Source organism: Desulfovibrio biadhensis, assembly GCF_055388615.1.
This window is the reverse complement of sequence record NZ_AP042477.1, coordinates 286,370-343,334: the sequence shown is the minus strand read 5'-3', so window position 1 is coordinate 343,334 and position 56,965 is coordinate 286,370. Positions and strand designations below refer to the sequence as shown.

Annotated in this window: 51 protein-coding genes and 1 pseudogene (2 of these 52 cut by a window edge); 33 read left to right on the top strand and 19 right to left on the bottom strand. The window is 55.8% G+C overall.

The window, feature by feature from the left end; translation table 11 throughout:
• The 3 genes from ACZ5EH_RS01460 to ACZ5EH_RS01450 all read right to left on the bottom strand — a co-directional run.
• Window positions 1-454, bottom strand: the 5' portion of a protein-coding gene (locus tag ACZ5EH_RS01460; RefSeq protein ID WP_464276369.1) for a SiaB family protein kinase. It extends 86 nt beyond the left edge of the window; 454 of the gene's 540 nt are visible here — the first part of the coding sequence; it begins with the start codon at window positions 452-454; the stop codon falls past the left edge of the window.
• 346 nt (window positions 455-800) lie between these two features.
• Entirely contained in the window at window positions 801-1,967 is a 1,167-nt protein-coding gene (locus ACZ5EH_RS01455) for an acyltransferase (RefSeq protein WP_464276368.1), read from the bottom strand.
• Window positions 1,968-2,125: 158 nt separating this feature from the next.
• Window positions 2,126-4,546 (bottom strand): ATP-binding protein, encoded by a 2,421-nt coding sequence (locus ACZ5EH_RS01450; protein ID WP_464276367.1) that lies wholly within the window; start codon window positions 4,544-4,546, stop codon window positions 2,126-2,128.
• A 469-nt stretch (window positions 4,547-5,015) separates the two neighbouring features.
• Between ACZ5EH_RS01450 and ACZ5EH_RS01445 the strand changes: the two genes are divergently transcribed.
• Together ACZ5EH_RS01445 and sfsA are read left to right on the top strand one after the other, a co-directional pair.
• Entirely contained in the window at window positions 5,016-5,252 is a 237-nt protein-coding gene (locus ACZ5EH_RS01445) for a GNAT family N-acetyltransferase (protein WP_464276366.1), read from the top strand.
• A gap of 75 nt (window positions 5,253-5,327) precedes the next feature.
• Complete coding sequence (gene sfsA, locus ACZ5EH_RS01440) at window positions 5,328-6,062, top strand: DNA/RNA nuclease SfsA (RefSeq protein WP_464278246.1); 735 nt, start codon at window positions 5,328-5,330, stop codon at window positions 6,060-6,062.
• Between the two features lie 18 nt (window positions 6,063-6,080).
• Here the strand turns inward: sfsA and ACZ5EH_RS01435 are convergent, their stop codons facing one another.
• Complete coding sequence (locus ACZ5EH_RS01435; RefSeq protein ID WP_464276365.1) at window positions 6,081-6,899, bottom strand: 1,4-dihydroxy-6-naphthoate synthase; 819 nt, start codon at window positions 6,897-6,899, stop codon at window positions 6,081-6,083.
• Between the two features lie 127 nt (window positions 6,900-7,026).
• Between ACZ5EH_RS01435 and ACZ5EH_RS01430 the strand changes: the two genes are divergently transcribed.
• From ACZ5EH_RS01430 to ACZ5EH_RS01395, 8 genes and pseudogenes are all read left to right on the top strand, one after another.
• On the top strand, window positions 7,027-7,698 hold the full coding sequence (locus ACZ5EH_RS01430; RefSeq protein WP_464276364.1) for a TetR/AcrR family transcriptional regulator: 672 nt from the start codon (window positions 7,027-7,029) through the stop codon (window positions 7,696-7,698).
• Window positions 7,656-8,768, top strand: a pseudogene (gene mqnE, locus ACZ5EH_RS01425) (aminofutalosine synthase MqnE); the annotation flags it as partial. The gene ACZ5EH_RS01430 and the pseudogene mqnE, both read left to right, overlap by 43 nt.
• 111 nt (window positions 8,769-8,879) lie before the next feature.
• A complete protein-coding gene (gene mqnC / locus ACZ5EH_RS01420) occupies window positions 8,880-9,902 on the top strand; it encodes a cyclic dehypoxanthinyl futalosine synthase (RefSeq protein ID WP_464278245.1) in 1,023 nt (340 codons plus the stop codon).
• Window positions 9,895-10,797, top strand: a complete 903-nt coding sequence (locus ACZ5EH_RS01415) for a menaquinone biosynthetic enzyme MqnA/MqnD family protein (RefSeq protein ID WP_464276363.1) — start codon at window positions 9,895-9,897, stop codon at window positions 10,795-10,797. The genes mqnC and ACZ5EH_RS01415 overlap by 8 nt, the downstream gene beginning before the upstream one ends.
• Window positions 10,790-11,974: an amidohydrolase family protein gene (locus ACZ5EH_RS01410; RefSeq protein WP_464276362.1), complete on the top strand. Its 1,185-nt coding sequence runs from the start codon at window positions 10,790-10,792 to the stop codon at window positions 11,972-11,974. The genes ACZ5EH_RS01415 and ACZ5EH_RS01410 overlap by 8 nt, the downstream gene beginning before the upstream one ends.
• A 57-nt stretch (window positions 11,975-12,031) precedes the next feature.
• Window positions 12,032-12,790 carry a futalosine hydrolase gene (mqnB, locus tag ACZ5EH_RS01405; RefSeq protein WP_464276361.1) on the top strand — a complete coding sequence of 253 codons (759 nt, stop codon included), beginning with the start codon at window positions 12,032-12,034 and terminating at the stop codon, window positions 12,788-12,790.
• 94 nt (window positions 12,791-12,884) lie between these two features.
• Window positions 12,885-15,146, top strand: a complete 2,262-nt coding sequence (locus ACZ5EH_RS01400; protein ID WP_464276360.1) for a M1 family metallopeptidase — start codon at window positions 12,885-12,887, stop codon at window positions 15,144-15,146.
• A 1-nt stretch (window position 15,147) separates the two neighbouring features.
• A complete protein-coding gene (locus tag ACZ5EH_RS01395; protein WP_464276359.1) occupies window positions 15,148-16,068 on the top strand; it encodes a ChaN family lipoprotein in 921 nt (306 codons plus the stop codon).
• A gap of 114 nt (window positions 16,069-16,182) precedes the next feature.
• Here the strand turns inward: ACZ5EH_RS01395 and ACZ5EH_RS01390 are convergent, their stop codons facing one another.
• The 4 genes from ACZ5EH_RS01390 to ACZ5EH_RS01375 form a co-directional block, all read right to left on the bottom strand.
• Window positions 16,183-17,256: an SPOR domain-containing protein gene (locus tag ACZ5EH_RS01390; protein WP_464276358.1), complete on the bottom strand. Its 1,074-nt coding sequence runs from the start codon at window positions 17,254-17,256 to the stop codon at window positions 16,183-16,185.
• A gap of 212 nt (window positions 17,257-17,468) precedes the next feature.
• Window positions 17,469-18,494, bottom strand: coding sequence for a cytochrome d ubiquinol oxidase subunit II (gene cydB / locus ACZ5EH_RS01385; RefSeq protein WP_464276357.1), 1,026 nt, complete (start codon window positions 18,492-18,494; stop codon window positions 17,469-17,471).
• Between the two features lie 54 nt (window positions 18,495-18,548).
• Window positions 18,549-19,850 (bottom strand): cytochrome ubiquinol oxidase subunit I, encoded by a 1,302-nt coding sequence (locus ACZ5EH_RS01380; protein ID WP_464276356.1) that lies wholly within the window; start codon window positions 19,848-19,850, stop codon window positions 18,549-18,551.
• Window positions 19,851-20,290: 440 nt separating this feature from the next.
• Entirely contained in the window at window positions 20,291-21,658 is a 1,368-nt protein-coding gene (locus tag ACZ5EH_RS01375; protein ID WP_464278244.1) for a phenylacetate--CoA ligase family protein, read from the bottom strand.
• Between the two features lie 127 nt (window positions 21,659-21,785).
• Here ACZ5EH_RS01375 and purD point away from each other — a divergent pair, with 127 nt between their 5' ends.
• Together purD and purE are read left to right on the top strand one after the other, a co-directional pair.
• Complete coding sequence (gene purD / locus ACZ5EH_RS01370) at window positions 21,786-23,060, top strand: phosphoribosylamine--glycine ligase (RefSeq protein ID WP_464276355.1); 1,275 nt, start codon at window positions 21,786-21,788, stop codon at window positions 23,058-23,060.
• Window positions 23,061-23,078: 18 nt separating this feature from the next.
• Window positions 23,079-23,573 (top strand): 5-(carboxyamino)imidazole ribonucleotide mutase, encoded by a 495-nt coding sequence (gene purE / locus ACZ5EH_RS01365; RefSeq protein WP_464276354.1) that lies wholly within the window; start codon window positions 23,079-23,081, stop codon window positions 23,571-23,573.
• Between the two features lie 981 nt (window positions 23,574-24,554).
• Here purE and ACZ5EH_RS01360 read toward each other — a convergent pair.
• The 4 genes from ACZ5EH_RS01360 to ACZ5EH_RS01345 are packed head-to-tail and all read right to left on the bottom strand — an operon-like array spanning window position 24,555 to window position 26,860.
• Window positions 24,555-24,992 (bottom strand): hypothetical protein, encoded by a 438-nt coding sequence (locus ACZ5EH_RS01360; RefSeq protein WP_464276353.1) that lies wholly within the window; start codon window positions 24,990-24,992, stop codon window positions 24,555-24,557.
• Between the two features lie 30 nt (window positions 24,993-25,022).
• Window positions 25,023-25,355, bottom strand: coding sequence for a hypothetical protein (locus ACZ5EH_RS01355; protein WP_464276352.1), 333 nt, complete (start codon window positions 25,353-25,355; stop codon window positions 25,023-25,025).
• Between the two features lie 21 nt (window positions 25,356-25,376).
• Window positions 25,377-26,180, bottom strand: coding sequence for an ABC transporter permease (locus tag ACZ5EH_RS01350; protein WP_464276351.1), 804 nt, complete (start codon window positions 26,178-26,180; stop codon window positions 25,377-25,379).
• Entirely contained in the window at window positions 26,177-26,860 is a 684-nt protein-coding gene (locus tag ACZ5EH_RS01345) for an ABC transporter ATP-binding protein (RefSeq protein ID WP_464276350.1), read from the bottom strand. Before ACZ5EH_RS01345 ends, ACZ5EH_RS01350 begins: the two co-directional genes overlap by 4 nt.
• Window positions 26,861-26,918: 58 nt before the next feature.
• On the opposite strand from ACZ5EH_RS01345, the gene mutL reads away from it, so the two are divergent.
• The 3 genes from mutL to ACZ5EH_RS01330 all read left to right on the top strand — a co-directional run bounded on the left by mutL (window position 26,919) and on the right by ACZ5EH_RS01330 (window position 31,143).
• A complete protein-coding gene (gene mutL, locus ACZ5EH_RS01340; protein WP_464276349.1) occupies window positions 26,919-28,949 on the top strand; it encodes a DNA mismatch repair endonuclease MutL in 2,031 nt (676 codons plus the stop codon).
• Between the two features lie 644 nt (window positions 28,950-29,593).
• Window positions 29,594-30,916, top strand: a complete 1,323-nt coding sequence (locus tag ACZ5EH_RS01335) for a methyl-accepting chemotaxis protein (RefSeq protein ID WP_464276348.1) — start codon at window positions 29,594-29,596, stop codon at window positions 30,914-30,916.
• Window positions 30,913-31,143, top strand: coding sequence for a hypothetical protein (locus ACZ5EH_RS01330; RefSeq protein WP_464276347.1), 231 nt, complete (start codon window positions 30,913-30,915; stop codon window positions 31,141-31,143). Before ACZ5EH_RS01335 ends, ACZ5EH_RS01330 begins: the two co-directional genes overlap by 4 nt.
• A gap of 109 nt (window positions 31,144-31,252) precedes the next feature.
• Here the strand turns inward: ACZ5EH_RS01330 and rfaD are convergent, their stop codons facing one another.
• The 4 genes from rfaD to ACZ5EH_RS01310 all read right to left on the bottom strand — a co-directional run bounded on the left by rfaD (window position 31,253) and on the right by ACZ5EH_RS01310 (window position 35,228).
• Window positions 31,253-32,221, bottom strand: a complete 969-nt coding sequence (gene rfaD / locus ACZ5EH_RS01325) for an ADP-glyceromanno-heptose 6-epimerase (protein WP_464276346.1) — start codon at window positions 32,219-32,221, stop codon at window positions 31,253-31,255.
• Window positions 32,222-32,334: 113 nt separating this feature from the next.
• Window positions 32,335-33,039 carry a YkgJ family cysteine cluster protein gene (locus tag ACZ5EH_RS01320; RefSeq protein WP_464276345.1) on the bottom strand — a complete coding sequence of 235 codons (705 nt, stop codon included), beginning with the start codon at window positions 33,037-33,039 and terminating at the stop codon, window positions 32,335-32,337.
• A gap of 2 nt (window positions 33,040-33,041) precedes the next feature.
• Entirely contained in the window at window positions 33,042-34,436 is a 1,395-nt protein-coding gene (locus ACZ5EH_RS01315) for a protein kinase domain-containing protein (protein WP_464276344.1), read from the bottom strand.
• A 36-nt stretch (window positions 34,437-34,472) separates the two neighbouring features.
• Window positions 34,473-35,228: a metallophosphoesterase family protein gene (locus ACZ5EH_RS01310; RefSeq protein WP_464276343.1), complete on the bottom strand. Its 756-nt coding sequence runs from the start codon at window positions 35,226-35,228 to the stop codon at window positions 34,473-34,475.
• Window positions 35,229-35,330: 102 nt separating this feature from the next.
• On the opposite strand from ACZ5EH_RS01310, the gene ACZ5EH_RS01305 reads away from it, so the two are divergent.
• The 16 genes from ACZ5EH_RS01305 to ACZ5EH_RS01230 all read left to right on the top strand — a co-directional run bounded on the left by ACZ5EH_RS01305 (window position 35,331) and on the right by ACZ5EH_RS01230 (window position 52,933).
• Window positions 35,331-36,080 (top strand): response regulator transcription factor, encoded by a 750-nt coding sequence (locus tag ACZ5EH_RS01305; protein WP_464276342.1) that lies wholly within the window; start codon window positions 35,331-35,333, stop codon window positions 36,078-36,080.
• Window positions 36,081-38,381, top strand: a complete 2,301-nt coding sequence (locus ACZ5EH_RS01300; RefSeq protein ID WP_464276341.1) for a sensor histidine kinase — start codon at window positions 36,081-36,083, stop codon at window positions 38,379-38,381. It abuts the gene before it with no gap.
• 173 nt (window positions 38,382-38,554) lie between these two features.
• On the top strand, window positions 38,555-40,321 hold the full coding sequence (locus tag ACZ5EH_RS01295) for a two-component system response regulator (RefSeq protein WP_464276340.1): 1,767 nt from the start codon (window positions 38,555-38,557) through the stop codon (window positions 40,319-40,321).
• A 104-nt stretch (window positions 40,322-40,425) separates the two neighbouring features.
• Window positions 40,426-41,205: a flagellar biosynthetic protein FliR gene (gene fliR / locus ACZ5EH_RS01290; protein ID WP_464276339.1), complete on the top strand. Its 780-nt coding sequence runs from the start codon at window positions 40,426-40,428 to the stop codon at window positions 41,203-41,205.
• 19 nt (window positions 41,206-41,224) lie between these two features.
• Window positions 41,225-42,295 (top strand): flagellar biosynthesis protein FlhB, encoded by a 1,071-nt coding sequence (flhB, locus tag ACZ5EH_RS01285; RefSeq protein ID WP_464276338.1) that lies wholly within the window; start codon window positions 41,225-41,227, stop codon window positions 42,293-42,295.
• Window positions 42,296-42,342: 47 nt separating this feature from the next.
• Window positions 42,343-44,448, top strand: a complete 2,106-nt coding sequence (gene flhA / locus ACZ5EH_RS01280; protein ID WP_464276337.1) for a flagellar biosynthesis protein FlhA — start codon at window positions 42,343-42,345, stop codon at window positions 44,446-44,448.
• The gene (locus ACZ5EH_RS01275) at window positions 44,438-45,553 is read left to right on the top strand and encodes a flagellar biosynthesis protein FlhF (protein WP_464276336.1); all 1,116 of its coding nucleotides are present in this window, start codon (window positions 44,438-44,440) and stop codon (window positions 45,551-45,553) included. Before flhA ends, ACZ5EH_RS01275 begins: the two co-directional genes overlap by 11 nt.
• Window positions 45,554-45,620: 67 nt before the next feature.
• Window positions 45,621-46,448, top strand: coding sequence for a MinD/ParA family protein (locus ACZ5EH_RS01270; RefSeq protein ID WP_464276335.1), 828 nt, complete (start codon window positions 45,621-45,623; stop codon window positions 46,446-46,448).
• Window positions 46,390-47,187 (top strand): FliA/WhiG family RNA polymerase sigma factor, encoded by a 798-nt coding sequence (locus ACZ5EH_RS01265; RefSeq protein ID WP_464276334.1) that lies wholly within the window; start codon window positions 46,390-46,392, stop codon window positions 47,185-47,187. The genes ACZ5EH_RS01270 and ACZ5EH_RS01265 overlap by 59 nt, the downstream gene beginning before the upstream one ends.
• Before the next feature lie 183 nt (window positions 47,188-47,370).
• Window positions 47,371-48,081, top strand: coding sequence for a flagellar basal body-associated FliL family protein (locus ACZ5EH_RS01260; protein ID WP_464276333.1), 711 nt, complete (start codon window positions 47,371-47,373; stop codon window positions 48,079-48,081).
• A gap of 1 nt (window position 48,082) precedes the next feature.
• Entirely contained in the window at window positions 48,083-48,403 is a 321-nt protein-coding gene (locus ACZ5EH_RS01255) for a hypothetical protein (RefSeq protein ID WP_464276332.1), read from the top strand.
• A 20-nt stretch (window positions 48,404-48,423) separates the two neighbouring features.
• Window positions 48,424-48,954, top strand: a complete 531-nt coding sequence (locus tag ACZ5EH_RS01250) for a hypothetical protein (RefSeq protein WP_464276331.1) — start codon at window positions 48,424-48,426, stop codon at window positions 48,952-48,954.
• A 58-nt stretch (window positions 48,955-49,012) separates the two neighbouring features.
• Window positions 49,013-49,888 (top strand): hypothetical protein, encoded by an 876-nt coding sequence (locus tag ACZ5EH_RS01245; protein WP_464276330.1) that lies wholly within the window; start codon window positions 49,013-49,015, stop codon window positions 49,886-49,888.
• Window positions 49,889-49,921: 33 nt separating this feature from the next.
• Window positions 49,922-50,944 (top strand): tRNA dihydrouridine synthase, encoded by a 1,023-nt coding sequence (locus ACZ5EH_RS01240; RefSeq protein WP_464276329.1) that lies wholly within the window; start codon window positions 49,922-49,924, stop codon window positions 50,942-50,944.
• Window positions 50,945-50,999: 55 nt separating this feature from the next.
• Window positions 51,000-51,854: a 4-hydroxy-3-methylbut-2-enyl diphosphate reductase gene (gene ispH, locus ACZ5EH_RS01235; RefSeq protein ID WP_464276328.1), complete on the top strand. Its 855-nt coding sequence runs from the start codon at window positions 51,000-51,002 to the stop codon at window positions 51,852-51,854.
• 101 nt (window positions 51,855-51,955) lie between these two features.
• Entirely contained in the window at window positions 51,956-52,933 is a 978-nt protein-coding gene (locus tag ACZ5EH_RS01230; RefSeq protein ID WP_464276327.1) for a chemotaxis protein, read from the top strand.
• A gap of 3 nt (window positions 52,934-52,936) precedes the next feature.
• Here the strand turns inward: ACZ5EH_RS01230 and ACZ5EH_RS01225 are convergent, their stop codons facing one another.
• Window positions 52,937-53,773 carry an SPOR domain-containing protein gene (locus ACZ5EH_RS01225; RefSeq protein WP_464276326.1) on the bottom strand — a complete coding sequence of 279 codons (837 nt, stop codon included), beginning with the start codon at window positions 53,771-53,773 and terminating at the stop codon, window positions 52,937-52,939.
• 104 nt (window positions 53,774-53,877) lie between these two features.
• Between ACZ5EH_RS01225 and ACZ5EH_RS01220 the strand changes: the two genes are divergently transcribed.
• A complete protein-coding gene (locus tag ACZ5EH_RS01220; RefSeq protein ID WP_464276325.1) occupies window positions 53,878-54,849 on the top strand; it encodes a D-alanyl-D-alanine carboxypeptidase family protein in 972 nt (323 codons plus the stop codon).
• On the top strand, window positions 54,846-55,253 hold the full coding sequence (locus tag ACZ5EH_RS01215) for a bacteriohemerythrin (RefSeq protein WP_464276324.1): 408 nt from the start codon (window positions 54,846-54,848) through the stop codon (window positions 55,251-55,253). The genes ACZ5EH_RS01220 and ACZ5EH_RS01215 overlap by 4 nt, the downstream gene beginning before the upstream one ends.
• Window positions 55,254-55,405: 152 nt before the next feature.
• On the opposite strand, the gene ACZ5EH_RS01210 is transcribed toward ACZ5EH_RS01215, so the two are convergent.
• Window positions 55,406-56,257, bottom strand: coding sequence for a hypothetical protein (locus tag ACZ5EH_RS01210; RefSeq protein ID WP_464276323.1), 852 nt, complete (start codon window positions 56,255-56,257; stop codon window positions 55,406-55,408).
• Window positions 56,258-56,315: 58 nt separating this feature from the next.
• Window positions 56,316-56,965 carry the 3' portion of an MFS transporter gene (locus ACZ5EH_RS01205; protein WP_464276322.1) on the bottom strand. The gene runs 571 nt beyond the window's last position, so only the last 650 of its 1,221 coding nucleotides appear in the window; the start codon falls outside the window, past its right edge; the stop codon is at window positions 56,316-56,318.

The window sequence follows — 56,965 nt, the reverse complement described above, 5'->3', positions numbered from 1 at the left end:
GTTCGATAAAGCCAAGTCCCGCGCCGCTACTTGTTTCAGGGGTGTCCTTGCGCCTTTGTTCCTTGAAAAGCGCCTTGAGTTCTGCTGCGTTCATGCCGGCGAGGCGGGTCAGCAGTGTATCCAACTCGGCCTGGCGGGATTGTGCAATGCAGTTGCCGCAATGGATGTAGTAGTCGTTGTCCTTGTAACCGATGACCACGATTCCATAGCTTACGGACATGTCCGGAGGCACGTCGCGCTTGTCCAGGGAATAGCGGTCGATATTCTGCAACAGCTCTACAAAAGCGGAGAATACGCGCATGTTTGTAGAGATTGACTCGCTCTTCAACTCCACCTGTTTCTTAAGGGCTTCACCAAGACTGATGATGACATCCTGAGTGATGGCGCCGCGAAAACTCAGGATAATGCCTTCATCGTCCATTTCCTGCTGTAAATGGAAGAGGTCTTTGTGCATGGGGCCGGCTCCTTTTTATCCGGTATGGCGCCCCTGGGAGAATGGCGAATGGTTTGGGGAAAACATGACCACGCAAAAAATACTACAGGGAGTCAATTGCAGCAATAGCGCTGACCCTATTACCGGTGGCGGGAAATGCTCGCCTCTGTAATTATGAAAACAGCATAACCAGATGGATTTCAGAGGTAAACCTTTTTGCCAGAGTGCTTTGTCCTTATTCGCAACAAGACGTTAGCAATCTCTTTTGAATATGAAGTTACTATTCTAGGACGTTTAAAAGCAGTTGGGAAATTTCAGGAACATGGAGGACCGTATTTGTAAAAAATGGGAACTGCTGGTTCCGTAATCAGACCAGGCGGCGTAAAACAGGCGTGTTGGCCAGTGCGTAAGCGCATAATAAGGAAAGGGCAAACAGAGCCAATGGCAATAAAATCTGCCCCGGCAACGTCTCCAGGGGCAAGTCCGGGAGTTGTTCGAATACAGAAAGTAAGTAGGTGTGGGTGACGTAAATGCCTGGTGTCAACACCCCTATTTGGGGAAGGATGCCCATGCCGAAAAGTGTGGGGTTGGCCAGGGCGATTCGGAACAGTCCCAGCCCTGTCAGGGCGCTCCCCACATAATAATGCGCCAGGTATCTATCAGAGAGGGCGGAAAGGGCCACCCCTTCTGCAAATAATATCCCCAATGCAATAAGAGCAAGAAGTAGGGACTGTCTTGACTTTGGAGGCAGCTGTCTGGATTGCCAGATGCCAAGCGTGAAAAGAGGAAACCCGAAAAAAGGGCCCAACCTGGTATTAACGTTCCATTGGGCCAAAAGGTCTATGCCGAAAAGTTGGCCATACCCTTGCCCCAGCAGACCGCAGACAAACATCGCCACCGCTGTGGGGTAGAGCCATTTTGGCCGCCAGCGCAAGATTACAAAGGCCATGGTCGCTGCCAGGCAAAGGGATGCCAGGAACCAGAGCTGCAACCCGGTGCCATTGAAGAGCAGGTGCCAGGGGTGATTAACCGCATCACCCAAGAGATCATGAAGATTTTTGTGTATGGCGCCCCACCACCCTAATTGATGCCATGCACGCGGGCGCGGCATAAGGGCGTAGAACAGGCACCATCCGAGATACATGGGTAGAATACGCCGTATTATCTTGGACAGGGCGCTGGTTTTGAAGCTCCCGTCTGGGGCAAGAAGACGTTGTCCAAAAAAGTACCCTGAAACAATGAAAAAATAGGGAACCGCAAAAAGGGCCAAAAGGTTGATGCACCAGGCAAGGGGGGCGGTCCACGTCGTGGGGTCTTCCAGTCTTTCAGCGTAAAAAGGGTCAGTATGCAGGCATATGACGGCAAAAGCCGCGAACACGCGCATTCCGTCAACCGCAGGACAACCGCGCACTGCGTGGCTCTCCACCATTGCCTGTGGTTTTTGCTGTAATGGCGGATGCATCACGGCCCCGGGTTTGGCAGCCGTGGGGCACATATAGAGACTGTGCTCCGAATCTCCGGGGGACGCTGGCATCACCTGGCTCCTGAAAAGCGATTACGCGGCATGAAAAGGGAAAGAAAAGCAAGGGCTGCGCCGTGCAGCCAAAATATGTATATATTCGTGGATCTGTGTAAGGAAAGTAAAAAAAAGTGTGGCTGGTTATCGGAAGTCGTCGTTCGCGTTTTTCGGGGTCAAAGCGCCAGGTTGCGCAAAATGGCTTCTAGGATGGGGAGCTCTATGGGTTTGGGAAGAAAGCCGTCCATACCCGCAGCAAGGAAAGCGTCTTGATCTCCTTTCATGGAGTGGGCGGTCATCGCGATGATGGGAATATTGGCGGGTAATGCGCCAGAGGTATCCTTGCGAATGTGTTTTGTGGCGTCCAGACCACTCATTCTGGGCATTTGAATGTCCATGAGCACCACATCGAATGATTCGCGCTTCAAAGCCTCCAGAACCTGCTGCCCGTTTTCAACGGCTACGTATTCGTGCCCCAGTTTGGAGAGCATGTGAACTGCAACACTCTGATTAAGCATGTTATCCTCGGCAAGCAGAACCTTTAGATGGCGTTTGCCGCTTGCCCCGGTGTCCTCGCAGGCGTCAACCAACTGTTTGATCGAAGTCTGTTTCATCTCCACAGTAAAATGTACGGTTGTGCCAACACCTTCCTCACTTTCCATAAAAACTTCGCCGTGCATCAACTCCACCAGTTTGCGTACGATGGCCAGCCCGAGGCCTGTGCCCTGAAATCGGCGGGAGTAGGAGGCGTCGCGCTGGGTGAAGGGTTCGAAAAGGCGCTCTATGTCTTCCTTTGGGATGCCGATACCTGTATCACGGACAGCGCAGGAAAGAATCAGTCGCGAATTTGTGGCAGCATGTGGAGCGTACAAGACGTCTGCTTCCATCTGTACGCGGCCTGCATCTGTGAATTTAACGGCATTGCCTACCAGATTGAAAAATACCTGCCGCAGTCGTCTCTGGTCCCCCAGTACCAGTTCAGGGACGTTGGGAGAGACATTGACCGTTATGTCAATTCCCTTTTCCCTGGCCTGAAAAATGAAAGTCTCCCTGAGGTGATTCAGTGTTGTTTGCAGAGAAAACGGCCACTCTTCAAGCTCCAGCTTGCCGGCTTCAATCTTGGATATATCCAGAATGTCATTAATGACTTCAAGAAGGGTTCTGCTGGACGTGAGCGCAGTTTGGACAAAATCCATCTGCTGTTCGTCGAGTTCGCTTTCCTCAAGCAACTGCAACATCCCGAGAACACCATTGAGCGGTGTTCTCACTTCATGGCTCATGTTGGCCAGGAATTCGCTTTTGGCAAGGCTGGCTTTTTCTGCAGCATCTCTTGCGGTGATGAGTTCCTGTTCCAGCGATCGTAAATCAGAAATGTCAGCGACGAATTCCATGCCGCCGATAATCGCCCCATCTTCATCCTTGATGGGCGCGCAATAAATCTTAAGGGACTTGCCCGTCAGTATCTCTTCTTCTGGCGTGGAGTAGCGGACCACTGTCGTGTTCTGTTCCAGCGCTTGGGGCAGGGAGCAATGGGAGCAGACATCCGGTTGTCCTTGCAATACTTTGTAACACTTTTTTCCTATTATGCCCCCGCTGTCCTTGAAGCCAAAGTTGTCCAGCAGACCTCGGCTGACGCCAATGATGTTGTATTCCCTGTCCACAACATTGATATGTCCTGGAATGTTCTCGAAAAAGGCATGGAGCTGACGGTTTGCTTGCAGCAGTGCCTCTTCGGCGCGTTTGCGTGCGGTTATCTCGGAAGCAAGGGTTGCAACACCCAAGCACGTGCCATCCGTAGAAAAAACAGGAAATTTTTTGGTCAGAAAGGTGCGCAGGCTTCCGTCTTCGCCCTGCGTTGTTTCCTCCACGGTCAGGTTTTCACCAGGGGCAAGACGAAATGCTCTGCGGTCGTTCTCCATGTATTTAAGGATTTCTTCCGGGGTGGACATGCTGGAAAAAAGCTCGACATCTGTTTTGCCAATAACCTGGGTTCGAGAAGTAAATCCGGTTAGGTGGAGATACGCTTTGTTTACAGTGACGTAGCGAAGATCGGCATCCTTGAACACTGCCACGTGCTCGGCATTTTCTATGAGCTCAGCCAGCAGCATTTTTTCATGCTCCACCCGCTCTTGTGCAGAGATGTCCTCGATGATTTGCATCATGCCCGCGCCGTGAGTCTCAGGCACAGGGATGATGCGAATCTGGACGGTTGTGGTTTGATTCCCAGAGAGCAAGTGCGCCGTACAGACTGAAGAAGCGGAAGAGTTGTCGGCATTTATTGGGGCGTGGCAATTCTTGCAGAGGCCTTCGTTGCTCTTGAACAAGTCGTGGCATTTGCGGCCGACGATTTGCTCCAAGGGCAGATCCAAAAGCCGACAAATGGCCTGGTTTGCCACCTGCACGGTATGGTCAGGGGCAATGCAGGTTATGCCAACGGGAATGCTGTCCAGAACGTGGCGCAAGAGTTGATTTTCGTCGTGCAGCGATGTTGCTTCAGGAAAATCATTTTCCGCTTCCAAACGTGCACGTAATGCGCTGTTTTCTTTTTCAAGAAACTCTATGCGTTTGAGCAGGTGCGACTGATTTATGGGGTCCATCGCTTGTGTCCCGTTACCAAGTCAGGAGTGTATCTATAAGTAGTAATATACGAAATTTCTCTTGTAAGCTTACTCATGAATACTATCCGTAGCAAGTAATATTAGTAATATATGTATGTTGCATTTTTGCAGTTCCTGCCCTGTAGTAGAAAAACTGTAAACAGCACCCGCGTAGGAAGAGAACGTTGAATAAGGATTAATATATACTTGAATTATGGAATATTCAAAACCGTGTCTGGCGGTTGCAAAGAACAAGTATTGTGGGAACAAAAATTTTTGAATAATTTTAGATAATTAGAAAAATTGCGGAGCATCAGTTGGGAAAGTATAGGTAATAGAATCAAAATAATAATTTTTTAAAATTTTGAGTGAACATGCGGGTGTGGTAACTCTGTAGGAAAGGAGATTTGTTTATGGAAAGTATAGAATTCTCAGGTTTGGATGGATATTTTGCGTAGAAAAGTAAGAAATGGGTGGAAGGATGGTATACTGTCCACGATTTGGCAAGATAATTATGAATGATATTATGAAGCACGCCAGAGATGCAGGAAAGAAAAAAGTATCTTTGCACGTAAGAGAATCGAATGATCAGGCTATACAATTTTATAAGGCAATTGGATTTACGGATGTACAAGTTATTGGCGGATATTATGCAAAGACTACTAAAGAAAGTGCTTTCGAAATGGAGTATGATATCGAAGAATAGCTGTCCATAGGGCTATCCGTTGGGCAGATGTTACACGTGCTCGACAAGCCCCATGACCTTTGGCACAAATCCTTGATGCCGACACCTATCCTCTTGCACTTGCCTTCTGATTGTCTGTGCGCCCGATTCCTGCGCCGGGAAAAGCGATTCACAGTATATGCCACAACTCTTGATGGTAAGCAGAGCTTGTTGGCGCATACCAACAATACCGGCTCCATGCTCGGGCTCTTGCGGCCAGGCAGTGAAGTGTTGCTTTCGCCCGCTGCGAACCCTGCACGTAAGTTGCCATTCACCCTTGAACTGGCCTGGCAGAACATTTTTTTGGAGCGTGGTTTCTGGGCGGGCGTCAACACCAGCACGCCTAACCGTATGCTGCAGGCAGCCTGGAAAGCAGGCGCTTTACCCGAGCTGGCGGATTGCACAACATTCAAACGTGAGGCTGTCTATGGCGCCAGTCGCCTGGATGCGCTTCTTACCGGTCCTGCCGGTGACGTGTGGGTAGAGTGCAAGAACGTGACTCTGGTGGAAGACGATGTGGCTCTGTTCCCGGACGCTGCCACAGAAAGGGGGCGCAAGCATCTGGTGGAACTCGCCGGCCTTGCGCGTCAGGGTGTGCGGACAGCGCTTTTCTTCCTGGTGCAGCGATCCGACGCGAAATGTTTTGCCCCTGCATCCTTGATAGACCCGGAGTACGCACGGTTGTTTTACGACGCCCTTGATGCCGGGGTGGAGGCCTGGCCTTGGATGACGCACATCTCGCCGGCCGGCATTGGCCTGGAGCGCAGATTGCCCGTCTTGCCGCGTGGATAAAAGGCCGGCTTTGGGGGGTTAGGATTGTTCCAGTATTTTCAAGGCTTTTCGTCCCTCTTCGCCCATGTCCAGCGACCATTTGGTCACAAAGGTCTCAATGTGCTGACGTATGGCCTCTTCACTCAGTTCCTTCGCATTTTCACGAATGTAGGGCATTGCTTGTTCCGGATTCGCCCAGGCCGTTTGCAGGCTTTCTCGAATGGCGGCTTCTATCCGTGCAATGCGCTCCTCACCCAGGGAGCGCCTGGCGACAATGCACCCCAGAGGCAGGGGCAAAGAAAAATAATTTTCCCACCATTGACCAAGGTCTTGTAGCAGTACCAGCCCCAGTGATGCATAGGTGAAACGTCCTTCGTGGATGAGCACGCCGGCATCCACTTCATCCCGCATCAAAGCGGGGACAATGCGGTCAAATCGCATGTCAGGGCGCTGTCCATCAGGCGCCAGCAAGGTTTGCTCGCTTTCCGTAAAAAGGCGGAGCAGCCTGGCCGCGGTGGTGTGCACCCCTGGTATGGCAATATTTCGCAGCCCTGTTGCCGGTGTGCCCTCTTTGGCGACAAGGACCGGCCCCACACCGTGCCCCATGGCGCCCCCGCATGAAAGCAAGGCGTAATGCTCCTGAACCTCTGGCCAGACCGCAGCGGATATCTTGCAAATGTCCAGCGCCTTGTCCAAGGCGAGGCTGTTCAACTCTTCCACATCAGCCAGCACCACGCAGGGACCATCTTCACCAAAAGCCCCCGCGCCTGCAAGATTATGCGTTGCCGCATGGAAGATGAACGTATCATTGGGGCAGGTCGAGTACCCCAAAGACAACGATTTTATGTGCGTTTCCATGTCGTATCCTTATGCAGAACTTGTCGTTGACAGCATGTCTTGTGCGGGCTAAGCGGTGACCAGGTGGTCATTATTTAAGTGAATGACCACCTGGTCACCATCGCGCACAAGATATGGGAGAGAGGCCATGACTGCAAGCACTACATTCAAGAATTTGCCGGAAGACAAGCGGCAACGGGTGCTGGAAGAAGCCGGTGAGGAATTTGCCGCGTCCGGCTACCAAGGCGCGAGCATGAACCGGCTGACATCGCGTCTCGGCATCGCCAAAGGCTCCTTGTTCAAGTATTTTGGCAGTAAGGAAGGGTGCTTCCGCGCTGTTTTTGACTTTGCAGTGGAGCGATTCGCTTCCAGAATGCGGGAAACACGCAACACCTCCAGTGGGGATTTTTTCCAGACACTGGACAGTCTGCTGGCCGCGGCAACATATTTTGCCAGCAAGCACCCTTCAATCTATCGCATCTACCTGAAGATGCTCTTCAACGAAGATTTCCCCATGCGCACCACCGTTCTGGCTGAAGTGCGCGCAAACGTCAGGAAATTGCTCATGCCGCTGCTGGAAAAGGCTAGGGATCGTGAAGAAATTCGCCCTGATATTGATTTGGACGTTGCCGTATTCTGTATCGACGCCGTTCTCGACCGTTATCTCCAGGCCAGTGTGGCAAACCTGCCCGGCATAGAGGTGAAAGGCATCGATTTTCCGCAAGCGGAAGAAACAGGCGCAATATCCAGAAAGCACATCGTTCATTTTTTGCGTCAATGCCTGGCGCAGCAGGAGGAAGCATGCTCGAAGCCCGCATGAACGCACTGAATTGTGGGGCGGTGTACGAAAAAGTATGTACAGGAAAACGCCTTACTTTAGATGAGGGGCAACGCCTGTATTCCCTCGAAGCCCCTGATGGTCTCCACGTGCTTTTGGCCCTGGCGGATCTGGCCAGACGGTTGCGCCATGGCGCGGATACACACTGGGTGTTCAATCGCCACATCAATTATACAAATGTCTGTGTACAGCGTTGTTCCTTCTGCGCTTATCGGCGGCAGGAAGGAGAAGAGGGCGCCTTCACCCTGAGCAAAGAGGACGTTTTCGCGCGGCTGGAACAGGCAGGGCGCGTTGACGAGGCGCATATCGTCGGCGGGTGCCACCCCTCTTTGCCCCTTGCTTTTTATGAGGATCTGTTGCGCTCCTTGCAGGAGCGTTTTCCCGATTTGGTGCTCAAAGGGTTCACCATGGTGGAGATAGCCCACTTCGCCGCGCTTGAAGGCATCTCCACACAAGAAGTGCTCAAAAGGTTGCAGGCGGCAGGGCTGGTGATGATGCCAGGCGGAGGGGCGGAGATTTTCGCCCCAATAATACGCCAGCAAATCTGCCCCACAAAAATAAGCGGGGAGCGCTGGCTGCAGATTGCCGGGGAGGCGCACTCCCTTGGGCTCAAGAGCAACGCTTCCATGCTTTTTGGCCATATGGAAACCACGCGCCACCGGTTGGAACACCTGGATGCCATTCGCAGACAGCAGGATGCGAGCGGCGGTTTTGTATGTTTTATTCCACTGCCTTTTCTGCAGCAGAACAATCCCTTGGCGGAAGGGCTCGGTGGCGCGCCCATGGCGGCGCGTGGTCTGGATATCCTGCGCACCGTGGCGATCGCCCGTCTGATGTTGGACAACATACCCCACGTAAAGGCCTACTGGGCCATGTTTGGCCTGAAAACGGCCCTTGCCGCCCTGCATTGTGGCGCAGATGACATCGATGGCACCATCCATGAAGAACATATAGGGCACATGGCCGGTGCAGATAGCGAGCAGGCCCTGACAGCATGTGAATTGGAGAAGGCCATCCGAGGTTCAGGTTTGCGCCCGGTCCGGCGTGACGGCTTGTTCCGGCATCTGCCGTCCGAGGATACAGTCGCACGCGAGTCCTACACCGTGTTTTCACCGCCGTTGCGCTCCTTGTTGCAGGGGGCGGCAGAAGGGCGCAGACTGGATATGGAAGAGGCCCTGGCCTTGTACCAGCACGCTCCGTTGCATGAATTGGGGGCAGCTGCCCATACAAGGCGCCTAGCTATGCGCCCCCCGGATGTGGTGACCTATGTGGTGGATCGCAACATCAATTACACCAACGTTTGCGTTTGCGGATGCCGTTTCTGCGCTTTTTACAAGACTGCCGGAGAAAAAGGCGGGTATGTCATGGAGCCTGACGTTCTGGGGCAGAAAATTCAGGAAACCCTGGACTTGGGCGGGCGGCAGATTCTTTTACAAGGGGGGTGTCACCCTGAGCTTGGCCTGGCATTTTATGAAGACATGCTGCGCAGCATCAGGGAGCGTTTCCCCGAAGTGCATGTGCACGCATTCTCCCCCCCGGAAATCCACCACATTGCGCACCTGGAAGGGCTGAGCGTTGCCGCCGTGATTGCCAGGCTGCGTGAAGCAGGACTGCACTCCATTCCAGGGGGCGGAGCCGAGATTCTTTGCGACGCAGTGCGCTCCAAGGTGTCCCCCGGCAAATGCACTGCTGGTGAATGGCTGGAGGTTATGCGCCAGGCGCATATGCAAGGCATGCGCACCACGGCGACCATGATGTTTGGTCATGAGGAAACGCCGCGGCAACGATTCGAGCACTTGTTTGCCCTCCGTGAGTTGCAGGAGGAAACAGGCGGCTTTACTGCATTCATTCCCTGGGCTTTTCAGCCTGGCAATACCGCCATAGATGCGCCCCCTGCACCACCTTCGGAATATCTGCGCATGTTGGCTCTTTCCCGTTTGGTACTGGATAATTTAGACAATATTCAGGCGTCCTGGGTCACCATGGGCGCGCATATAGCGCAGGCGGCGCTCCATTTCGGGGCCAATGATTTCGGTTCCACCATGATTGAAGAAAATGTGGTGGCCGCGGCAGGGGTGCGTTTCAGAATGGATGAAGCCGAACTGCGTGCAATTGTGCAGGAATCGGGTTTTACGCCCTGCCGCCGGAAAATGGATTACACTTTGTTGGAGGCATGCCATGCCTGATGCTCTTGAACACGGCGTCATGCGGGTAGGGCGCATTGCCTACCGCAATGTGCTGCCCATTTACCACCCCTTGGAGCAGGGGCTCTTGCCGCACAACATGCGCTTTGTCTATGGCCCACCTGCTGCACTGAACAAACGCATGCAGGCTGGCGAGCTCGATCTGGCCTCGGTTTCTTCCATCGAATACGCCCGCCGCAGCGACAGATACCTGTTGCTGCCGGACCTGGCCATAGGCAGCAACGGCCCTGTACAGAGTGTCTTGCTGCTTTCCAGCCTGCCTGTGGAGCAGCTGGGCGGTAAGGAAATTCTGGTCAGCGCGGAAACACATACTTCCGCCATGCTGCTCAAGCTGTTGCTGGAAAAATACTGGCAGGTGCCTGCAAGACTGGTGGCGGGAAGCGGGTCTGCCATGGCCGCGCTTGCCAAAAGCGGTGAACGCCCCGTTGCGGTGCTCGCCATCGGTGATGAGGCCCTTGCACTGCGGCAGAGCTCGGATTACGAACACCTGATCGATTTAGGCGAAGTCTGGAGAGAATGGACCGGATTGCCTTTCGTTTTCGGGGTTTGGGTCATGCGCCGTGAGCTTGGAGAAACATCCGCCCCGGCGGCGGCCGCCGCCTGCCGTCTGCTGTTGCAGGGCAAGGCCTGGGGGCAGCAGCATATCGAATCACTGCTGCCATTGACCGGCAGAGGTATAGGGCTGGATACCGATGCGCTGCGGCGTTATTTTCAGGGGCTTTCCTATGACCTGGGCCCCGCGGAACAGCAAGGGCTGCGCACTTTTTTTGCCTTCCTTGCCGGCGCCGGACTGTTGCAGGAGGAACCAGAGTTGCGATTTTTTCACTTGGAAAACTGCCCGGGAGCGCATGCTCCCACTGAGAACAGCCATGCCTGATGTTTTGCGCGCAGGGCGTATTGCCCTTTCTCCGGACCGCATCATCCACGATGGCGTGCTCATACATGAACAGGGGCGCGTCACCGCTGTGGGGCCTGCTGCAGAATTGTTGTCCGAGTTGGACCCTGCCTCTTTGGAGCAGATGGTCGATTATGGCGACCGCACCGTGGCGCCTGCGCCCATAAATGCCCATGCCCATCTGGAGCTCAGCCACATGAAAGGGGTTACCCAGTTGGGGCAGGGGTTCACAGCCTGGGTCATCAGCTTGCTTGGCGCCGGGATCGAAGCCATGAACGGCTGCAGTGAGGCGGCTGTGGACGTCGCCGTGGAGCAGCTTGCCGCATGTGGGGTGGCCCATATAGCAGATGTCAGTTCGAGAAATCCGGAGCTGGTGGCTGCTTCGCTGAGAAAGAAGAACATGGGCATGACCCTGTTGGCGGAAGCCTTTGGTTTTGCACCTCTCAAGGACGCCGATGCGTTGCTGCCGCACCCCTTTCTGAATGCTCCGGAATGGTTGCTGGAATCCACGGCAATTGCAGGGCACGCGTTGTATTCCACTTCTCCTGAGCGCATGCAGGCTGCCAAGGCGTGGTGCGCCGCAAAAGGACGGGTCTTTTCCCTGCACCTGGCGGAGCATGAAGGTGAGGTGGGGTTGCTCACCTCTGGAGAAGGGGAGTTTGCCAATCTGCTGCGCTCTCGGTTGTTGCCAAAAGGGTGGGAGGCCCCCGGTCTGCGGCCCGTGGCGTTTGCCGACTCTTTGGGGCTGCTTGATGCTGCGACTCTGGCCGTCCATTGCGTACAGGTGGCAGCGGAAGAAGTGCACACCTTGGCGCGGCGAGGGGTAACGGTGTGCCTCTGCCCCAGAAGTAATGCGGCTATCGGTGTTGGGAATGCGCCCGTGGCGGCCTACAGGGCAGCTGGGGTCAACTTGTGCCTGGGCACCGACAGCCTGGCCTCCAACACAGACCTCGACATCTGGCAGGAATTGCGCCATATTCTGAATGATCTGCAAGCCGCTGGAGAGCCATTGCCAACCATGGGCGAAGTGGTCGCCTGGACGTCCGCCAATGCTGCCCGGGTGCTTGGTTTGCAGGGTGAAGAAGGCCTGGGGGGGCTGGAAACAGGCAATCGCGCCGTATGGACGCTTGTTCCCTCCGATCTTGAGTACCTGTCCTGACGGAACGCGCCCCCCTACTGACGGTTTTCGCCCCGGCGCCTGCAGGACAAGGGAAACGTGGCGACAGCCATTGAAGAGGCGCTCATGTCCATGCCATTGCATCGTCCGGTAATTCTTGCTGCAGCAACCCCAATGGAATTGCGCGCTGCGTTGGCGCCCATGGTGGAGAACATGCCCCCCGTCCCGGCCGAGGGGGAAACTGCAACCATACGCGCTGGGGGCAGAGGCGTGGTGCTGCTGGTTACCGGTGTGGGCCCGCTTAACGCTGCCTACAGCATGGGGCGCGCTCTTGGTGAGGTTTCGCGCTGTATGGGCGTGGTCAATGTCGGCATTGCAGGATCGTATGATGCTGCTGCCGTGCCCGTGGGGAGTGTGGCTCTGGCCGTCCAGGAAATCTATCCTGAGTACGGGGTCTCCTTTGATGACCGGATTGACCATGAAGGTGTAGGACTGGCCCAGGCAAAAGGGCCGGATGGCGGCGTGTGGGAGAAACTGCAGCTTTACCCCCGGACCGCGGCTGAGGAAATGGGGTTGCAGACCAGCGCTCTGGAAAATCTGCCCCACGTTGGCTTTCTCACTTCAGGGCGGGTGAGCGGCAGTTGTTCCGTGGCTGCTTCCCTGAGAGACAACTACGGCGTGCTGGTTGAAAACATGGAAGGCTTTGCCCTGGGGCTTGCCGCTCTCAGAGCTGGTGTGCCTTTCCTTGAATTGCGCGCCATCTCGAATGTATGCGGTGAACGGGAGAAGGCGGCATGGGACATCCGCGGCGCCTTGAGTGCCTTGGGCGAGGCGTGCACCGCGCTTTTCGCATCCTGACCCTTCCCTGCTCTCCCTGCCTGATATTCGTTCCGTTGACGCCGTTTCCTCACTGTTCCATTGTCATTTTTCAGCAACGGGTTATAAGGGAATCATGAAACTGTCGACAATACGCCGTGCATGCTTTTCCATATTCCTTGCGATTTCATTGACGCTGCCAGTGGCAACCATGGCCCATGCAGCTGTGTTGCAAGCTAGGCATGATTTACACGTGCAACTGGAGCCTGAAAACGCGCGTTTGCGCGGCACGGACCGCATTTCCCTCATACTGGAGCAAGCTTGCAGCCTTGATCTGCATCTTGCGGACGGGGCTGAAGTGCTGCGCTTGGAACTTGATGGCGCGCCTTTGAAGTACGAACGCCAGCACGGTTGGCTCTGGGTGGATATGCCCGCGGCGCATTGTGATGGCGAAAAGGAGCTTCTGCTCGAGTATACCGTCACGTTCAATGACCCTTTGCCGCAGAATCCTGCGAACATGGATAATCCCGGCTTTGGTGTAAATGGCGTCATCAATGAACAGGGCGCGTTTCTGATGGCCGGTAGCGGTTGGCATCCGCAGATAGCAGGCAAGGCCGAGAGCTTTCATGTCACCGTGCAGGCGCCTTTGGGCATCTACGCTGTGACCCTGGGTGCTCTTGAGCGTCTCGAGGACGGGGAGGGGATAAGCACAAGCGTCTGGAATGTGGAGCATGTGCTGGAAGCCCTGCCGCTTTGCGCTGGGGCATATGTGGTGGAGCAGGCTGCCGCGCCATTGCTTGCAGAGGCAACACAGGAAAGAGGGCGTTCAGAAGTCCCGATCCAGACGTTTTTTTCCAGGGACAATGCACAGCTTTCCCAACGGTATCTGGATGCAGTGGCCAGACACATGGCCTATTACAGTAAACTGCACGGGGCCTATGCCTTTGAAAAGTTTGCTGTTGTCGAAAATTTCTTCCCCACGGGCTTCGGGTTTCCTTCCTTCACACTCTTGGGCGGGCAGGTTTTACGGCTGCCTTTTATCCCCGAAACCAGTCTCCGGCACGAGGTTGCCCATTGCTGGTGGGGCAACGGTGTTTTGGTCAACTACGCAGAGGGAAACTGGTGCGAAGGCCTCACCAGCTACGTTTCCGATTACATGGCCAAGGAAGAACAATCGCCTGTGGAAGCCAGGGATTACCGATTGCGCACCTTGCGAAACTACGCCCTTCTTGTGGGAGAGGGCGGTAATATGCCGCTGAGCGATTTCGTGTCGCGCAACAGCCCTGCCACCCAGGCAATCGGGTATGGCAAAGCCATGTTCGTTTTTCATATGCTGCGTCGCGAGGTAGGGGATGACGCCTTCTGGGAAGCCCTGCGCCGGCTGTATGCGGAAAAGTTGTTCCGTAAGGCCAGTTGGGCGGACATTCTGGATGTTTTTGTGAGTCAGGGCTCCTTGGACCAGAAGGAAGCCCGGATTTTTCTTGACCAATGGGTCAAGCGCGCCGCCCCTCCCAGATTGTTGATCGAGCGCACCGAACTGCGCCGCAGCGAGGAAGGCTGGCGCATTTCCGGCACACTCAAACAGCGCCTCACCCCGGATGGCAACCTTTTTCAACTGCATGTGCCCGTTGTGGCCCAATGCGGAGAAGGGCATGTGGAAAAACTCCTGGAGCTGCAGGGAGAGCAGGCGCCTTTCGAGCTTTACTGCGGGGAGCGCCCTTTGGCTTTGGTGGCAGATCCTGGAGCGGACGTTTTCAGGCTGCTTTCTCCTGTGGAGATTCCGCCCACCGTGAACAGCCTCAAAGGCGCGGAGTCAATGAGCGTCATAATTGCAGGCAAGGGCACGGAAATGCGGCAACAGCTTGCCCGCTTTCTTGCCATGGCGCTCAACCAGCCCGATGCCGCCATACTGACGGAATCTTCCATGGATCAGGGGCAGATTGCCCAACTGGCCCAGGACGAAAAAAGGGCCTTGCTGTTTATTGGCGCGCCTGAAAGCGAAGCTGTGAGGGCGCTGGCGCCCCCGTTGCCCCATGGGGGGGAACTGACCCCTGACGGCGTGCGTTTGCCGGTGCTGGAGAAGGTGGAAGGCGCCGACGCCGTGATGTTGCTGACGAAGAATTACAGCACTTCCCGAAGCGCGGGCCTTTTTCTGCCATTGCAGACCGAAAATGCAGCCGGAGATGCAGCCCTTGCAGCCGCGGTGCGCAAGATCACCCATTACGGCAGCTATGGCCTGTTGGCATTTGCAGAGGGGCGTAATCTGCTCAAGCTGCGCTGGCCTGCGCAAAGCTCACCCATGCGCGTAGACCTGCGAGAGGGGGATTCCGCGGCCGATCCATTTGACGACGACTTTTTCCAGCCCCACTTTGGCAGGTCGGGCAGAGGAGTTGATTGATATGTTTGGGCGCTGGCAAAGATTATTGGCCATGCTTGTTTTCGCGGCAGCGGGAGTCTTGGTCTGGTCCTGGATGCAGCCAAAGGGCTCAGCGCCTGAAGAAGGCGAGCTGGCGCTTTATTCCGTGCGTGAGAGTCGGGAAACCACCCTTGGTGCGGCGCTGCCCGATCTGGCCCGGTCCGGCCTGGTTTTTGTCGGAGAGGCGCATTCCGAGCTGGCGGACCACCAGGCCCAGCTTGCCGTCATCCAGGCATTGCACAACGAACGCAGGCCCATGGCCGTGGGGCTGGAGATGATAGCCCACAGACATCAAAATGAGCTCGACGCCTGGGTGGCGGGGGAAATATCTGAAGCCCATATACGCGACGTGTTTCGTCTGGACTGGGGGTTTGACTGGGAGCTCTACCGCCCAATCTTCATGTTTTGCAGAAAAGAAGGCATCCCCATGCTGGGCATAAACGTGCCGCGAGACATCACCCGCAAGGTATCGCGCCAGGGGTTTGCCTCACTCAGCGACTCGGAACTCAGGCAGCTGCCGCCACTGTCCTGCGAGGTGCACCCCGATTATGAGCAGTTTCTGCGCATCATCCTGGGCGCCCATGGCCCGCATGGAGGGGGCGAGGACGACAACCCCCACGGGGGGCAGGGAATGGACGAAGCTACCTTTCAGAAGTTTTGCGAGGCCCAGGTGGTGTGGGACGTCTCCATGGCCTACTATTCTCTGGAGCACCTCAAGACCTACCCCAATTCGTGTGTCGTGGTGCTGTGCGGTACGGTGCATGCCTGGAAAAAGGCCGCACCCAGCCAGGTGGCGCGGCTGCAACCTGACGTTCGGCAACGCGTGCTGCTTCCGGAAGAGGCAGGGCGGCTGGAGCCTGGCCTGATCGATGCTTCAGACGCCGACTATCTTATCATGCGCTGAAGTTTTTGAGGCGTCGCCAACTTTACAGAACGAGTAGTTACGATTTGGGATGAAAAAAAGCGGCAAAGCCCGTGGTCAGGCCTTGCCGCTTTTGAGTTATCTGGTCTGCTGCTGTTAGAAGCAGTGCTTGTCTTCGATGGCGTCGGGGAGAATTTCCCGCAGCTTTAGTGATGGCGCGCCCTGGCGTTGCGAGTTCTGCACCATGAAGGTCTCTGCTTCAGCCCGTGTCGGGAATTCCACAACCTCCACGATGTGCCAGGTCTGGTGCTGGCTGTCCAAAATGGAAGCCACACAAGGCACATACCCCTGTTCCAGCAAGGGGCGCGCAGCATCCCGCGCCGCTTGGGCATTGCGGTAGGCGCCTACGTAAACCACGTATATGGGCTTTTGCTGCGGCGCAGCCACAGGCGCTTGGGTGGAGGTTACGTTGCCCTGTTCCAGCGGCACGGCCACGGCGTTCACCCCCTCGCGCTGGCGGAAGGCTGCTGCTGCGGAGTCGGCTTCTTCTTTGTTGGGGTAACGACCAACCCTGACCGCATGCCAGAGACGCCCCTGACCGTCGCGGTGGGAGACAACCCAGGATTCGTAGCCCCTGCTAATAAGGGTGGCGGCGAGCTCGGCCGCATTGGTCTGTTCCAGAAACGCTCCCACCTGGAACGTGTATTGCTGGCCGGAGGCAGGGGCATCCTGCGCAGCAGCAGGCGTCTCCGCGTTTTGAGCGGGCTGTTGTGCTTCCGTATCCTGTTGCTGCTCCTGGCGCGCCTGGTCGCTTTCGCCTGCGCGCAGTTCTGCAAGAGCGCGATCACGCGCCGCAGGATCCAGGTCCGCTTGCGGGGCCTCTTCCGCTGCCTGTTGCTCAGGTTGTTGGGGCTGGGCAGCTTGCTGTTCACCGTCAGCGGTTTCTTGTCCGCCTTCTTGCCCGGCTTCGAGACTGCCCGTTGTCTGGGCCATGCTTTCCGCCACCACCTGTTTTTGTTCTTCACCGCTGCTGGCAGGCTGCTGCGCCAGGTTTGTCAACGTATCCGACCGCGCGGGTTGCTCATGCCGGATAACGGTTTCAGGGGGCGGCACCCGTTCGCTGTAAAACGTGCCTGACATGAAACCAGCGCCGAACATGAAAGCACCAAATACCACCACAGCAGGTATAAGCAGTATCAGCGCGGTGCGGCCCAGAAAAAGTCCACTCATGCAACCATCCTCAGTATAGCGGCCGCCTGTTTCCCCATCCTGTTCGTCATACGTTTGCACGGAGGCCACATTCTTTTGGATGTGGTTGTACGCAAGCAGCAGGCAAACTGGCAAGGCCTGGGGGGGCGAAGTTGTGCAAAAAAAATGCAAAGACCCGCCCTGCAATGTAACAGGGCGGGCCCGATGTGGTGTGCTTCAAGCCTAATCAGAGGCTAGTAGGCTTCTTCGTACTTCAGGTCTTCTTCCGTCATACGGTGGCTGAAGGTCTTGTAAACCCAGGCCTGGTAGATGATGACGATAGGAACCATGACAAGTGCGACACCCAGCATGATCTGCAATGTCAGGGTGCTGGAAGCCGAATTGTGGATGGTCATGCTGAATTCAGGCGACAGGCTGGACGGCAAAAGCGCCGGGAAGATGCCTATCACGCCGAAGAGCGTGACGCCCAGGATGTAAACCGCGCTCATGAACCAGGCGGACCAGTAGCTTCCGGAATTGAGGAATATGCGTGTCAGCCCCAATCCGGCCACAGGAACAAAGATTATGGGTATGAGAAGCGGTGTCTCAATGTAATTGTTGAAGAGCGAGGTGGCCACGGCCGTGAACGCTAGGAACAGCAGCGTTACGCCGACCAGCACCCCCCACAGGGTTTTGGCCATGCGCACGGCGCGGAGCTCCAGCTCCACGGGCGCCTTGATCGTAAGCCAGAGAGCGCCGTGGTAGCAGAACATGACCACGAACAGCACGCCCCCGAGCAGGCCGTAGGGGTTCAGCAGGGAGAAAAGACCACCCTGGTTGATGCCCTCGGCATCGATGGGAATGCCTTTGAAGATGTTGGCAAACGCAACACCCAGCAGCAACGCAGGCAGAAAGCTGCCCAGAAAGTGGCAGATATCCCATGTTTTGCGCCAGGCTGGGCTTTCCACCTTGCCGCGGAATTCAAAGGAGACGCCGCGCAGGATCAGGGCAAAAAGCAGCAGCAGCAAAGCGCTGTACAGGCCGCTGAACATGACGGCATAAGTTTTTGGAAAAGCGGCAAAGGTGACGCCGCCAGCCGTGATCAACCAGACTTCGTTTCCGTCCCAGAAGGGACCCTGAGCGTTGTAGAAAATGCGTCGTTCTTCCTCGTTTCTGGCCATAAAGGGCTTGAGTGTGCCCAGGCCGAAATCAAAGCCGTCGAGGATGAAAAAGACGGCCCAGAGTATGCCCCAGAGTAGGAACCAGGTCGTTTCGAGCATGTTGGTAACCCTCTTTTATTTCTGCGATATGGTTCGTGTCGCGTTACGCACGGACTAGTGCGCAGGTCCCTTGACGGCGTACTTCCGCAGCAGATAGATGTCTGCCGCGCCAAGCAGGCTGTATACCAGAATGAACGCCACAAGCGATACGGCCACCTGGGACGTTGCAATGGGCGATACAGCCTCGGAAGTGCGCATCATGCCATAGACGATCCATGGCTGACGGCCTACCTCGGCCACTATCCACCCTGTCTGCAAGGCAAGGTAGGGCAAGGGGATGACCCATATCAACAGCTTCATGAACCAGCGTTTGTCTTCCAGCTTGTTTCGCCAGAACCAACCCAAGAGTCCCAACACGATAAAAAGCGTTCCCAGGCCCACCATGGCCCGGAAGGAAAGGAACGTCAGCATAACAGGAGGGCGGTCCTCCTCGGGCCATTCCTTCAGACCTTGCACTTCTGCGCCAAAGTCGTTGAACGCCAAAAAGGAAAGCATGCCCGGAATCGGCAATGCCTCGATCATGTTCTCTTCTTCAGTGAAACTGGGAAATTGCAGCAGATAAATCGGTGCACCCTTTTCGGTTTCCCACTGGGCTTCCATGGCGGCCAGCTTGGTAGGCTGCGTTGCCGCCACTTCGTTGCCGTGAAAGTGTCCCTGTCCGGCAACCACAATGGAAAAGATCAGGGCAAAGGCAGCGCCGATGCGAAATGATTTTTTGAAGAAGTCTTCTTCATTGCGGCGCAGCAGATGGTAGCTGGAAACGCCCATGACGAAAAAGCCAGCAAGTACCCACGAACCTGATACGGTGTGGATGAATTCCTGCCAGCCAAAGGAGTTGGTTATGACTTCGAAAAAACTCTCCAGTTCGGCGCGGCCGTTACGCAGCACGTACCCCACGGGATGCTGCATCCATCCGTTGGCCAAAAGAATCCACAGGGCAGACACGTTGGAGGCGATTGCCACCAGCCAGATACAGGTTGCGTGCAATTTGGGCGAAAGTTTTTCCCAACCAAATACCCAGACTGCAAGGAAAGTGGACTCCAGAAAAAAGGCGAGGGTGGCTTCGATGGCAAGCAGGGAGCCGAAAATATCGCCCACGTATTCGGAGTAGCGTGACCAGTTCGTGCCGAACTGGAATTCGAGGGTGATACCGGTGACCACACCGAGGGCAAAGTTGATAAGGAAAAGCTTGCCCCAGAATTTGGCCATGCGTTTGTAGGTTTCATCGCCGGTTTTGACGAACTTGGTTTCCATGATCGCTATGATCACCGACAGCCCCAGCGTTAGCGGGACGAAGATGAAATGGAACATGGTGGCTACCGCGAACTGCAGCCGTGAGAGCATCACTGCGTCCATATACTCCCCTCCGTTTTTGGGTTTTCTTTGTACCTAGCTTCGCATTGCCAGGGCGTTTTGTCACCGCATTCCACCAATTTTTTCCGCGGGTATATTCCGGTTTTTTCCGGAGGGGGCCGCGGGGACGACCTTCCCGTTCAGCCGGAACGGGGTATGCTTGCGGTGTACGTATGAGGTGCTGCAATAATGCTTCTATTGGCAAATACCCGATGCAGGCGAAGCCAATCAGATTAAGAATGATTATTACTACCAGTACAAAATCATGGCAAGAATTTTTTCAAATTTTCGTGCTCAGCTGCCGCAAACCCTTTTATCAAATAGGAAACGCCACATGATGGAAGCATATATCAATATGATTCAAAAATGTAGTATAAAAATAAAAAAGCCGCGCCCGATGCGTACGGACGCGGCGTGAACGCGTGAAAGCTGGCGGCGCAGGCTCAGGAATCGTTCTGGTTTCGTTCATCCACCAGACGTACCGTTTTAGCTGCGGAACGGGGCAGGGTGCCATGGGGGAGCACCTGAACGTCACAACGCGCCAGCAAGTGCTTATGCAGGCTGCGGCCCACGGCCTGAACAAAGTTCTGCTCTTCTTCGGGAGTAACGTCGGTAAGATCGGACCGGCGCTCTATCTGAATACGCATCATGTCCAGCCCGTCCTTGCGGCTTAAAACAACACGGTATTCGGAGCAAAGCTCCTTGAAGCGACCCAGAACTTCGGCGATCTGTCCCGGGTAGATGTTCACCCCGCGGTAGATGATCATGTCGTCGGAGCGCCCCAGGATGCGGTCGTGGCGGGGAAGCGTGAGCCCGCAGGAGCACTGCCCCGGGATGATCCTGGTCAGATCGCGGGTGCGGTAGCGGATAAGCGGGGCGGCTTCCTTGCGCAGTGTGGTCACAACCATTTCGCCCACTTCGCCTTCCTTGACGGGCAGCAGGGTGACAGGATCGATGATTTCAAGGATGAAAATGTCCGCCCAATAGTGGATGCCGGAGTGGGCCGTACATTCGAGGCCGGTACCCGGACCGTAAAGTTCGGTAAGACCGGATATGTCGAAGCTTTGCTCAAGTCCCAGTTTTTCCTCAAAGGTCTTGCGCATGCGCGGACTGTGGGTTTCTGCACCAAAAATGCAGCGCTTAAGTTGCAACTGGTCGCGCAGGCCGCGCTTTTCCACTTCTTCGGAAAGCAGAAGCGCCATGGACGCCGTGGAGCAGAGGCAGGTCGCCTGCATGTCCGCCAGCAACTGGAGCTGCAGGTCAATAAGCCCTGGACCAATGGGCAGGGCCATGGCGCCGAAATGCTCACACCCGAGCTGGAAGCCGGCGCCCGCCGTCCACAAGCCGTAGCCCACGGCGATCTGAACCCGATCCAGGATGTTCAGCCCTGCCAGTTCGTAGCAGCGCGCAAACATGTGCTTCCAGGTGTCGATGTCCTTTTGTGAGTAGGCAAGCACCTTGCGTTTGCCCGTGGTGCCGGAACTGGCGTGGATGCGGACCACCTGTTCCTCAGGAACGGACAAGAGCGGCAAAGGGTACCCGTCACGCAGGTTGTCCACCGTGGTGAACGGGAGTTTTTTCAGATCGTCCAGGCTTTTAATGTCACCCGGCTGCACCCCGTGTTTTGTAAGGTGCTGCTGATAAAAAGGGCTGTTTTCATAGGCGTGCTTCACCGTCCACTGCAGGCCATCGAGCTGTTTGTCGCGCAATTGCTCTGCGTCGAGATGGGGAAGGAAGCGGTAATCGTTGGGCATGTCTCTCTCCAAAAGGGCGGCTTGTGCGGATTCTGAATTTTCTTTACAAAACGTCAGCCGCCACGCGGTGTAGTGTGGTAGCACAGAATCTCGCGGCGTGAAAAGTCTCAATGTGCACGCACTCTTGGATAATAGTTACAAGTGTGCGCCATTCTTGGAATCCTGAATCTTCGAGGAGCGAACCATGCGTGTTTTGGTGGTGGGCGGCGGCGGCCGCGAACATGCCTTAGTCTGGAAGCTGAAGCAAAGCCCCCGCGTGGAGCACATCTATGTAGCCCCCGGCAACGGCGGCACAGCGATTATTGCCGAAAACGTTCCCTTGAAGGATGACGACATCCCGGGGTTGGTGCATTTTGCCAAGGACAATGGCGTAGAACTGGTGGTTGCCGGGCCGGAATTGCCCCTGGTGTTGGGACTGGCTGACGCCTTGGCTTCTGAGGGAATCGCCTGCTTTGGCCCCAACGCTTTTGCTGCGCAGTTGGAAGGCAGCAAGGCCTTTGCCAAAAAAATCATGGATGAGGCCGGCGTTCCCACAGCCGAATCCCGGTTGTTTGAGGATTACGAAGAGGCCTGCGAGTATGTGCGCGAAAAGGGCGCACCTTTGGTGATAAAGGCCGACGGTCTTGCCGCGGGAAAGGGCGTTGTCGTGGCGCAAACCACTGACGAAGCTTTGGAAGCGCTTTCCCAGTGCATGGAAAGCAAGGTTTTCGGCATTGCCGGCGAGCGCGTACTTGTGGAGGAAATGCTCAAGGGACAAGAGGCCTCCTTTCTGGCTTTTTGCGACGGCGAGAATGTGGCCTGGCTGCCGTCTTCCCAGGATCACAAGGCCGTTGGCGAGGGTGACAGCGGACCCAATACGGGCGGCATGGGCGCATACTCTCCCGCCCCCATCCTGCCACAGGAGCGGTATGACGAGGTGGCAGACCTGGTCATCCGTCCGATAATCAAACGTTTGAAGGAGCTGGATCGCCCCTTTATTGGTATATTGTACGCCGGTCTGATGATCGATGACGCCGGCGATATCAAAGTGTTGGAATATAACGTGCGGTTCGGTGATCCTGAATGCCAGCCGCTTTTGATGCGCTTGGACAGCGACCTTGCTGAGGTCATGCTGGCGGCAGTGGAAGGGCGTCTGGACGAAATTGATCTGGAGATTCGCCCTGAAACCAGCATTTGCGTGGTGCTCACCGCCGGGGGGTACCCGGGGGCCTACGACAAAGGCGCCGCCATCAGTGGGTTGGATGAAGCCGAAGAGGTGGATGACGTCGTGGTCTTCCAGGCCGGCACGGCCATCAAGGACGGCAAGCTCGTTACCTCCGGGGGGCGTGTGCTTGGTGTCACTGCACTGGGCAAGGACCTGAAGGACGCCCAGACCCGGGCGTACAGGGCTGCCGACAAGATTCACTTCGACAAGATGTATTTTCGCCGCGACATTGGCGACAAGGGTTTGTATTTCTAGGTGACCGAGGAGCAAGACATGCCACAGGTTGGAATTTTTATAGGCAGTATTTCGGATGAGGAGACCTTGCGCCCCTGCGCTGATACGCTGAAAAAGCTTGGCATTGATTATCTTTTTACGGTGAGTTCGGCCCACCGTACGCCGGAGCGCACCGAAGCTCTGGTGGATAAGCTGGAAAGCGAGGGCTGTCAGGTATTTATTTGCGCAGCAGGTATGGCTGCTCATCTGGCAGGGGCAGTGGCCGCGCGGACCCTCAAGCCCGTGATTGGCGTGCCTGTGACGGCGTCTCCCCTTGGTGGGATGGACGCGCTCCTGGCCACCGTGCAGATGCCTCCGGGGTTTCCCGTGGGCACCGTGGCCCTGGACAAGGCGGGCGCCAAGAATGCGGCCTACATGGCTGCGCAGATTCTGGCCCTGCAGGATAAGGCCCTGGCCGCGCGCCTGACGCAGGAGCGCGAAGGCTTCAAGACCTCCGTAGCCAAGGCTGCCGCTGAGTTGGAAGCCAAAGGATAGGGGGCAGAGGCGCGGTTGCGTTATACGTAACCGCTTGTAATTCCCGCGTAGGCGGGAATCCAGTTTTTTTGTTAGCGCCCCTTGGAGGGGAAAGACAACGGCAATACTGGATCCTCGATGGACTCGGGTATGACAGGGAGCGGCGGCGCAGGGCTCGTGCTGTCTAAAGCAATCCAATCCACGTAACCGCCTTGTCATCCCCGCGCAGGCGGGAATCCAGGTTTTTGTTTGCGCCCCTTGGAGGGGAAAGACAACGTCAATACTGGATCCCCGATGGACTCGGGGATGACAGGGAGCTGAGACGCAGGAAAGGCGTATGTGCAGCAGTTCCAGCGAATGTTTAGGCAGAGAAATTCAAAAAGGCCTTGCACCGGAAAGGATGCGGGGCTTTTATTTGTGCAGGGTCGTAGCAGCCACATGGGGTAAAAAGCACTTCGCTCTGGGATGCCGCTTGTCATTCCCGCGCAGGCGGGAATCCAGTTTTTTTGTTAGCGCCCCTTTGGAGGGGAAGGACGACGGCAATACTGGATCTCCGATGGACTCGGGGATGACAGGGAGCGGCGGCGCAGGGCTCGTGCTGTCTAAAGCAATCCAATCCACGTAACCACCATGTCATTCCCGCGCAGGCGGGAATCCAGTTTTTTTGTTAGCGCCCCTTTGGAGGGGAAGGACAACGGCAATACTGGATCCCCGATGGATTCGGGGATGACAGGGAGCAGAGGGCGCAGGGCTCGTGCTGTCTAAAGCAATCCAATCCACGTAACCGCCTTGTCATCCCCGCGCAGGCGGGAATCCAGTTTTTTTGTTAGCGCCCCTTTGGAGGGGAAGGACAACGGCAATACTGGATCCCCGATGGATTCGGGGATGACAGGGAGCAGAGGGCGCAGGGCTCGTGCTGTCTAAAGCAAGCCAATCCGCGTAACCGCCTTGTCATTCCCGCATAGGCGGGAATCCAGGGTTTTATATAGCTGTTTGCTGCTGCTAGAACAGCGAAAATAACGGCAATACTGGATCCTCGATGGACTCGGGGATGACAGGGAGCAGAGGGCGCAGGAAAGGCGTATGTGCAGCAGTTCCAGCGAATGTTAGGCAGAGAAATTCAAAAAGGCCTTGCACCGGAAAGGATGCGGGGCTTTTATTTGTGCAGGGTCGTAGCAGCCACATGGGGTAAAAAGCACTTCGCTCTGGGATGCCGCTTGTCATTCCCGCGTAGGCGGGAATCCAGGTTTTCATATAGCTGTTTGCTGCTGCTAGAACAGCGAAAATAACAGCAATATTGGATCCTCGATGGACTCGGGGATGACAGGGAGCAGAGGGCGCAGGAAGGGCGTAAGGGTGAAGTTCCAATGCCTTTCTTTGGTTGAGAAAAACAAAAAGGCCCTGCACCGGAAACGATGCGGGGCCTTTTTTGTGCAGCATTGCAGCAATTCTGCTGTCTGAAAATGTCCTTTACGCCGTGCCGGCGGCGTTCCTGAGCGCCAGCATTTCAGGATCAAAGACTTCAGGCAGTTCGATCACATGGGTTTCGTAATGCACCTGGTCGGGGGAGCAGGAGGGGCATCCATCCGTTACCAGAAGATGGCGCGCTGAAAGCTGCCCCGAAGGGATACCGGCTTGTTTGAGAATCTTGGCGGTGCGCCCCTGTCCCCAAAGGACGGGGTTACCGCATTGACGGCATTCCACGTACAGCAGATCGGGGTCGATGTGTTCGAAGCGCTCCCGCGCTCCTGGCAGGGGGGTGATGTCGTGTTCTTTCCGCAACGAATGAGGCGATTTCAACATGGAAGCCTCCTTTTGTATATACTAGCGCCGGTTTGCGCCATGTTTCGGTTTTAGTAACAGGTTTTGTCCGACGCCGAAGCAACGTTTTCGAGTCAATTTGAGCACCAGCAATGATGACAGCGCCGTTGAACCCACAAGCATGAGCATGACAACGATCTGGTAGCGTACAGCCAGCATCGGGTCTGCCCCTGCCAATATTTGCCCGGTTGCCATACCCGGGATGAAAACCACACCTACGCCCATCATGGAGTTGATGGAAGGAATCATGCCGGCGCGCATGGCCTCGGCCATGATTTCACGGCTGGCTTCCTCGTAATCCGCTCCCAGACATAGCCGCATTTCCACTGCAGCGCGTCTGTCGCGCAATCCAGTGAACAGTCGCTCCAGGGAAATGGCAAGGGCGTTCATTGAATTGCCAACGACCATTCCGCCAAGGGGGAGGAAATACTGTGGTTTCCACCACGGCTCGGCCTGAATGACCAGGCCGGTAACGAGCACGGCTACGATGCAGTAGCCGGCGAGCATGGAGAGAAAGGTGGCGCCCATATAGGGCACATCTTTTTCATTGACCCGTGTGCTCACTATCCGAGCTGCAAAAACTATCATAATCACGAAAACGGCAAGCACAAGGGGGGCGGAGTTCCATTGAAAAAGCAATACCAGGGCGTAGCCCATGACGAAAAGCTGCGCAAAGGTGCGGATGGTGCCGATGACAAGGTCGCGCCCCAGACCGAGTCGGTAGATCAGGGATGCGCCACCTGCCGCTGCAATGAACACCAGGGCAAGGGCAAGTTGCCAAAAACTTATGGGTGCAGCGGCGTTCATTTGAGTTCCTCAGGTACGGAAGGTGTTTTGCCCAGGTGGACGACATGGTGCTCCGCCGGCAGCAAAGGGGCATCGGTATGGCTGACCAGCACCACAGTGATTCCCCGTTCCTTATGGGCGCGCAGGGTTTGTTCCTCCACAACACGACGGCTGTCGGGGTCCAGCGCGCTTACTGGTTCATCCAATAGCAGGACGGTAAGGGGGAGAAACAGGGTGCGGGCCAGGCAAAGTCGCTGCTTTTGCCCAACAGATAAGGTCAGCCCGTTGTCATCCAGTGAAACGCCCTGCAACAAAAGCGTATCGAGCGCATCACGCAGGGCGCTGTCCGTGGGTCTGGTCAGGTGTGTGTTGGCCTTGAAGGTAAAAGGCAGCAGCAGATTATCCCGAACACTTGCGTCAAGCACCGCAGGTGTTTGCTGCAGGTAGCCAACCTTTGCGCGGAGCTGGGGTGGTGGGATAGCCGCAAAAGGGCGGCCTTCAAATGCCAACGAGCCTTGGGTTGGCTCTTCCAGCCGGACAAAAAGCCTGAGTAGGGTGGATTTACCAGCACCGGAGGGGCCTTCAATCCTGATAAAGGCGCCTTTTGGGATGCGCAGAGAAAGCCCTGAGAAAAGCATTGCCCCCCCTGGGTGTGCGAATCCGAGCTTGGCTGCTTCGAGCACTGCGCCGTCTTGCGTCATAATCACCCCGGTTTGGATTATGTTGAGGGGGCTGCGCTCCTATAGTAAGGGTATTCTCATGAAAGGCAATTCTTCTGTTGATGATAATAATGCGCGGATGGCGGAAAAAGTTGCTGCCCGCCCTATCAAGTTGCTGCCGCCGGAACTGCGCAACCAGATCGCGGCCGGCGAGGTTGTGGAGCGCCCCTCCAGTGTGCTGAAAGAGTTGGTGGAAAACAGCCTGGACGCTGGCGGCACCAGCCTGCACATACAGCTGGAGCGCGGGGGGCAGGGTCTTATCATGGTGCAGGACGACGGTATGGGGCTGGGGCGCGACGAGCTCGAGCTTGCCGTGACGCGCCACGCCACAAGCAAGCTTGCAAGCATAGAGGACCTGAACGCCATTGCCAGCTACGGGTTCAGAGGCGAAGCCCTGCCCAGCATCGCTTCGGTTTCGCGCTTTTCCATGACGGCGGCGCGCGCCGCACAGGTAACGGGGGCTTCCGAAGCCTGGAAAATTGATGTGGAGTACGGGAAAGTCGCGGAAATCGGGCCTGCCGCCCTCAGTCAGGGGGCGCGGGTCGAGGTGCGTGATCTGTTTTCCAATGTTCCTGCCCGTCTGAAATTCCTGAAGACCCATGCCACGGAGATTTCCCGTTGCCAGGAGGCTTTGTTTCGGCTGGCGCTGACGCGACTTGACGCGGGCTTTGTTTGTGAATCAGGGGGGCGAGAGGTTTACCGCTTCACCAAGGGGCAAACCCTTGCGGAGCGGTTGGCGGTGGCGTGGCCGCCCCAGGTTGTGGAGGGGCTGGCGCCATTCGATCACATAGCCCACACCATTGAAGACGGTGAGGCCAGGGTGCATGGCATGGCGGGCGACCCTGCCAGAGCCCAAGGGCGTGGATCCCGCATCCTGCTATATGTCAACGGGCGCGCTGTGCAGGATCGCGTGCTGTTGCGCGCCGTGCAGGAAGCCTACAAGGGGCGGCTTTTGTCTCGCGAATATCCGCAGGCGGTGGTCTTTTTGGAACTGCCCCCTGACGCCGTGGATGTGAACGTGCACCCTGCCAAGGCTGAAGTCCGATTTCGTGATGAGCGCGGGGTTTTTTCTCTGGTGCGGCGGGCGCTGCTGGAGGCAGTGGACCGCATGGCCCCGGCTGCTTTCTCCTCCGGAAGCAAGGCCTTTCCCCAGGAGTCATACCCTGGTGTGCCCCCCGAGAGACAAGAAGGGCGGCCTTCAACGCAGATGCCAATGCAAGATCGGGCAAGGCCCGCCTCCACAGGAAACAGGGGTGGGGGGTACACGCTCAGGGAAAGCGCGACGCCATCTGTGGACGCCATTTTAGGGGGCGGTGCGCAACCACCGCGCCTGGAAGATGTGCTGGAGCAGCCGCCTCCGCAAAAAAACAAAAGCGAGCAGCATACGCTGGATATTGCTCCTCCAGCATTCCTGAGAGATGGAGAGCCCGGGGAGCACGAAGAACAGCAGCACGCGGGCGGTTTCCGTCTTTCGCAGCAAAGGCAAGACGTGACCAGGGAATACCGCATTCCCACAAAAGAAGGCGCCACTTTGAGTTATGTGGGGCGGCTGGCCGACAGCTACCTTATTCTCAAGGTAGGGGAAGGTGCGCTTGCCCTTTTGGACCAGCACGCTGCCCATGAGCGGGTGTTGTATGAGAAAATGCGCAGTCAGGGGCGCAAGGGAAATTCGCAACTGTTGGCTCTTCCGCTCCAGCTCCCCATGCACCAGAGCGAAGCCGAGCGACTGCGCGAGTTGGCGCCCGAACTGGAACGCCTGGGTTTTTCATTCAGCCTTGATGCGGGAGTGCTCAACGTGAGCGGTGTGCCTGTGCAGCTGAACCAGTCGCAGGCCAAGGATTTTTTGCGCGAGGCCCTTTCCGGACAGGCTGACGGGCTTGAGGAGTTGTGGAAACTGATGTCCTGCAAGACGGCCATCAAGGCGGGACAGCCCCTTGCAGATGACGAGGCGCGCCATTTGTTGGAGGAGTGGTGCGCTCTTGATGCACGCCATTACTGCCCCCATGGTCGTCCGGTGCTGATTTCCTGGAACGTTGGCGAGTTGGAAAAACTGTTCAAACGGCGCGGCTGAACGTAGTAAGACTGCGTCTGGGTGTAAAATGTTATTTTTTTGGTGTGGGTGATGAGTGTAATGCTCTTTAATCTCTGTTTCTCGTAGTTAAATAGTTTGCCCTGTTCTTCTCGTCTTTTTTCTGCGGAATTATTATAATAAAAATTTTTTCAGCATGTGTAAATATGGTGCATTTTACAAATTAAAATGCGCCAGTTGCTGCATTTTAATTGCTGAGAAAACAATGAATTTGAGAGTCTCAAAAATACTGTTTTATGTGCTAGCTTGTGTAGTCAATAGTGTCTTGATTTCGGATAAGAGGGCGCAATTAGTCTAAATAATGAAAATAATGTGCATCTGTGTGATACCAGATTGTATTCAATTGGTTGATATGATTTGTTCCACAGTACTATTTATGTGTGTTGTTCCTCCTCTGGTTTTTGAATGCTGTTCAAAAATGTTGAGCTATTTTTTAACAGTATTTTACGTCTATCTATAAGTTGTTTCTATTGTCGAATTTGATTATGGTATAACCACACTTTTTGCAATTTATTGACGTTCAGGATGGGGTGAAGCCATGTTGGATGTGAGGGCCAACGAGGTGGCAGGAATCCGCCGGTATTTTTGCATGAGCCTTGATCATGCGTGATGAGAAAGAGGGGAACATGATGAAATCATTGTTAACCGCCTTGTTTGGGGCACTGGTTTTAACGACCGTCTCTTGTATAGCCTTTCTGGCGGGAGGGGGAGGGCAGACAGCAATATGGGGCGTGGCCCCGGCAATTGTCGCCCTGATTATCCTCATTGTCGCCATTAGCATGGTTGTGCGACGCCAGAAACAGGAAGCCGCTGCAGCACAAGCTGCAGAGGACCTGACGGCAGGCAAACAAGTGGACATGGATGCCCTGCGCGCAGCGGGAGCCCTGGGAAAGTGCGCAGAAGCCCTGGTTCAGGAAGTGCGGCGGCAGCAGGGGCTTATACAAGGTGTGCTGGTGGGATTGCCCATGCCGTATCTGCTGACGGACACGCAGGAACGCATCACCATGACCAACCAGGAAACCATGGACATGCTCGAGATAGACGGCAAGCCGGAATCCCAATACGGGCGCACCCTTGCCGAGGTGTTTTATAACGACTCCACACGCCAGACCGCGGTGGGCAAAGCCATCAACAACGGCCAGGTATTCAGCAACCTGGAGGTCACCATAGCAGGACACAAAGGGGGGCAGCGTCACGTACTCGCCAATGTCTACCCTATTTATGATCTGGATAAAAAATGCGTTGGCGGGTTTTGCCTGTACTTGGACATGACCAAGCTCAAGGAAAAGGAACAGGAGATCTGCAGCCAGAACGAGCTCATCGGCAGGGCGGCCTCCCGAGCCACCGCCGTTGCAGAGAGCATGGCTTCCGCCTCGGATGAACTGGCCGCTCAGGTGGAGCAGACCCGCGTATCTTCTGAACAGCAACGTGAGAGCACAACAGATGCGGCCAGCGCCATCGAGCAGATGAGCGCTTCCATCATGGAAGTTGCGGGCAATGCCCGTGAAGTGACCGAACTGGCTGATTCTTCCCGGGCCAAGGCAAGCGAAGGCGCGGCAGAGGTGGAGCGCACGCGCAAGGTCATTTTAGGCATGCGCGATGAAGCCCAGACTCTGATGCAGGACATGGAAGGGTTGGGAGAGCAGGCCAACGAAATCGGCAAGGTGCTCAATGTCATTAACGACATTGCCGACCAGACCAACCTCCTGGCCCTCAATGCTGCCATCGAGGCGGCCAGGGCCGGTGAAGCCGGCCGCGGTTTTGCCGTGGTGGCGGATGAGGTGCGCAAGCTTGCCGAAAAAACCATGCAGGCCACCAAGGAAGTGGGGGGCGTGGTCCAGGCAATTCAGGCCAGCGCGGCGCAAAGCAAAACCTCAACAGAATCCGTTGTCGCTTCCGTTGGACAGGGGGTGGATTCCGCGAAACCATTGGCCAGATTCTGGAGATGATTGAACAGACGGCAACACGCGTACGCGGCATTGCAGAGGCTGTCGATCAGCAATCAGAAGCCAGCGACCAGGTGGCTTCTTCTACCCACCATGTGCAGGCCGTTGCCCAGGAGACCGCCAGCGCCATGGACGAGTCTGCCAAGGCTATTACTGAACTGGCGCGTATGGCTGGAGAACTCAAGGAAGTCATTTCGGAGATGAAAGCTTCCGAGGCCTGCGAGTCGTAGCCACGTCCTTTTTCCTTGCAATCTCGGCAAATAAAAAACCCCCGGCTTTTCGGGGGTTTTATTTTTTCGGCTGAAGCGGAAACGATCTCGCCGCGTTTGGGGGATTGGCTTACAGGTAGGGATCTTCCGCAGCCAGATAATTCTGGACGTAATCCTTTACACCGTCTTCCAGAGACGTAAAGGGCGTATCATATCCAGCGGTTGTCAGGCGCTCCATGATGCTTTCCGTAAAATGCTGATATTTCTCGCGCAGGGTCTCAGGCATCTCTATGTAGTCGATCTTGGCGGACTTGTTCATGGCTTTGAATACGGCTTTGCCCAGTTCGTTCCAGGTGCGTGCCGTGCCGGTGCCTACGTTGAACAGGCCGTTGGCTTGCGGGTGTTGCAGTAGCCACCACATGACGTCCACGCAGTCTTTCACGTAGACAAAATCCCGCTTTTGCCCCCCGTTGGGGTAGTCCTTGCGATAGGACTTGAAAAGTTTGAGCCGCCCTGTTTCGCCGATTTGGGAGAAGGCTTTGCAGATAACGCTGCGCATGTCTTCTTTGTGATATTCGTTCGGGCCGTATACATTGAAGAACTTGAGCGATGCGATTTGTTTCAGGACGCCAGCCTGCTGCGCCCAGAGATCAAAAAGTTGTTTGGTGTAGCCGTACATATTCAGCGGCTTCAATTGCAGCATGGACTCCACGTCGTCCTTGAAGCCTTGCTTACCGTCCCCGTAGGTGGCTGCGCTGGATGCGTTCAGGAAACGCGCCTCGTGTTCAAGGGCCCATTCGCAGAGCAGGCGGGAGTATCGGTAGTTGTTCTCCATCAGAAATTCCGCATCGGTTTCCGTGGTGGAGGAACACGCGCCCATGTGAATGACAGCGGTGGGCTTTGGGGCTTTGTCTGACCCTACCAGCTCCAAAAAAGCGGTGCGGTGCAGATAGTCGCTGTAGCGCCTGTTGACCAGGTTTTTCCATTTTTCGGAGTGGCCGAGGTTATCAACGACGAGGATGTCGCTGATGCCCATCTCGTTGAGTTTCCAGACCATGGCGCTGCCGATGAAACCAGCGCCACCCGTGACTATATACATGTGTGGCTCTCCGGGGCTTGGTGTTAGCTAAGGTGCGGGCCAGAAAACGCTCTGGCAGGCAATCCAAAATAGCCAAGGCGGGCCGGCTGCGTCAAGGTGCCTTGTAAAAAAAGCTATCTTCTTTGGGGAATTCTGGCCAATCTGGGTGTATTGCCTTCCTTGACCAGGCGCAAACCGTAAAAGGAAAGACTCATGCGCATGGGGCGGCCAAAAAGAAACATTGTCATATCGTTTCGCGATGCAGGGGCGCAGGCTTGCAGTCTCCTGGTAAAAGCTTCGCGCCAGGAGGCATCGCGAGAGAGAATTTCCAGCACGGCGGCCTCGTGTTCTTCGCCGGGGGATTGGAGCGCCTGCTCTATGGCGTGAGCCAGCAAATCATAAGAACACTGGCGTTCGTGTACCATGGCAAGCTCCAGGGCTGCGCTGCCAAGGGGCAGAATATCCGTGCGCTTCAGGCGCCCCTTGTCGTAGATGGTGGTCAATGCTTCGGGGCTCCAGCAGGCCAGCACTCTGCATTCCAGCGGGCGGTTGGCGTATATGCCGCAGGATTTGTCCTCAGCCTGAAAAAAGAGGCAGGCTTGCTCGTTTTCGGAACTGGGGCGCAGTTTTACCATTTCTTCGGTCAAGGCGCGCACCTCGCCGGCAGGTTGATCCCATGCAGGTTCACCTTTGCGCAGGGTCTGCAGACACCCGGTATCCAAGGGGGCGCTTACGCCTCTGAATGTTGCAAACAAGGGAATATCTTCGGTGTGCAGCCCAGGGCCGCCTTTTGCGCAACAGGTGCCGCAACGCAGGCATTCGTCTTGAACAGGGGGCATGGTTACTCCTTGTTGCTAACAGCCCTGACCCAGGCGGGACAGGTAAAATCCTGCCAGCCTATGAACCCGAGTCCGGCGTTCAAATGCCAGGCCGCCACATAGCTGCGACGGTCAGCGCTCCAGAGCAAGCGTTGGCGTGTGGAAAAAAGCCCTGGCAGGCAGAATGTGTGCGTTTCCTCTGGGGGCGTTATCAGGGTGGCCAGCTCCTCTACAGTGGGGAGCCGCCAATTGTCGCGCCCGCCATAATGACGCGCGTTCAGGTCCTGAATGTATTCGTGGGCGCGTTGCCATGTGCAGGGCCAGCGAGAGCCCTCCCGCTGCCAGGCTAACCCTGAGGAAGGTGCATGTAAGAGGGGCGCGTCAGCATTGGAATCCATTTCCAGGAATCGGACGCCTCCAGTCAGGGGGCGCCCCAGTGAATCCAAGGTAAACGCTTCGGACACGGCAATGGGGCCGGTTTTTTGCGGTGTGCTGCGCAATTTGCCAGAAGCTGCGTTGCCCTCAGGTACAGGGCAGAACGTTTCGAGGTCTTCGTCATCCAGGTGGCAGACAGAGTCCAATGCGCCTTGCCATGCCTCGTAGAGAGAATGCAGCGCAGTGGCCATTGCTTCGGCAGAAGCAAAACGCCTGTCAGGGGCAGGAGCAAGGGCTTTTCGGAAAAACGCCTCCCAGTCGCGCTCCATGCCGGCGGGGGGAGAGGTCTCGGCGAAAACAGGAGCACCGTCCTGGATGCCGCCATCCGGAGGCAGCAGGCCGGTGAGCAGGCGAAAAAGCAGAACGCCCACGGAAAAAAGATCGGCGCGGCCATCTGCGGCTTCGGGGTCCGCTTCCTGCTCGGGCGATGTGTAATAGGGGGTGCCTACCTTCATGGTGGCCGGGCCTGTCGGCGTTTGCTCCCCGCGCAGTCGGGACAAACCGAAATCTATGAGCCGGATGCTTTCGTCAGAGGTGAGCAGCAGGTTGTAGGGTTTGATGTCGCGGTGCACAACGCCTTCGGCGTGCAGCCTGCCCAGGGCGTCCAATGTTTGCAAAACATAGGACATGGCCTTGTCGGGCCAGATGCGGCGGGTTGGTTCTTCCACCCGGTAGCTTTCACCGATGGCGGCCCCGAGGTTTTCGCACGCGTACTCCATAACGAAAAAGGGCAACCCCTCGTGACGATCGAAGTCCCAGACACGGGCAATATTGGGGTGATCAATAGCGGCCATTGTCCGGGCCTCGTGCAGGAAGCGGCGTTCGAGTTCGGCCATATCGAGAACATCCTGCAAATGATCCACGGGCCGCAGCAGCTTCAGCGCAACCATGGCGCCTATTTCCGGGACGCGCGCCTTGTATACCTGCCCCATGCCGCCGCGCCCCAACATGCCGCATATTTCGTATTTACCGATACGTTTCATGATATCTTTTACACAGCTTTTGCCTGAACACCCTTGTCAGAGTAATCTTCTGGCGTATTGTTCAGGAAGTCCCTTGGCGATGATCTTGTCCACGGCGGTGTGAACGTCATACGGGATATAACGCACCTCAAGCAGGTGCTTCTTTGGATCCCAGAGCACGTACTTTGCGTTGTTGTCGCCGTCTCGTGGCTGCCCCACACTGCCGACATTTACGATGTGGCGGGCAGCAGGGTCCAGGGTGTAGTGCCCCTGTTCTATGATTTCCCGAGTGGCGACTCCCTTATCCGGTCCGCTTGCCGGCATGGAAACGAGGGCAAGCTCGTGGGTATGCCCAAGAAAACAGATGCGCCCCATGGTGTGTTCGAAAAGTTGAGGCAGTTCCTCGTCTTCGAGTTCGAAAAGATACTTTTTTGCGGAATCAGGCGGGGTGCCATGCACGAAGTAGCAGTTATGCAACGGGGGCGTATCAGGGGCATGGTACAAGGACAGTGTTTTGAAATATTCCAGGGTTTCCTTGGAAAGCATGAGGCGGGTCTTGTTGATAGCCTTGAGCGCCTGAGGGTTGAACCAGGCGCGCTCCATGGCTTTCAGGCACCCCAGTTCGTGGTTGCCCAGCACCTGCCGGATGCCGCGCTCTCTGAGAATTGCGACCACAGCTTCAGGGTCTGCGCCATACCCCACGGAATCCCCGCAGGAAAAAATCATCTCGGGGTTGTGGGCGTCAATGTCCTTGAGCACGCTTTGCAGTGCTTCAAGGTTTGCGTGGATGTCCGAAATCACGGCAATGGTCATGATTCTCATAGTGTAACAGGCTTCGCCTTCGTGAGGAAGAGGCTCTTCAATGGTGGCGAAGAAGCCGGAAAACGCGTAATGGCCGGGCAAAAGGAGGACGCTATGCCGCGCGCAACCATTTTGGTCGTCGAGGACGACGCCGCCATGCTGAGCGGCTTGTTGGACGTCCTTGTTTTCAATGGATTTGAAACAGAAGGCGCCGAGGACGGCGCAAAAGGCTTGGAACTGGCCCTTTCCGGACGTTTCGATCTGGTGCTTTTGGACGTGATGCTGCCTGAAATGGACGGGTTTTCCGTGCTCCGGGCCTTGCGCGAAAAACGCCCCATGCAGCCTGTGCTGATGCTGACGGCTAAAGGTTCTGAAGACGATGTGCTCGAGGGGTTTAATGCAGGGGCTGATGACTACATCTGTAAGCCTTTTTCCCTGCGTGAGCTCATGGCCAGGGTGGAGGCCGTTTTGCGACGTAGCGGCAAGCCTCCTGAAATGGCGGCTCTTACGTATATGGGGCTACGCTTCAACCCCACCACGCTGGAAGCCTGTCACGAAGGCGCTGACGAAGAAGAGGAAGGGGAGTGCATTTCCCTCACCCGGCGGGAGCTCGACATTGTGGCCTATCTTTGCGCCCAAAGGGATCGCATTGTCAGCAAAAAGGAGCTGCTGACCAGGGTCTGGCATTATGCTGACGCTGATATAGAGACCCGCACCGTGGATATTCACATTCAGAAATTGCGCAAGAAACTGTCCCAACTCATTGGAGAGCGGCAGATGATCCTTACCGTTCGCGGAGAAGGCTACAGGCTGGCCTCCGAAGAAGGCGAGGAATGTATGACGCCGCAGGGAGAAGACGACTAGGTGCGCAGACTCAGACTGTATATTTTGCTTTTCGGCGTGGCTTTGGCGCTGCCGCTGGGGTATCTGGTGCTGCGTACGCACCATAGCCTGGAGCGTGAGGAAGAAGCGGAGCTGCGTTTCTTTGCGGAAACGCTTTTCGATGCCATGGAGCAGGAGCTGGCGCTTTTTGTCCGCATGGAGGAATTGCGCCCCATTGATGCCTACACCACGCCCCATGGCCCTGGTGGGCAAACCGGTTCTTTTGGAGCGTCTGCCGCCAGGGATGGCAATATGGGGATTGTGGGGTATCTGCAAAACAATCCGGATGGCTCGTTTTTGGCCTGGACTGAGCAGGAAGGGTTATTTGCGGGGGATGTCTGGTTGCCCGGGGGCGTAGATCCGGGAGCTTCCCGCCGTCTGGTGGCGCTGGAAGAGGTGAACCGGCGTTTCAATGCTGTTCGCAAGGAAACCGTCCCTGCTTTCGAAGGACCGGCACTGGACAGGCAGCCGCCCCATGGCGAAGGGCCTTTTGCCTTTGAGCAGGCCCCACCGCCGATTATTTTGGAGGAGCCCGGCGCAAAGCCTTTTGGGTTTGAAGCAGGTATGGCGAGCAGTTCAGGTGAAAAGAAGTTTGTTGAGAAGAATCTTCCGCCGGATCCGCCGCGTGCAGGATCACCGCCTGCCCCCCGTAAAAGCGACCAACAGGCAGATGAGCAGGGCACCGTTGCTGACAGATATCTGGACCAGCGCGCCAGGAAATTGCAGGCAAAGCTGGGTGAGAGCAAAAGTCGTGTGGAGCGCTTGACCCCGCAACAAATGCTGAACCTGGATCCGTTTTTGTTGCGTGATGAGAACAAGCGCAACGAAGTCTCCAAGGCTTTGGAGGAAATATCCAAAAGCGAAGCCGCCCGTGACGATGATGCGGATACTGAAAGGCGGGAAGCGGGGGAGCCGGTTCCGTCTGCGGCGGTTGAGGCGCAGAACGAGGATACCATGCGCTACTCCCTGTCCAACGGGGACAGGCGCGGTATGACAGAGGAAAGTGAAAGTGCGCCGGTGCCTGAAGAGGAAACGTATGAATACGCCTACAATGAAGGCGTCTATCCGCGGGGGGCCCTGGTGGAAGGGGTGGAGTCTCCTGCCGAATACCCTGTGTCGCTGCAGGCGGAAGTAGACCCCATGCAATCCCTGCTGGTGGGCAAGGAATGGATATACCTTTTCCGCCGCATCGTTATCGAGCGCCGCATCTACCGCCAGGGCCTGGTCATCGATGCTGTCCCATTTCTGGAGCATATGCTGCGGGAGCATTTTTCCGGGCAGCCCATGGCGCGTTTCGCCCGGTTGGAGCTTGCCGTTGTTGATCCCGGCGCGGCAGGTGTTCCTGAAGGGGGGGCTCTGGCCAAGGTAGTGGCAGGGGCGAAGGTTGATGGCCCAATGGGGAGTATGCGACGCTCCTTTGCCCGGCCTTTTCCTTTTTTGACGGCCACGCTCACCTGGGATGAACTCCCCCCGAGTCCAGCGCGGAATACCCTTGCCCTGGTTTCGGGGGTGCTGGCGTTGATAATGTTGGCCGGACTCTACGCCATCTACCGCAGTGCGCGGGTTGCCCACGAACATTCCGAGCGCAGAACAGGGTTTGTCTCCGCTGTCACCCACGAACTGAAGACACCTCTGACCAACATTCGCCTTTATGTGGAAATGCTAGAGCAAGGTATGGCCAGCGATTCACAACGCAGAGCCCGCTATTTCCGCATTCTTGACTCCGAGACAGGGCGCTTGTCCCGCCTTATCCAAAACGTGCTCGAATTTTCCAAGCTCGAGCGCAGACAGCGACGGCTCAATCTGCAGGAGGGCGACCTGGTTGCCTGCGCCCGGGAAGCAGTGCTCCTGATGCAGGAAAAAATGACACAGGAAGGCTTTATCCTGCATTTTGAGGCTGATGCAGTGGTCGACGCCCGTTTTGACAGGGAGGCCATGCTTCAGGTGCTTTTGAACCTGTTGGAAAACAGTGTGAAGTTTGGCAAGGAAACTGAAGAAAAGGAAATTACCCTGCGCATACGCAAGCAGGGGCGGCAGGTCCGATTGGAAGTTTCCGATACGGGGCCTGGCATCACACGTCAGGCCTTGAGAAAGGTTTTTGATGATTTCTACAGGGAGGACAACTCCCTGACCCGCAAGACGCAGGGGACGGGGATCGGCCTTGCCCTGGTGCGTCGTTTTGTGGAGGCCATGGGCGGTGAGGTTATGGCCCGCAACAATCAAGGCGCGGGCTGTACCATCGTGGTCACCTTGCAGGGGGTGGAGGCAAAACCGCAAACTTGATCTTGCAACAGGTAGTACAGTTATTCTAAAAGAGGGATGTTCAGGAAGGTGGCTGCATAAAAGGGAATTATAGATGCCCTTCTGAATAATTAATCAATCTGGCTTATATTTCTGCCTGTTGTGTTGATTCATATAGCTGCTTGGGGTATATCTCCCAAATAGGGGAGCGATGCTTGCAAGACATTATTGATATTCTCATAGTGGATGACGAAAGGGTCAATCTGATTCTTCTCGATGGCATCCTGAAAAAGCTCGATGGCGTAAATGTCGTCCAGGCGTCTTCTGGTCAGGAGGCGCTGGAGCTCGTGATGAAACACGACTTTTCGGTCGTGCTTCTGGACATCATGATGCCTGACCTTGACGGCTTCCAGGTGGCGGAAATTCTCCGCAGCAATGAGAAAACCCAACATCTCCCCATCATTTTTGTCACCGCGATCAACAAGGAACAACGCCACGTTTTCAAGGGCTATGGTTTAGGCGCTGTGGACTATCTGTTCAAGCCGGTGGAGCCCGAAATCCTCAAGGGAAAGGTCAAGGTTTTTGTGGACCTGCATCGCAAGAAACGCTCCCTGGAAGAAACCACCACCCAGCTTGAATTGACGGTGTCGCAGCTACGCAAATCCCAGGAAGCTCTAAAGCATCAGGCCTTGCATGATCCGCTTACCGGTCTGGCCAATAGAACCTTGTGCCTGGATCGCATCCGTCAGGCCATGGAGCGCTCGCAGCGCAGGGAAAACTATTTTTTCGCCGTAGCATTCCTGGATGTTGACCGCTTCAAGGTCATCAACGACAGCATGGGGCACGCCTTTGGCGACAAGGTGCTGCTCCGTGTGGCCGAAGAACTGAAGACCTGCGTTCGCGGGCTGGACACGGTTTCCCGCTACGGGGGGGATGAGTTCGTTCTGTTGATGGAGGAATTGGTCTCGCCCAGGGAAGGCGTCAATACCGTGCGCAGAGTCCGTGACCTGTTTATCGATCCCTTGATCATAGACGGGTATGAAGTGAAGCTCACCTGCAGTGTCGGGGTTGTGCTTTCACCGCAGGACAACAAGCAGCCCGAAGAGCTCTTGCAGAATGCGAATATCGCCATGCACCGGGCCAAAACCGGTGGCCGGGACAAGCTGAAGATATTCAATTCGCGCATGTTGGATGAAGCCATACAGCAGATGTTCATGGAAACGGATCTGCGCAAGGCCATCACCAACAACGAATTTTATCTGGAGTATCAGCCCATCGTCTCCCTGGAAGATGGCAACCTGCGCGGTTTCGAGGCGTTGCTGCGCTGGCTGCACCCCAAAAAGGGGTTGATTTCTCCAATGGATTTCATTCCCATGGCCGAGGAGACGGGGCTTATTCTGCCGATTGGGCGTTGGGTGCTGCAACGCGCCTGCATGACCATGGCGGCATGGCGCAGGGCCATGCCCGATGCCAATGGCCTGTTTTTGTCCGTCAACATTTCCGGCAAGCAGTTCTCACAGCCTGATCTGTTGGACCTGGTGAAACGGGCCCTGGACGAATCGCAAATTCCGCCTGAAATCCTGCGGCTTGAAATAACGGAAACCGCGATCATGGAAAATGCGGCCTATGCCGTGGAGCGTCTGACCAAGCTGAAGAACGCCGGCGTGGGCATCAGCATAGACGATTTTGGCACCGGGTACTCTTCCATGAGTTATTTGCAGCGTTTTCCGCTGGATGCTTTGAAGGTGGACATCAGCTTCATACGCTCTCTTGACCAAAGGGAAGAAAACAAGGCCATTGTCAAAGCCATTGTGAATCTTGCCCATACCCTGAATTTGAAGGTCATTGCAGAAGGGGTGGAAAAGAATTCGCAGCGTGACTATCTTGTCGACCTGGGATGCGAGTTCGGCCAGGGGTATATGTATGCGCGCCCCTTGGGTGAAGAAAAGGTCATAGAGATGATCCTCAAGTCGGAATCCTGACGAGTTTTTCTCCCCGCTCCGCTTCTTTTTTTGTTCCCGCACTGCCCGTACCCCGCCCTTGGCTGCACCGCATCAATTGGCCCGCATATTGCTTTTCGCGGGGCATGGAGCTGTTCAATTTTGACCCCACATATTTTTTGAGCTTTCTGCTCACCCTTCTCCGGGTGAGTCTTATCTTTTTTCTCCTGCCATTTTTCGGGGGCAGCGCCATTCCCAGAACAGTAAAAGCCGCACTGTGCATTATGCTTACGCTGGCCCTGTTCCCGCGGTTGTCGTTTCCCGGCTCCATGATGCCCGCCAATGTCCTGGCCGTGATGGTGATGATTCTGAGCGAACTGGTGTTGGGGCTGGTGCTGGGGCTGGTGGTAAACTTCATCTTTGCAGCCGTGAGCACCGGTGGTCAGATAATCGGTTTTCAGATGGGCTTTGCCATGGTCAACATTGTCGACCCTGACACAGGCACGTCGCAGGCCGTGACGGCGCAATTTCTCTACATGATAGCGATGCTGACCTTCCTTTCACTGAACGGGCATCTGTACTTGCTGCAAGCTCTTACGCTGTCTTTCAAGTTTGTGCCTCCAGGAGGGCTGATGCTGAGTCAGGCGTTGGTGGACAACGTGATGGATTTTTCCAGCGAGATGTTTGTTTTGGCCGTGCGCATCGCCGCACCGGTCATGGCGGCGTTGTTCATGGTGGACCTGGCCCTGGCGCTTATAGGCCGCGCCGCCCCGCAAATGAACATCCTCATGTTGGGCTTTCCCATCAAGATCAGCGTCGGCTTTTTCTTTCTGGGCATCGTGTTCACTTTGCTGGCCATGTATATCAGGGATTTTATTCTACGATTCGACGAAATCTTCAGCTTTTTGCTGAACGCAGCGTCATAACCGCACGAGGGTCTGCAAGATGCCGCAGAATGATCCGAGTAGAACTGAAGATCCTACCCAAAAACGGATAGACAAAGCCCGCAAAGAGGGCAATGTCGCGAAATCGCAGGAAGTCTCCAAAACATTCGTTGTTTTGATTGGGCTTATCGCGTTGTGGCTCTATATTGAATATATCGGCGCCGACATCCGCAGTCTTTTCCGTTTTTTCATTTCAGAAAGCTTTGCCATGGAAGTCTCCAAGCAGGGGATTTACGAATTGTTCCAGTTCGTTTCCTTTGAACTGGCCAAAATGGTTCTGCCCGTAGTTCTCGCTGTTGGAGTGGTTGCGTTCATCAGCGTTCGCGCCCAGGTGGGAGATTTGTGGGCTCCCAAGGTCTTTTCTCCAAAATTCGGCAAAGTGCTCAACCCCATTGGCGGGCTGAAAAAGCTGATGCTGAATCTGAACACCCTGGTGCGTCTGGGAAAAAGCATCTTGCAAGCTGCAGCCATAGCCATTGCTCTCTATGTTGTGATGAAAAAGGAGATGCTTAGCCTTGCGCCGCTTTTTTATACGGATGCGGCGGGTCTGGCCTCCTTTATTCTCCATACGGGTATGACCATGGTGCTTTACGCGTTGGTGCCCATGCTGATCATCGCCGTGGCAGACCTCTGGTATACGCGCTGGGATTACAACGAGAACCTGAAAATGACCAAGGACGAGGTCAAGGACGAGCGCAAACAGGTGGAAGGCGACCCCGCGGTCAAGGCGCAGCAGAGGCAAAAGATGATGGAAGTCATGGCACGCCGGATGATGCAGGACGTACCCAAGGCGGACGTTGTCATCACCAACCCCACGCACATTGCCATTGCCTTGAAATACGACCCGCAAGAGGCGCCGGCGCCGATTTGCCTGGCCAAGGGCGTGGACAGGGTTGCTGAGAAAATCAAGGAGATTGCGCGGGAAAACAACGTGCCCATCCGGGAGAATAAACCTCTGGCACGCGCTTTGTATAAGAGTGTGGAACTGGGCGAATCGATTCCCGAAGATCTGTACAAGGCGGTAGCCGGAATCCTCGCACAGCTCTCTAAATTCAAGAACAGGCAGCGTTAAGCAGTAGAGCACAGCACAGGAAATAATCAGGAAGAGGTGTCAAAATAATGGCTGATACGACAGCGCCAACGATGAATTACGAGCGGTTTGCCAAACAGGGAGATATTCTTCTCGCTGGCGGCGTTGTGCTCATCCTCTTTGTGATGCTGATACCGCTGCCTACGATTTTCCTGGATATGATGCTGTCATTAAGCATTTCTCTTAGCCTCGTGGTGCTGGTAACCGCCATGTTCATGACCAGCCCCATGGAATTCTCCATTTTTCCATCACTGTTGTTGGTTTTAACCATGCTGCGTCTGGCCTTGAACGTTGCCTCAACACGACTGATTCTGCTGCACGGTGAAGGGGGGCCATCCGCGGCCGGGCAGGTCATTCAGGCGTTTGGTGAGTTTGTTGTCGGTGGTAACTACATCATCGGTATTGTCATCTTTTTCATCCTCTTCACCCTGAACAAGATCGTTATCGTTGCCGGTACAACGCGTATTGGTGAAGTTGCTGCACGCTTCACCTTGGACGCCATGCCCGGTAAGCAGATGGCCATTGAAGCCGACCTCAACGCCGGCCTGATTACAGAACAGGAAGCCACGGCCAAACGCGAGCAGATCCGCAAGGAAGCAGACTTCTACGGCGCCATGGACGGTGCGGGCAAGTTCGTTCAGGGTGATGTGAAGGCCGGCCTGATCATTACCATCATCAACGTGGTGGGTGGTATTCTGCTGGGTACGCTGCAGAAGGACATGACCTGGGCGGAAGCCGCCAACACATTTACGCTGTTGACTATTGGTGACGGTCTCGTCTCCACCATTCCTTCGCTGATCGTGTCCACGTCAGCTGGTCTCATCGTCTCCCGCTCGGCCTCCGAGGCCAAGATGGGTGAGGAATTCATCGGTCAGCTTTCCTACAACTCGCGTTCACTCAAGCTGGTCTCCGGTGTGCTGGTTGTCTTCGCCATTGTCCCCGGCATGCCCACGATTCCGTTTCTGGTCTTTGCCGCACTGCTTTTTATTGCTGCCAGAATGGTCGGTGATGGCAAACTCGCGGCAAATGAGGCTGCAGTCCAGGCGGAAAAGGCCAAAAAGGACGCGCCTTCCCTGGATTCTCCGGAAGAGGTGCAGGCGCTGCTCCCCCTGGATATGCTGGAGCTAGAAGTCGGGTATGGCCTCATTCCACTGGTGGACGAAGAGCAAAACGGCAATTTGCTGTCGCGCATACGCTCCATCCGGCGACAGTTCGCCCTGGATATGGGTGTGGTGGTTCCCTCGCTGCATCTGCGTGACAACCTGCAACTCAAACCTGGGCAATACTCCGTGCTGGTCAAGGGCAACGAGATCGCCTCTGCGGAAATTCTTATCGACCATTGTCTGGCAATGGATCCGGGCGACGTCAAACACCGTATCAAGGGTGTTGAAACCCGTGAGCCGGCCTTCAACCTGCCTGCGCTGTGGATTCCTGAGGCGCAGAAAGAGGAAGCCATGCTTGCAGGCTATACGGTTGTGGATCCATCGACGGTCATTGCCACTCACTTGACGGAAGTCTTCAAGCGTCAACTCCATGAATTTCTGGGCCGTCAGGAAGTGCAAAGCCTTCTGGACAACCTCGCCAAGAGCGCGCCCAAGGCGGTGGAAGAGCTCGTTCCCGGCACCCTCAGTCTTGGACAGGTGCAGAAGGTGTTGCAGAACCTGGTGCGCGAAGGCGTCTCCATCCGCGACCTGCTGAGCATCGCAGAAGCGCTGGCCGACCTGGGGAACGGTATCAAGGATGCGGATCAGCTCACGGAATATGTACGTGAGCGCATGGCCCGGACCATTGTGAAACCGTATCTTGACCAGAATGGGGCGCTGCCCATCATTACCCTGGACCACACGGTTGAGCGCGCCATTCAACAAAGCCTGCGCCAGACGGATCACGGCGCCTACATGGCCATGGAGCCGAACATGGCGCAGAACATGATAAGGAAGATAAACGAAGCCGTAGAGAGCGCAGTGGTTGCGGACGGGCAACCCGTGTTGCTTACCTCGCCCGTGTCGCGGCCGCATCTGGCCCAGTTGCTGCAGCGGTTCATCCCGACGCTGCCGGTCATCTCGCAGGCAGAGATTCCACCGGACATCCGCCTGCAAAGCCTGAAAAACGTGGTGATTGACAATGCGGGTTAAAACGTATCGTGGAGCGAGCACAAACCAGGTGCTTGCACGGATCAAGGACGAATTAGGTGCGGACGCCGTTATCCTGGGCACCAGGAACTATGAAGAAGACGGCGCTACTGTGGCCGAGGTGACGGCCGCGTTGGAAGATCCCGCTCCCAAGAAGTCTGCTGGTGCATGCAGAGCAAGTGGCAACGGCTCCTCGCCCGGTTCCGGCTCGAACGGGAGCGGCGTACCGCCGGCGCCCGAATCCTGGGGGCAATGGCACAAGGAGTGGAGCCGCATTAAAGAGCATCTTTCCGCTCTGCTCAGGCCCCAGCTCGATTTCTCCCAACTGGCGCCAATCCAGCGTCAGGCCCTGGAATACCTGGAACGCGAAGGTGTGGACTGCGACGTAGTTCTGGACATATTCACCACCCTTAAAGGGAGCCCGAAATGCTCGGTGCTGGTGCCCTTGGAGAAAAATGTAGCGGTCAAGCCCTGGTCGCACAGGCAATGGCCAGAGCGCTACCATGCGGTTGCCGGCCCGTCAGGCGTTGGCAAAACCATGGCGCTCTTGCGCATGGCCCTGGAGCGCAAACGCGAAAGCGATGGCGCCAGGATATGCCTTGTGAACGCCGATGCAAGACGTATGAAAAGCAAGGTCGTGCTCAAGCATTATGCCGAACTGGCAGGCCTTGACTATTACGAAATCAAGGAACCGATAGACGCTGCCAAGCTGGTGGCCGAATCGGACAATTGGGACCTGGTGCTTGTCGATCTCCCCGCTGTGGAGCGCGGCAGCACGCTGGACGAAATGTTGCAGGAATTGGGACTGGACGCAGTGGAGGGCCTGCGCGTGCATCTGACGCTGTCTCCCCACTTCGCCCCGGCGCAGTTTTCAGGCATACTTTCGCAGTACCGTTCAGACAAAGCTGCAAGCCTGGTCTGGACGAAACTCGACGAGACCTATAGTTACGGAACCATGGTCAACACGGCATGGGCCACTGGCCTGCCCTGTTCGGCGTTGTCTTTCGGCGCCGCCATATCGGGCAGTATGATGCCTGCCAGGCATCTTGAGCTGTGGCGCATGTTGTTCAAGCATCAGCTCCCTCAAGAGGAGCAGAAAGCGGCATGAACATAGCGGGGGCAACACCGTTGGCCGGATATTCCCAGGCCACGTTGCAAAAAGGAGCACTTATCTCATGAGCTCGGATATGCCTCTTGTTTTTTCCATGACCTCCGGTAAAGGGGGCGTGGGCAAAACCAATCTCTCTGTCAATCTGGCCTATAGCCTGAGCGCGGCCGGCAAGCGTGTTGTACTGCTGGATGCGGACCTCGGCCTGGCCAATGTCGACGTCATGTTGGGCGTGGCGCCGTCCATGAACCTTTTCCACCTGTTTCACGAAGGAATGGGGATCAAGGACGTGCTCTTTGAGACGCCTTACGGCTTCAGCATCCTGCCCGCCTCTTCGGGTGTCAGTGAAATGCTTTCCCTGGATACGGGGCAGAAGCTCGACCTTCTCGAAGCCATGGATTTTCTCGAAGACCGTGTCGATTATCTTATAGTAGACACGGGGGCTGGCATAAACGATAGTGTTGTGTATTTTAATTTGGCGGTACAAGAGCGCGTCGTGGTCATGACGCCAGAACCGACGTCGTTGACCGACGCGTACGCCCTGATAAAGGTCTTGAAGCTGCAACACGGGGTGGAGCGGTTCAAGGTGCTGGTGAACATGGCACCGGACGTCAAGGCCGCCAAGGAAGTTTTCTTAAGATTGCATCAGGCTTGCGAGCATTTCCTGGACGGGGTATCCCTTGACCTCCTGGGATTTATACCGCAAGACCCTCAGGTGAAGCGAGCGGTTGTCAGGCAGGTGCCGTTTACGCGAATGGACCCCTCGAGCCCGGCCAGCAAGGCTGTTGCCGAGGTGGCGAAAAGGATTCAGACCTGGCCAGTGGCCTCGAACCTAGATGGAAACATCAAGTTTTTCTGGAAAAAACTCCTCTTCCAGCATGAACCCGTGGGATAAACTGAACACGGGGGAAGTGAGCTGGGACGACTTCGACTCCCGCGACCGTCAGGAGATCGTCAAGCACTACGCGCCCAAGATCAAGTATCTGGCATTGCGCATGAAAGCCAAATTACCGCGCAACGTCGAATTGAATGACCTGATCAGTGCTGGGACGCTGGGGCTTGTGGAATCGCTCGGCAAATTCAATCCGGAGCTCGGCATCAAGTTTGATACTTATGCCGAAAACCGGATCAAAGGCGCCATGCTTGACGAGCTGCGACGGATGGACTGGTTTTCCAGAGGGCTCAGGCAAAAGGTCCGTACCCTGGAAGACGCCATCCGCCGCTATGAAAACCAGCACGGCCGCTCCGCAAGCGAGGAAGACCTCCAGAAAGCAACGGGTCTGAGTGAGAAGGATGTTCGCTCCGGCCTTGAAGCCCTGCAAAACCAGCTTTGTCTGAATCTGGATGCAATCCAGGATACGTTTTCCTCGGAAAGCCAGTCCCATGTGGACAACGAGCCCTTCAAAACCACAGCACTGCAGGAAATAGTGGACAAGGTAGCCGGGCTCATAGACAGCCTTACACCGCGCGAAAAGATGGTCATGTCCCTTTATTACGGGGACGAATTGAATATGAAAGAAGTGGCCGAAGTCATGGGAATCACCGAAGGACGGGTTTCTCAGCTGCATTCCCAGGCCATGGGCAGGCTGCGGCAGAAATTTACCGATCTTTATGGCACTGAAGGCGTTGTTTAAGGCGACGCCACGTACTTTGCCCGGATGGTGATGCCGTAACAGGCGTGCTATAAGCAACTGTGACTGCACCGCTGCCGGAATGTTGACGCCTTTCTGCGCTTACCTTCCAGGGGCAACAGGCACGCGACGGCATCCGTTTTCGATCACCTCCTTCCAGGTCCCGCCGGCCTGCATGAGGCGCTTATGCTCTGGCTTTTGGCCGACGAATCCCTAGATGAATCCCAACGGGAAAAAGCCCTTCTCGATGCTGAAGAGCTGAAGGAGGATGACCTCAGTCTCGACCAGGACAAGGTCGAACTGGACCTCGACGACGCGCCTTTTCTTGACGAGGAAGAAGAGGAGGAAGAGGAGGAGGTCGAAGAGGAGGTTGCCGAGGAAGAGGCAGAGCAGAAAAAGAAGCTTGATATCAAGGCGCTGCTTCGCGACAAGCGTGTGGTTTTTGGCGGCCTTGGCGGCTTGCTTCTGCTTATAGGCATCATCGTGGCCATATTGCTCTGGCCTTCCCCAAAAGAAGCGCCGCCTGTACCTGAGGTTCCGGAGGCCCCGGCGCCAGCTACTGCCCCTGCGGAGGAAGAGCCTCCGCCTCCTGCGGAACATATCATTGCTTTCAAGCCGTTTTGGGTTGAGCATGTTACCGAGGACGGATCTGTCAGGCTGTTGTTCTTCAAGTTCTCCGTTGTGACACAGAACGAAAAATTGGCCTGGGAGATATCGCACAAGACACTTGTGCTCCGGGACGCTGTCTTTTATTATCTCAAGAATAAGGATCTTAGTTTTCTTTCCGATAAGACCAATGCGGATCAGCTCAAGAAAGATTTGCTGTCCGTGGTGAATCAGTATCTTAATGTTGGCCAGGTGCAGGAGTTGCTCATAGAAGAATACTTGGTGAAGTGATATGTCAATCAATCTGGTTTTGATGCAGGTTCCCTTGGTAGGGGAAATAACCGGCGCCATACAGGGGCACCCTGAGGCGATGCAGGCCTATGCCGGAGAACATGCCAAGGAAGTGCAGAAAAAACAGCAGAGCCAGGTACAGAAGGTCCAAAAGGAAGACAAGTCCCGCGGTGTGAATCCGGACGGTGGGGGACAAGGGCAACAGGCAGCGCCCAGACGACAGCGGCAGGGCAGGGTCGTACAGGAAGAAGAGCAGGAAGAGCGCCCTCTGACCACCAAGGATGACCCCTGGTCGGGGCATATCCTTAACAAACGTATTTAGAAAAAGATCACCATACTATTATGACCGAGATGGCTCCCTGGCTGCTCATTGCCCTGACTGTTACGGAATTTCTTCTGTTACTGGTCGTTCTGCTTTTTTTCAAACGATTGAAGCGCTCCGAGGCTTTGCTCGAACAATTGCAGCAAAAGCAGCAGCAGTTTGTCGCAAAACTTGCCTTCAGCGCGGAGCTTGAGCAGGAACTGGTTTCCTCTTTTGATGAGCGGCAGAAGATTCTTGCTGACCTTGAACAGCGGCTTTCTGAGCGCAGCAAGGAGCTGGAAGACTTGCTCGAACGTAGTGAGCGTGCACGCCCCGCATCTCAAGGGCGCGCCACAGCGCAGCGATACGCTCCCGCTTCCAAACCCACGGGAGAGCGGGCTGTGTCCCGGCCGCAGTCTTCCAGGGCAAACAGCGCTCAAAATGAGGTTCCCGCCCGTCAGATCGTGCTCAAGGGACATGAGCGAGGCCTTTCTCCGCGTACCCTGGCGCAGGCCTCGGGCCTCAGCCTCGACGAAGTTGAATTGATTCTCCTGGAAGCAGGCCGCTCCTGAGATAACCGCCAGTGCCGTTGACCACCGGAGCGTTCTGGCTGTCAGCCCTACAATTGCCATGGAAATATTCGGATTCGGTTCAGGCTCTGGCGGATACGGCCGTCGCAATGATCGCCGCGAAGCCTTCAGGCGCAAGCATGTCGTTGGGCAGCGGGTAATCGGGATATTTGAACGCTGGCAAAGCGACAGCCTGGCCTGGGTTCAGGTCGACGGGCACCCCTTGCTTGCCCAATTGGGCGGTTCACCCCAGCCTGGTCAGCGACTCTTTTTCATCATCAAGGCCTTGCACCCGGATATTGTGCTCCAGGAATTTGTGCCGGAAACAGGCGGTTCCGGCGGTCTGGCCAATCATGCCCAGGTATTTTGGGATGCTCGCACCGGCTTTGAAACATTGCTGCTGCAACATGCGGATATATTGCTGGCGGCCAGCAGCCCCCAGAAGCGGAAGAAAAAATTTCAAGACATGCTGCGCGAGCAACCTGCTTTGGGTGCGAGCTACGCAAAGTTGCTGCAGTCGGTCGAAGGCGTGGACACCTGGCTGCATGCCCACGGCCAGGGGCGTCTGCTGCTTTTGCCCTGGCTTATGCCCAAGGCCAGAGAGCAGGAATTGTTGTTGGCTTCGGACACGCAAACGGCTGACCAGAACACTGGGTTGCGGCGTTTGATTTTCGCCTTCACTCTGCCTGCCATAGGTGCTTGCGAGGTCAGGGCTCTACTGCGTCCCCCGCAAGGGCGCTACAGGATTTTTCTCGAACGCATGGAGCATGCCGCCCGTGTGCAGGAACAGTTGGCCGGAATGTTGCGCCCCGTGGCCGGTTGGGAGCTGGAAGCCGGCGGGGTGGGGCAGTTGCAACCTGGCGTGCGAGGGGTTATAGCGCCCCTCTTGCGCCTGGAAGCCGAACGCAGCGTGCCGCGGTTTTCCACGCGTGTTTGAGCATTAGTTTCAGATTATTCGGGATTGTTTTTTATGGATCATATCGCACAGCCGCGATCCACGCAGCTGCCCCCCATTTCTCCAGCGGAGCCCTGGCTTGCTCCGCTTGCCGGTTTTTCCGACCTTCCTTTCAGGCTTCTTTGTCGTGAGTTGGGCGCAGGCTGCGCCTGTACTGAGATGATCAGCGCCAAGGGCATGGTTTACGGCAGCCCGGGCACCGACCAGCTTCTGGATACCTGTGATGCGGACGCCCCTCTGGTGTATCAGCTTTTTGGGGCCGAACCGGACTTCATGGCCGAGGCGGCACGCCGCCTGCTTGATCGCGGCGCGCTTTGGCTGGACATTAACGCTGGCTGCTCCGTTCCCAAGGTCGTGAAGACTGGCTCTGGCGCTGCTTTGCTGCGAGAAGCGGATAATCGCGATACGCTTTGCCGTATTGTGGAGCGTCTTGCCGCATTGGCCGGGGAAGGGCGCGTTGGGGTGAAATTTCGCACTGGATGGAGCGGGTGCGACGATGTGGTGGAATCTTTGGGGTGCGCCCTGCAGAATTCCGGGGCCGGTTGGCTGACACTGCATCCGCGGCGGGCGCGGCAATTGTTTTCCGGCAATGCGGACTGGAGCTGTATTCGCAGGCTGAAAGCCGCAGTGAGCGTGCCTGTGCTTGCCTCCGGCGATCTGCTCCGGGCGGCGGACGGTATTCGCTGCATGGAGGAAAGCGGTGCTGACGGGCTTATGTTCGCCAGGGGGGCGCTCGCCGATCCTCGGATTTTTCAGCGCTATCTCCTTTTGCGAAAGCAAGGGGAGCGGGAGACGGCAATGCAGATTTCCGGCGGCGCCGCAGTGGCCGCCATGGTTCGGCGTCATGCAGCCCTTGCGCAGGAATACGGCAGAGGGCGCGATGCCATCATGAAAATGCGCACCTTTGCTCCGCGCTATCTCAAAGGCGTTCCTGGCGCGGCAGCGTTGCGTAAACGGTTGACCTTGTGTAAGGATTGGACGGAATTGGAAGATTTGCTTCAGGAACTGGAAAATTTGCCCGCTATTCATAACGATTGAGGGTTAGGACTTTTCCTGACGCAAATTCGTAATAATTTTGGAATCAAGAGGTGTTATGCGGGTCATTCGTGCTGAGACCGCAGGCTTTTGTATGGGGGTCGGGCTGGCCTTGCGCAAGCTGGACAGCGTTGTCATCGAAAACGCTGGCAAGCGTGAAGGCGCCGCAATCATGACATTGGGCCCCATCATCCATAATCCTCAGGTCCTGGAAGACTACGGCCAGAAAGGCGTAGGCATCGCCTCCACGCCTGATGACGTGCCAGGCGGAAGCTGTGTTGTCATTCGCGCTCACGGTATCCCCCGTCAGGTGGAGCACGCCTTGCGCGAGCATGATGTCAGGATCATTGACGCCACGTGCCCCAAGGTCAAGCGCGCGCAGTTGCTTATTGCGGAGCAGGCAGGATTGGGGCGCACCTTGCTGCTTTTTGGTGAAGAAGACCACCCGGAAGTCAAAGGCCTGCTGAGTTATGCGGGTGAAGCTGTGGTTTTCGAGTCCCTGGAAGAGCTGGAGGAAATGGATATCGGCGGCATGGAGCAATGCTTTCTCGCCGCTCAGACGACCCAGGACCGCGAAGCCTTTGAACGCATAACTGCCAACCTCAAAGAACGATGCGGGGATATCCCGATTCTTGAAACTATTTGCGACGCGACCCGCGAGCGGCAGCAGGAAGCTGTTGACATTGCAAAACAAGTGGACGCTGTGGTCGTTGTCGGCGGTTTTTCCAGCGGTAATACAAGGCGACTGGTTGACGTTGCTCTGGAGCAGGGCGTGTTCGCCGTGCATGTAGAAACGCCGGAGCAATTGCCTTTGGAAAAACTTGTAAAATACGCTACAATAGGTCTTACTGGTGGCGCTTCCACACCAAAACACTTGATAGACACCATTCAGGAACGATTGGAAGCGCTGTAGCCCACGATTAATGGGATCGTTGGGAAAAGAAATCTAACAAAAGGTCCGACACGCCCCCTACGTGGGGTGGACGGCCATGGGCCGCTGGGGAGGGCGATAATATGAGCCAGACCAACATACTTCTGGAGTCAGGCACCAACGAACTGGAAATCGTGGAGTTCTACCTCGATGAAGAAGCCGATGAGCCTGGTGAGGCGCCGTACAAAGGCTATTACGGCGTAAACGTCGCCAAGGTGCTTGAAATCATACGTATGCCCAAGATTACGGGCATTCCGGAAGTAAACCACCCGTCGGTACTGGGTGCTTTTAACCAGCGTTCTCATGTCATTCCCATTGTTGACCTTTCCGTCTGGCTGGACAAGCGCCGGGTGGAAAAAGAACCGCCAAAGGTCATCGTCACAGAGTTCAACAATGTGACCACCGCCTTCATGGTTACGGGCGTTACCCGTATTCATCGCATCAGCTGGGAAGAAGTGGAGCCGCCGAACGCCTATGTCGCCTCCATGAGTTCAAACTCCGTTACCGGTGTGGTCAAGCTGGAAGGCCGCATCGTATTTCTTTTGGACCTTGAAAAAATCGTTGCCGACCTGAACCCCGCCCTGGGGCTGCGGTTGGACGAAGCCATAGATTGGAGCAGCAACCGACGCTACAGGGCCATGGTTGCCGACGACTCCGGCCTGATCCGGGCCATGCTCAAGGATTTGCTGCAGAAAGCCAACTTTGACGTGGAAGCCTTCACCAATGGCAAAGACGCCTGGGAGCAGCTTGTTTCACTCAAGGATCAAGCCGACCGCGAAGGGCGCAAGATTTATGATTATGTGCAGGTCATGGTCTCTGATATCGAGATGCCGCGTATGGACGGCCACAATCTGACCAAGCGCATCAAGGAAGACCCCGTGCTCAAGGACCTTCCCGTCATCCTGTTTTCGTCCATTATTACGGACAAACTGCGACACAAGGGAGAAAGCGTGGGCGCGGACGATCAGATATCCAAGCCCGAAGTCACCAATCTGGCCACACGCTCCAAGGAGCTTATCGAGCGCATGCTGGGGGACAAGATGTCTCCGGAAGAGATTTAAGCCCTATTTCGAACAGAAGGTGATGAGCTCCTGAAGCGCGCTGGCAATACGCTCCACGCCGTCTTCATCAGTGGTTTGCAGCTTCAGACTGATGCTTGCGTCATTGCGCGTAAAACCGGTCTTGCCGCCGCTTGACTGTTCAGTCACGATTTTATTTTGCCCTTTGTGGGCTTCCAGAACGATGTAAAGGTTGTGCCCGTGCTTTTCCGTGGTCTGGAGAGAATAAGCGTCCAGATCGGAAAGCGCTGTTTTCGTGGTAAAAAGGTAGCCGGCCAGCTCTTCGCTTGTGGTCAGGGTGCAGCCGCGCAGAGTAACCTGCCGCAAGCCTTCCTGCACAATTTTTCTTAGTTCACTGGCCTCATCCTTCTTTACTTCCCGGATCGGCTCGGTTTCACGCTTTTTTTGGCGTGCCTTGCGTTTACGCTCTCCGGAAAGCAGCATGTCGAGGAGTTCGTCCTCATTCAGGGCAATGCCCTGTTCGTATGCAGCGATGATTCCTTCCAGATCATAACTGACGACCATGCCGTTATAATGCTGCCGGAACTCCATCAATTTTTTGGAGGCTTCTTCCTCGTTCGGGTAATTCCCCGTCAACACCACATAGTAATTGCCGCGATGGATCACGTAGGCTGGCTGGTTCAACACACGGGAGGCTTTGGAAGCGAACCATTTCGTCCCTTTGATTTCCTTGGCCGAACCTATCTGCAACTGGTACCGCTGCGGGCCCTCCTGCGCCACGGCAAAGGGCGACGGCAGCAAGAAAAAGGCGAACAGCGCCAAAAAGATGCAACAAATCGGCATGGAAAATGGGCACAGCCTGGAAAGCCGGAATGCGGACATTGGGCAGGCCTCGCAATATTAAAGTGATATTGTTGTATTACTGATACTATAGCTGTCGCCAAACTGGTTGGCAAGAGAACCTCGCCTGGTGTATATCTGCTGCAATGGAACATTACCACACCGTGAAAAACGCACTTTTGGTCAAGATACTGGGGGCTTTCATCCTTCTGGCCGGCTGCCTGCCTGTTTTTTCTGCTGCTGCGGGGCAGGGGGGCGTTGCTGCGCCTGTGGCACAGGAGGCTTCTCCCGAGGAAGCTACGATCGAATTTCAGGTGCCTGCTGCCCTGCTGGTGGAACTTGATAGCAACGATGTGTTGTATGCGCAGAATCCTGAAATGGAAGTGCCCCCAGCTTCATTGACCAAGATCATGAGCTTGTACGTGCTTTTTGACGCCATTGAAAAGGGCGAGATCAGTTTGCTGGACAGGGTCAAGGTCAGCGCCAAGGCGGACCGTACCGGCGGCTCCAGCATGGGCGCCCTGACCAACCATTTTTACCCGCGTTGGGAGATTATGAAAGGGATGGCTGTGGCGTCTGGCAACGACGCGTCCCAGGCCGCGGCCGAGACCTTTCCCGGCGGGTATGATGTTTTCATTGCCCGGATGAATGAAACCGCCAAAGCGCTGGGCATGACAGGAACACATTTTGTGAATCCCCATGGGCTGCCTGCAAAAAAGCAGATCATAACCGCTCGGGATATGCTTGTTCTGGCCCAGGACTACCTGCGTCGGTTTCCCCAGGCCCTGCGGCTGCACTCCATGCCTTTTAGCTGGCATGGAACGACAAAAACACGGAATCGCAACCGGTTACTGGGGAGTTGTTCAGGGGTGGATGGCCTGAAAACCGGCTATGTCCGGGCCTCCGGCTACAATACAGTGATTACGGCCAAACGTGACGGTGTGAGACTGGTGGCTGTATTGCTGGGAGCAACCAGTCCCAAAGTGCGGGCGCGGGAAGGTGTTAAACTGCTAGAATATGGGTTCGGTAGCGTAACTGCGCACAAGAACGGGGGGACTCGGGCATCTGAGTCCGCAGAAAAGAACGCGACAGAGAAAAAGACCAAGGAGGCCTTATGAGCTTATTGGTATGGGATGGCTCCCTCGCCATGGGCATCGACAGCATTGACGTGCAGCATGAGGAGTTGTTTCGCGTCATCAACAGCATGTACGACAAGATGCACGATGGCAGAGAGCAGAATGCCCTTATAGAGGGACTGGACAGCTTGCGTAGCTATGCAAAGTATCACTTCCACACCGAAGAAAAACTCATGGAGGAATATGGCTACCCCGAGCTTGATGCCCATCGCAAGGAGCACGAGGTGTTTGCAGAGCGTGTGTATTTGTATGCCCAGCGCCCTTTGGATGAGGTGGAAAAGACACTGGAAGAGCTGGAAAGCTTTCTGTTGAACTGGCTCATTAAGCACATTCAACGGACTGATAGAAAATATATGGATTTTTTCAAGGAGCACGGCGTTACCTAGCAAGCAGCCTGCAAGGTAACATTTGCTGCCACGGCAAGAAAAAGGGCGGTTCCATGTGGCTTTTGGTGTCCACGGGAATCGCCCTTTTTTTGTGATTTGCACATGGCGAGAGAACGCGTCTTTCCCGGCCAGCATCTGCAGCGGTTTTGGGGTCAGTGCTGCAACCGGCGCCCCCAGATGGATGCGGCAGCGGTGATGCCGATGGCAAGCGCCATGGCTGTAATGGCGATTGCGGCGTCGTAATAGCGTGGCGCGGCAAGGGCCAACCGGATCAACAATGTGGAAAGCGCGTACCCGGAATTGCGGAATGTGGCCTGAAAATAAGGCTGGTGGCGCTGCGCGATGAGCACCATGAGAATATCCGAGAAGATAAGGACGGTATAGACCACTTCAAAGTATTCTATGCGCTGCTCCAGGAAAATGAACGAGTAGAGCACCCAGATGCCTGTTGCGGCGAAAATTCCCAGCAGGACAACAGCAACGCCCTTTTTTGCCGCTACGAAATGATACAGTTCTTTCTTGTCTTTTTCGGCCCCATGGCGTCTGAGCAGGGCATGGTACACACCCAGCCCGATAAACAGCAGCACGGCGCCAACGCCATCGGAAACAATGGGCAGCACCTGTTGCAATGGGTCGGCTATCGTAATGGGCTCCTGAAAGTGGGTCAGTTCCTTGAACGCGTTACGCAGCAGGATCAGGGCGAGAATCTCGAATTGTTTGCCCACCGATTTCGAGACCGAGCACGGCAGCACAAAAACCAGGTCCACCAATTCGATCAAAAGCACCAGCGTAAAAGCCAGCTTGATGGCGAAGTAATGTTTCAGCGGGGTTATTTGCGCCAGCCATTGCGGCAACCACCCGTGACGGTTGAGTTCAATGGTAAGAATGCCCGCAAGAAAAGCCAGCACGAGAAAGCTGGCCAACGTGCGCTTTGTGCGAGGATTTTCCCAAAAGAGATGTAATGGGTCAAAAGTATATGTGGCTAATTCGTGGAACCTGCTCATGGCAGCCTCTTTAGCATGGTGTAGGGTAACGGGCAATTCGAGTTTGATGGCATTCCCGTTACGGCTTGCTCTCCCTGGACATTGGCATGCCAAGGGAAAAGAACATACCCAACAGAAGTATGCCGCAACTGAAAGCTATGTAGGCGTCCCACCCCCACCATCGGTAGATATAGCCCGGGAGCCAGGAACCCAGAGCGCCTCCGAGATAATAGATGGCCAGGTAACACCCGTTGACCAGTCCGGTGTTGGCCGTGGTGATGCTGTTGAGGTGTCCGGGCATGACCGCATGCACCAGAAAAAAACCGGGCGGAAAGAACAGCATGGCGCATTGGGCGAAAAAGGGATCTGCAGACGCTAGGCAGAACAGGGCGGCGATAAAGTAGAGCATGCCCGCAAGCACGGCCCGGCGTTCGTTGCCAAAAAAACGTACCAGCGGCATGACGAAGATGCAGACAAGTATGCCCAAAAGATATCCCGAATACATGGCCGCAATGCGAAATTCACTGATATCGCCTGCAATTTCCGCGAGCCTAAAAGGCAGCAGGTTCAGAAGTGAAGCAAATACGAAAAAAGCGCAGAAAACCGCAAGATAGGAGCGAAAGAACCCCGGCAAACGCAATATATGGGGCAGGGCGGCCAGTGACGGTCGTGAAAAACGCGCGGTGGCCTCTCGGGAGAGTCGCCCCAGGACAAAGGCGCAGAGGCCCA

Coding starts and splice junctions, on each gene's coding strand:
- ACZ5EH_RS01455 (WP_464276368.1), bottom strand. CDS start 1,967: ATGCCAGCGTCCCCCGGAGATTCGGAGCACAGTCTCTATATGTGCCCC.
- ACZ5EH_RS01450 (WP_464276367.1), bottom strand. CDS start 4,546: ATGGACCCCATAAATCAGTCGCACCTGCTCAAACGCATAGAGTTTCTT.
- ACZ5EH_RS01445 (WP_464276366.1), top strand. CDS start 5,016: ATGGGTGGAAGGATGGTATACTGTCCACGATTTGGCAAGATAATTATG.
- sfsA (WP_464278246.1), top strand. CDS start 5,328: ATGCCGACACCTATCCTCTTGCACTTGCCTTCTGATTGTCTGTGCGCC.
- ACZ5EH_RS01435 (WP_464276365.1), bottom strand. CDS start 6,899: ATGGAAACGCACATAAAATCGTTGTCTTTGGGGTACTCGACCTGCCCC.
- ACZ5EH_RS01430 (WP_464276364.1), top strand. CDS start 7,027: ATGACTGCAAGCACTACATTCAAGAATTTGCCGGAAGACAAGCGGCAA.
- mqnC (WP_464278245.1), top strand. CDS start 8,880: ATGGAAGAGGCCCTGGCCTTGTACCAGCACGCTCCGTTGCATGAATTG.
- ACZ5EH_RS01415 (WP_464276363.1), top strand. CDS start 9,895: ATGCCTGATGCTCTTGAACACGGCGTCATGCGGGTAGGGCGCATTGCC.
- ACZ5EH_RS01410 (WP_464276362.1), top strand. CDS start 10,790: ATGCCTGATGTTTTGCGCGCAGGGCGTATTGCCCTTTCTCCGGACCGC.
- ACZ5EH_RS01400 (WP_464276360.1), top strand. CDS start 12,885: ATGAAACTGTCGACAATACGCCGTGCATGCTTTTCCATATTCCTTGCG.
- ACZ5EH_RS01395 (WP_464276359.1), top strand. CDS start 15,148: ATGTTTGGGCGCTGGCAAAGATTATTGGCCATGCTTGTTTTCGCGGCA.
- ACZ5EH_RS01390 (WP_464276358.1), bottom strand. CDS start 17,256: ATGAGTGGACTTTTTCTGGGCCGCACCGCGCTGATACTGCTTATACCT.
- cydB (WP_464276357.1), bottom strand. CDS start 18,494: ATGCTCGAAACGACCTGGTTCCTACTCTGGGGCATACTCTGGGCCGTC.
- ACZ5EH_RS01380 (WP_464276356.1), bottom strand. CDS start 19,850: ATGGACGCAGTGATGCTCTCACGGCTGCAGTTCGCGGTAGCCACCATG.
- purD (WP_464276355.1), top strand. CDS start 21,786: ATGCGTGTTTTGGTGGTGGGCGGCGGCGGCCGCGAACATGCCTTAGTC.
- purE (WP_464276354.1), top strand. CDS start 23,079: ATGCCACAGGTTGGAATTTTTATAGGCAGTATTTCGGATGAGGAGACC.
- ACZ5EH_RS01360 (WP_464276353.1), bottom strand. CDS start 24,992: ATGCTGCACAAAAAAGGCCCCGCATCGTTTCCGGTGCAGGGCCTTTTT.
- ACZ5EH_RS01355 (WP_464276352.1), bottom strand. CDS start 25,355: ATGTTGAAATCGCCTCATTCGTTGCGGAAAGAACACGACATCACCCCC.
- ACZ5EH_RS01350 (WP_464276351.1), bottom strand. CDS start 26,180: ATGAACGCCGCTGCACCCATAAGTTTTTGGCAACTTGCCCTTGCCCTG.
- ACZ5EH_RS01345 (WP_464276350.1), bottom strand. CDS start 26,860: ATGACGCAAGACGGCGCAGTGCTCGAAGCAGCCAAGCTCGGATTCGCA.
- mutL (WP_464276349.1), top strand. CDS start 26,919: ATGAAAGGCAATTCTTCTGTTGATGATAATAATGCGCGGATGGCGGAA.
- ACZ5EH_RS01335 (WP_464276348.1), top strand. CDS start 29,594: ATGATGAAATCATTGTTAACCGCCTTGTTTGGGGCACTGGTTTTAACG.
- ACZ5EH_RS01330 (WP_464276347.1), top strand. CDS start 30,913: ATGATTGAACAGACGGCAACACGCGTACGCGGCATTGCAGAGGCTGTC.
- rfaD (WP_464276346.1), bottom strand. CDS start 32,221: ATGTATATAGTCACGGGTGGCGCTGGTTTCATCGGCAGCGCCATGGTC.
- ACZ5EH_RS01320 (WP_464276345.1), bottom strand. CDS start 33,039: ATGCCCCCTGTTCAAGACGAATGCCTGCGTTGCGGCACCTGTTGCGCA.
- ACZ5EH_RS01315 (WP_464276344.1), bottom strand. CDS start 34,436: ATGAAACGTATCGGTAAATACGAAATATGCGGCATGTTGGGGCGCGGC.
- ACZ5EH_RS01310 (WP_464276343.1), bottom strand. CDS start 35,228: ATGACCATTGCCGTGATTTCGGACATCCACGCAAACCTTGAAGCACTG.
- ACZ5EH_RS01305 (WP_464276342.1), top strand. CDS start 35,331: ATGCCGCGCGCAACCATTTTGGTCGTCGAGGACGACGCCGCCATGCTG.
- fliR (WP_464276339.1), top strand. CDS start 40,426: ATGGAGCTGTTCAATTTTGACCCCACATATTTTTTGAGCTTTCTGCTC.
- flhB (WP_464276338.1), top strand. CDS start 41,225: ATGCCGCAGAATGATCCGAGTAGAACTGAAGATCCTACCCAAAAACGG.
- flhA (WP_464276337.1), top strand. CDS start 42,343: ATGGCTGATACGACAGCGCCAACGATGAATTACGAGCGGTTTGCCAAA.
- ACZ5EH_RS01275 (WP_464276336.1), top strand. CDS start 44,438: ATGCGGGTTAAAACGTATCGTGGAGCGAGCACAAACCAGGTGCTTGCA.
- ACZ5EH_RS01270 (WP_464276335.1), top strand. CDS start 45,621: ATGAGCTCGGATATGCCTCTTGTTTTTTCCATGACCTCCGGTAAAGGG.
- ACZ5EH_RS01265 (WP_464276334.1), top strand. CDS start 46,390: ATGGAAACATCAAGTTTTTCTGGAAAAAACTCCTCTTCCAGCATGAAC.
- ACZ5EH_RS01260 (WP_464276333.1), top strand. CDS start 47,371: ATGCTCTGGCTTTTGGCCGACGAATCCCTAGATGAATCCCAACGGGAA.
- ACZ5EH_RS01255 (WP_464276332.1), top strand. CDS start 48,083: ATGTCAATCAATCTGGTTTTGATGCAGGTTCCCTTGGTAGGGGAAATA.
- ACZ5EH_RS01250 (WP_464276331.1), top strand. CDS start 48,424: ATGACCGAGATGGCTCCCTGGCTGCTCATTGCCCTGACTGTTACGGAA.
- ACZ5EH_RS01245 (WP_464276330.1), top strand. CDS start 49,013: ATGGAAATATTCGGATTCGGTTCAGGCTCTGGCGGATACGGCCGTCGC.
- ACZ5EH_RS01240 (WP_464276329.1), top strand. CDS start 49,922: ATGGATCATATCGCACAGCCGCGATCCACGCAGCTGCCCCCCATTTCT.
- ispH (WP_464276328.1), top strand. CDS start 51,000: ATGCGGGTCATTCGTGCTGAGACCGCAGGCTTTTGTATGGGGGTCGGG.
- ACZ5EH_RS01230 (WP_464276327.1), top strand. CDS start 51,956: ATGAGCCAGACCAACATACTTCTGGAGTCAGGCACCAACGAACTGGAA.
- ACZ5EH_RS01225 (WP_464276326.1), bottom strand. CDS start 53,773: ATGTCCGCATTCCGGCTTTCCAGGCTGTGCCCATTTTCCATGCCGATT.
- ACZ5EH_RS01220 (WP_464276325.1), top strand. CDS start 53,878: ATGGAACATTACCACACCGTGAAAAACGCACTTTTGGTCAAGATACTG.
- ACZ5EH_RS01215 (WP_464276324.1), top strand. CDS start 54,846: ATGAGCTTATTGGTATGGGATGGCTCCCTCGCCATGGGCATCGACAGC.
- ACZ5EH_RS01210 (WP_464276323.1), bottom strand. CDS start 56,257: ATGAGCAGGTTCCACGAATTAGCCACATATACTTTTGACCCATTACAT.